This window comes from Paraglaciecola sp. 2405UD69-4 (genome assembly GCF_047525415.1).
Taxonomy (GTDB): domain Bacteria; phylum Pseudomonadota; class Gammaproteobacteria; order Enterobacterales; family Alteromonadaceae; genus Paraglaciecola.
This window is the reverse complement of record NZ_JBLIXM010000004.1, coordinates 1-57,671: the sequence shown is the minus strand read 5'-3', so window position 1 is coordinate 57,671 and position 57,671 is coordinate 1. Positions and strand designations below refer to the sequence as shown.

Annotated in this window: 36 protein-coding genes and 1 pseudogene (1 of these 37 running past the window's edge); 15 read left to right on the top strand and 22 right to left on the bottom strand. The window is 40.4% G+C overall.

Annotated features, from left to right (window positions below; genetic code table 11):
- Positions 1-937 carry the 3' portion of a metalloprotease PmbA gene (gene pmbA, locus ACMUMK_RS14210; protein ID WP_414701809.1) on the top strand. 389 nt of this gene lie to the left of the window's left edge, so only the last 937 of its 1,326 coding nucleotides appear in the window; the start codon falls outside the window, past its left edge; it ends in the stop codon at positions 935-937.
- Between the two features lie 171 nt (positions 938-1,108).
- Here pmbA and ACMUMK_RS14205 read toward each other — a convergent pair whose 3' ends face one another.
- The 9 genes from ACMUMK_RS14205 to ACMUMK_RS14165 form a co-directional block, all read right to left on the bottom strand.
- Positions 1,109-3,031 (bottom strand): EAL domain-containing protein, encoded by a 1,923-nt coding sequence (locus ACMUMK_RS14205; protein WP_414701808.1) that lies wholly within the window; start codon positions 3,029-3,031, stop codon positions 1,109-1,111.
- A gap of 4 nt (positions 3,032-3,035) precedes the next feature.
- Positions 3,036-3,746 (bottom strand): transglutaminase-like cysteine peptidase, encoded by a 711-nt coding sequence (locus tag ACMUMK_RS14200; RefSeq protein ID WP_414701807.1) that lies wholly within the window; start codon positions 3,744-3,746, stop codon positions 3,036-3,038.
- Between the two features lie 15 nt (positions 3,747-3,761).
- The gene (locus ACMUMK_RS14195; protein WP_414701806.1) at positions 3,762-4,400 is read right to left on the bottom strand and encodes an OmpA family protein; all 639 of its coding nucleotides are present in this window, start codon (positions 4,398-4,400) and stop codon (positions 3,762-3,764) included.
- Positions 4,393-5,778: a TolC family outer membrane protein gene (locus ACMUMK_RS14190; RefSeq protein ID WP_414701805.1), complete on the bottom strand. Its 1,386-nt coding sequence runs from the start codon at positions 5,776-5,778 to the stop codon at positions 4,393-4,395. Before ACMUMK_RS14190 ends, ACMUMK_RS14195 begins: the two co-directional genes overlap by 8 nt.
- A gap of 59 nt (positions 5,779-5,837) precedes the next feature.
- On the bottom strand, positions 5,838-7,211 hold the full coding sequence (locus tag ACMUMK_RS14185) for an HlyD family type I secretion periplasmic adaptor subunit (protein WP_414701804.1): 1,374 nt from the start codon (positions 7,209-7,211) through the stop codon (positions 5,838-5,840).
- On the bottom strand, positions 7,208-9,382 hold the full coding sequence (locus ACMUMK_RS14180) for a type I secretion system permease/ATPase (RefSeq protein ID WP_414701803.1): 2,175 nt from the start codon (positions 9,380-9,382) through the stop codon (positions 7,208-7,210). Before ACMUMK_RS14180 ends, ACMUMK_RS14185 begins: the two co-directional genes overlap by 4 nt.
- 94 nt (positions 9,383-9,476) lie before the next feature.
- On the bottom strand, positions 9,477-20,453 hold the full coding sequence (locus tag ACMUMK_RS14175; RefSeq protein WP_414701802.1) for a tandem-95 repeat protein: 10,977 nt from the start codon (positions 20,451-20,453) through the stop codon (positions 9,477-9,479).
- Positions 20,454-20,682: 229 nt separating this feature from the next.
- Positions 20,683-21,303 (bottom strand): hypothetical protein, encoded by a 621-nt coding sequence (locus ACMUMK_RS14170; protein WP_414701801.1) that lies wholly within the window; start codon positions 21,301-21,303, stop codon positions 20,683-20,685.
- A 241-nt stretch (positions 21,304-21,544) separates the two neighbouring features.
- A complete protein-coding gene (locus ACMUMK_RS14165; RefSeq protein WP_414701800.1) occupies positions 21,545-22,666 on the bottom strand; it encodes a hypothetical protein in 1,122 nt (373 codons plus the stop codon).
- Between the two features lie 253 nt (positions 22,667-22,919).
- On the opposite strand from ACMUMK_RS14165, the gene ACMUMK_RS14160 reads away from it, so the two are divergent.
- On the top strand, positions 22,920-23,459 hold the full coding sequence (locus ACMUMK_RS14160) for a hypothetical protein (RefSeq protein WP_414701799.1): 540 nt from the start codon (positions 22,920-22,922) through the stop codon (positions 23,457-23,459).
- 32 nt (positions 23,460-23,491) lie between these two features.
- The gene (locus ACMUMK_RS14155) at positions 23,492-25,813 is read left to right on the top strand and encodes an EAL domain-containing protein (protein WP_414701798.1); all 2,322 of its coding nucleotides are present in this window, start codon (positions 23,492-23,494) and stop codon (positions 25,811-25,813) included.
- 16 nt (positions 25,814-25,829) lie between these two features.
- On the opposite strand, the gene pepQ is transcribed toward ACMUMK_RS14155, so the two are convergent.
- Positions 25,830-27,149 carry a Xaa-Pro dipeptidase gene (gene pepQ / locus ACMUMK_RS14150; RefSeq protein WP_414701797.1) on the bottom strand — a complete coding sequence of 440 codons (1,320 nt, stop codon included), beginning with the start codon at positions 27,147-27,149 and terminating at the stop codon, positions 25,830-25,832.
- Positions 27,150-27,252: 103 nt separating this feature from the next.
- Positions 27,253-29,139, bottom strand: a complete 1,887-nt coding sequence (locus tag ACMUMK_RS14145; RefSeq protein ID WP_414701796.1) for a transglycosylase SLT domain-containing protein — start codon at positions 29,137-29,139, stop codon at positions 27,253-27,255.
- Positions 29,140-29,467: 328 nt separating this feature from the next.
- On the opposite strand from ACMUMK_RS14145, the gene fadB reads away from it, so the two are divergent.
- Both fadB and fadA read left to right on the top strand, forming a co-directional pair.
- On the top strand, positions 29,468-31,618 hold the full coding sequence (gene fadB, locus ACMUMK_RS14140; protein WP_414701795.1) for a fatty acid oxidation complex subunit alpha FadB: 2,151 nt from the start codon (positions 29,468-29,470) through the stop codon (positions 31,616-31,618).
- A gap of 18 nt (positions 31,619-31,636) precedes the next feature.
- Positions 31,637-32,800, top strand: coding sequence for an acetyl-CoA C-acyltransferase FadA (gene fadA, locus ACMUMK_RS14135; RefSeq protein WP_414701794.1), 1,164 nt, complete (start codon positions 31,637-31,639; stop codon positions 32,798-32,800).
- A 70-nt stretch (positions 32,801-32,870) separates the two neighbouring features.
- Here the strand turns inward: fadA and ACMUMK_RS14130 are convergent.
- Positions 32,871-33,695 (bottom strand): annotated as a pseudogene (locus ACMUMK_RS14130) (dienelactone hydrolase family protein); the annotation flags it as partial.
- A 266-nt stretch (positions 33,696-33,961) separates the two neighbouring features.
- Between ACMUMK_RS14130 and ACMUMK_RS14125 the strand changes: the two are divergent.
- Complete coding sequence (locus tag ACMUMK_RS14125) at positions 33,962-34,870, top strand: dienelactone hydrolase family protein (RefSeq protein ID WP_414701793.1); 909 nt, start codon at positions 33,962-33,964, stop codon at positions 34,868-34,870.
- 514 nt (positions 34,871-35,384) lie between these two features.
- On the opposite strand, the gene ACMUMK_RS14120 is transcribed toward ACMUMK_RS14125, so the two are convergent.
- Entirely contained in the window at positions 35,385-35,636 is a 252-nt protein-coding gene (locus ACMUMK_RS14120) for a helix-turn-helix domain-containing protein (RefSeq protein ID WP_414701792.1), read from the bottom strand.
- Between the two features lie 324 nt (positions 35,637-35,960).
- Between ACMUMK_RS14120 and ACMUMK_RS14115 the strand changes: the two genes are divergently transcribed.
- Positions 35,961-36,197 (top strand): hypothetical protein, encoded by a 237-nt coding sequence (locus ACMUMK_RS14115; protein ID WP_414701791.1) that lies wholly within the window; start codon positions 35,961-35,963, stop codon positions 36,195-36,197.
- Positions 36,198-36,523: 326 nt separating this feature from the next.
- Here the strand turns inward: ACMUMK_RS14115 and ACMUMK_RS14110 are convergent, their stop codons facing one another.
- Both ACMUMK_RS14110 and ACMUMK_RS14105 read right to left on the bottom strand, forming a co-directional pair.
- Entirely contained in the window at positions 36,524-37,357 is an 834-nt protein-coding gene (locus tag ACMUMK_RS14110) for an HD domain-containing protein (protein ID WP_414701790.1), read from the bottom strand.
- Entirely contained in the window at positions 37,335-37,475 is a 141-nt protein-coding gene (locus ACMUMK_RS14105; RefSeq protein WP_414701789.1) for a hypothetical protein, read from the bottom strand. Before ACMUMK_RS14105 ends, ACMUMK_RS14110 begins: the two co-directional genes overlap by 23 nt.
- 292 nt (positions 37,476-37,767) lie before the next feature.
- Here ACMUMK_RS14105 and ACMUMK_RS14100 point away from each other — a divergent pair, with 292 nt between their 5' ends.
- From ACMUMK_RS14100 to ACMUMK_RS14065, 8 genes are all read left to right on the top strand, one after another.
- Positions 37,768-38,364: a restriction endonuclease subunit S gene (locus ACMUMK_RS14100; protein WP_414701788.1), complete on the top strand. Its 597-nt coding sequence runs from the start codon at positions 37,768-37,770 to the stop codon at positions 38,362-38,364.
- Positions 38,364-39,638 carry an N-6 DNA methylase gene (locus ACMUMK_RS14095; RefSeq protein WP_414701787.1) on the top strand — a complete coding sequence of 425 codons (1,275 nt, stop codon included), beginning with the start codon at positions 38,364-38,366 and terminating at the stop codon, positions 39,636-39,638. The genes ACMUMK_RS14100 and ACMUMK_RS14095 overlap by 1 nt, the downstream gene beginning before the upstream one ends.
- A gap of 73 nt (positions 39,639-39,711) precedes the next feature.
- Positions 39,712-41,349 (top strand): type I restriction-modification system subunit M, encoded by a 1,638-nt coding sequence (locus ACMUMK_RS14090; protein WP_414701786.1) that lies wholly within the window; start codon positions 39,712-39,714, stop codon positions 41,347-41,349.
- Positions 41,349-42,542 (top strand): restriction endonuclease subunit S, encoded by a 1,194-nt coding sequence (locus ACMUMK_RS14085; RefSeq protein WP_414701785.1) that lies wholly within the window; start codon positions 41,349-41,351, stop codon positions 42,540-42,542. Before ACMUMK_RS14090 ends, ACMUMK_RS14085 begins: the two co-directional genes overlap by 1 nt.
- Before the next feature lie 10 nt (positions 42,543-42,552).
- A complete protein-coding gene (locus tag ACMUMK_RS14080; protein WP_414701784.1) occupies positions 42,553-44,403 on the top strand; it encodes a P-loop NTPase fold protein in 1,851 nt (616 codons plus the stop codon).
- Between the two features lie 36 nt (positions 44,404-44,439).
- Positions 44,440-46,539: a DUF262 domain-containing protein gene (locus tag ACMUMK_RS14075; RefSeq protein ID WP_414701783.1), complete on the top strand. Its 2,100-nt coding sequence runs from the start codon at positions 44,440-44,442 to the stop codon at positions 46,537-46,539.
- A gap of 11 nt (positions 46,540-46,550) precedes the next feature.
- Positions 46,551-49,757 carry a type I restriction endonuclease subunit R gene (locus ACMUMK_RS14070; RefSeq protein WP_414701782.1) on the top strand — a complete coding sequence of 1,069 codons (3,207 nt, stop codon included), beginning with the start codon at positions 46,551-46,553 and terminating at the stop codon, positions 49,755-49,757.
- Between the two features lie 123 nt (positions 49,758-49,880).
- Positions 49,881-50,060, top strand: a complete 180-nt coding sequence (locus ACMUMK_RS14065) for a hypothetical protein (RefSeq protein WP_414701781.1) — start codon at positions 49,881-49,883, stop codon at positions 50,058-50,060.
- 19 nt (positions 50,061-50,079) lie between these two features.
- Here the strand turns inward: ACMUMK_RS14065 and ACMUMK_RS14060 are convergent, their stop codons facing one another.
- The 7 genes from ACMUMK_RS14060 to ACMUMK_RS14030 all read right to left on the bottom strand — a co-directional run.
- Complete coding sequence (locus ACMUMK_RS14060) at positions 50,080-50,355, bottom strand: hypothetical protein (protein ID WP_414701780.1); 276 nt, start codon at positions 50,353-50,355, stop codon at positions 50,080-50,082.
- A gap of 88 nt (positions 50,356-50,443) precedes the next feature.
- Positions 50,444-50,620 carry a hypothetical protein gene (locus ACMUMK_RS14055; RefSeq protein ID WP_414701779.1) on the bottom strand — a complete coding sequence of 59 codons (177 nt, stop codon included), beginning with the start codon at positions 50,618-50,620 and terminating at the stop codon, positions 50,444-50,446.
- A 701-nt stretch (positions 50,621-51,321) separates the two neighbouring features.
- Positions 51,322-51,774: a hypothetical protein gene (locus tag ACMUMK_RS14050; RefSeq protein WP_414701778.1), complete on the bottom strand. Its 453-nt coding sequence runs from the start codon at positions 51,772-51,774 to the stop codon at positions 51,322-51,324.
- Complete coding sequence (locus tag ACMUMK_RS14045; protein ID WP_414701777.1) at positions 51,767-53,749, bottom strand: hypothetical protein; 1,983 nt, start codon at positions 53,747-53,749, stop codon at positions 51,767-51,769. The genes ACMUMK_RS14050 and ACMUMK_RS14045 overlap by 8 nt, the downstream gene beginning before the upstream one ends.
- Positions 53,746-55,617 carry a hypothetical protein gene (locus ACMUMK_RS14040; RefSeq protein WP_414701776.1) on the bottom strand — a complete coding sequence of 624 codons (1,872 nt, stop codon included), beginning with the start codon at positions 55,615-55,617 and terminating at the stop codon, positions 53,746-53,748. Before ACMUMK_RS14040 ends, ACMUMK_RS14045 begins: the two co-directional genes overlap by 4 nt.
- Positions 55,610-57,205 carry a site-specific integrase gene (locus tag ACMUMK_RS14035; RefSeq protein ID WP_414701775.1) on the bottom strand — a complete coding sequence of 532 codons (1,596 nt, stop codon included), beginning with the start codon at positions 57,203-57,205 and terminating at the stop codon, positions 55,610-55,612. Before ACMUMK_RS14035 ends, ACMUMK_RS14040 begins: the two co-directional genes overlap by 8 nt.
- A gap of 327 nt (positions 57,206-57,532) precedes the next feature.
- Positions 57,533-57,671, bottom strand: a 139-nt coding sequence (locus ACMUMK_RS14030) for an integrase core domain-containing protein (RefSeq protein WP_414702016.1), incomplete at its 5' end; no start/stop codon positions are given.

The window sequence follows — 57,671 nt, the reverse complement described above, 5'->3', positions numbered from 1 at the left end:
ACAGGTTATCGCTGCTGAAACCAGCGCTTTGAATGTCGATGAGCGTATCACCAACTCTGATGGTGCATCATATAACGCCAATCTAGGTACAAAAGTTTACGGCAATAGCCATGGCTTAAACGTGGGCTACAATAGCAGCCGTTATAGCTTAAGTTGTGTGGTTATAGGTGAGCAAGATGGCGATATGCAACGGGACTATAGCTATACAGTCGGCCGAGAAGTTGCTTCGTTAGCTAGCCCAGAACAAATTGGCCAAGAAGCAGCTAAATTTACACTAGACCGCCTAGGTGCCCGTAAAGTAAAAACTTGTAAAGTACCGGTATTGTTTGACCGTGAAATAGCCTCTGGGTTATTTGCTCACCTGATTAGCGCTATAAGTGGTGGCAGTTTATACAGGCAGTCATCTTTTATGCTAGACAAGTTGGGGCAACAGGTATTGCCTGACTGGTTTGAGATCAATGAAAAGCCGCATTTGTTAAAAGGCTTAGCTAGCTCGCCTTTTGACCATGAAGGTGTCAAAACTCAAGATATGAATATCATTAGTCAGGGAGTGCTCAACCACTACTTATTAACTAGTTATTCTGCTCGTAAACTAAAAATGCAAACCACTGGGCATGCAGGTGGGATCCACAATTGGTTTATCAAGCATACTGGCGAATCGGACCAAGCCATGTTGCAAAAATTAGGAACAGGTTTACTTGTTACTGAGCTAATGGGACAAGGGGTAAATATTGTGACTGGTGACTATTCGCGGGGAGCAGCAGGTTTTTGGGTGGAAAACGGCATAATTCAGTATCCAGTTCACGAAATTACTATTGCCGGTAACCTCAAAGACATGCTGATGAATATTGTAGCGATTGGTAAAACCCAAGAAACTCGAGGCAGTATTCAAACAGGTTCTGTGTTAATTGAAGAAATGCAGATTGCAGGCGAATAGCTTTAAACCTTAGCTAATTCAAAACATTTACGCCTTAAGGCAAAGGACCTAAAAAGCGCAATACAAAACAAGGCTTATGGTTTACAGCACCGGGGGTAGAAATCCAGGATCCAGTGACTTGGAACTTCTCCCCCATTGATGTCATTAAATTTCCATCAACATGAGCGCATATCAGAGTATGGGCGCCTCTGGAGCCGATATATAACCTTGATAGCCATCCACTCTTAAAGAGGTAAAGTGCTGTAACTGCTCTTTATCTTCTATACCCGTGATAATGACTTCAATATTCAGCCCTTTTGCTATGTTAACTAATGCTCTACACATTTCATTGCCATGATCTAACTTTTCATAAAAAGCAAAAGACTGATCCAATTTAATGTAGTGGGGCTGTATTTTCTGTAAATAATCCAGTGACCCCATTTGCCGGCCACAGTGATCTATCCCTATTTTGGCGCCATTTAAGCGAATAACCTCAGCTAATTTATGACACTGTTCAAAAGAGCCAATTAGGGCTGACTCGGGAATTTCAAACAACATCAAAGAAGCATATTGAGAACGGCTTAAAAACTCTTGCAACCAGGGGACAAAATCTGGTTCTTGAAGACTGTCATGGGTTAAGTTAATAGCAATAGGCTCGTTCGTTATGCTTACGAAATTCTGTTTCTCTATGGCTGCTAATAAACACCTATCGAGTTGCCCACCTAAGGATAGCAATTCAATGAAGGGCATAAATTCTGAAGCATTAATAACTTTATCTTCAATATTTAAGCGGCAATACAATTCTCTTTGCATAATGGCATCTGATTGCATGTTGTTGACTGCTTGCCACTGGAAGGTGAAGTCATTGTTGTTAATCGCTTCTAAGAGCTTTGAGCGCCACTGTTCCCTGTTGAATTTCTGAGGTTGCTCGGCATCTATCCAGTGACTGACTTTGCCTTCTTTACGAGCCTGTTGTAATGCGTTATCAGATTGGGATAACAGGTCAGAAGGTTGCATATCAGCAATCCTCTGGCTCACCCCTAGAGAAAATCTAGTATTGGCAATGCAACCTGCTTTGGTAATTTCTTGGTTGATAATTCTTATCAAGGTTTGCAAGTAAGTTTCAACTTGATGATGTTCGGCTTTGGTAAGTAAAAACGCGAACTCAGTGTTGGTTATTCTCGCTATCACCCCTTCAGCTATGTCTGGTAGCTCTTCTTTTAACCTTGCTGATAACACCTTGATAATTTGATCTCGGCCTTGGTAACCGTACTTGCTATGTATGTCATCTAGCCAGTCAAAGCTAGCTAAGATAAGTGCACCGTATCCTGGCTCGTTCAACCAGTTGTTGATTTGCGCTGATAAATATTGACGGTTGGGAAGCGTAGAAACTTGGTCGACTAACTTATCGTATTTTAACTCGTTGACTTCTTGATCTAATGAAGTAAATACTTGTTTTAATTGTCCAGACATTGAATTAACGGCATCGACTAAATCCTTCAATTCAGAGGTTTTGGGTGTATCTATGGCTTCGCCAAATTTACGCTGACCAATTTCTTTAGCTTGTCTGGCTATATCATGGAGAGGCTTCAAAATGAGGTTCAGCCTAAAACGAATAATAAAAACACTCAGAATGAACAACAGGGATAAAATCATCACAGTATCATTCATCACGCGCCATAATTGTTGATATCCAAGGGCAGGGTGAGCTTCTACTTCAAGGGTAGCCAATTGCATCCAACCCGATGTAATCGTACTTTGCTTTTTCTGCACGCCAAATACATCTAAGTCAATTAGCCACTGGGGAACACCTTCAATTTTGACTGGGTTTTCCCATGTTTGTTCTTTACCGTCAGCTAACCACTTTAAGGTAACTCGGCGGTAAAAGCCGCCTTCAAATATGACATTAACTAGGGTTTCTGCGGATACTAAATCACCGGTTTCAACATGAGGTTGTAACATTAACCCTAGTGACGTCATGGTGTTATTAAGGTCAGACTCCATTTGTCTGTTCATAAAGTCGCGGGCTTGAGTAAACTGGAAGTAAACTAAGCTGATCATGACTATTAGAAAAAGTCCGAAGAGTAGCGAGTTTATTTGTCGAAATAAGGTCATAGCTTTAAAACTCCAGGTTAAGCTTAGGTTGTTTGAGTTTTGCCGTATTTATGCGCTGGCGTAAATCACGCCATCTAGTTAAGCGCGAAGAATTACCACTAGAAACACTGCTTCCTCTATCCTTGTTTAGCCATAACTGACTACCGTTAAAACTAAATATTGGTATTAGGTCATTGCGTTTTGTCGCTGGTTTTATTTCACCGTCTAAGTTGTCCAATATGACAGGAATAGAGGCTGGCGTAGCATAATAGGCAAGGACCATATGATATTGATTAAGGTTTACTGCTTTAACCATAGTGATCCTCATTTTTTCGTCAGCTATCCCCATTTCCAACAACGAAAAATACTTAGCAATTGAATAATCTTCACAGTCTCCACCGTTTGCGCCAATAAACTCAACCGGAGTGGCCCAATAATTGTTCTCACCCCATAAATCGATATCATCAATAAAATGCAACATATTAAAAAAACGATTTACTTTTTCTAACGCTTCTTGGTCAGATGAGCTTGTGTCTGACGCCATTAACTTAAGCCAAGCTTCCCCACGTTTAGCGGCGCGCTTTCCATAGGTTTCATGCAAAGAGGTGACTATCTTTGGACCATCTAGTGTACTTTTTGAGTCGGCATAAAGTACAGAGCCACAGGCCACACTTAGGGATAACACAGCCACTAACTTGCTTGATAACATTGCTGTTATTAAACCGCGGGCCCTCATGTTATCCACAAATACTTATTGGACTTGATCAACAGTGTAAATTGTCCAAATCATGTCATTTACACTCACAGTTTTACTCAGCTCTGCAATAATCCTGCGGTTAGTAGCATGGGCGGCTTCTGTACCTGAAGTATCTGCAAGGCGAGTGAATGAGTACCCTATAGAAGATATGCGCTCAGGATCAATATTGAACTCATTAACGAGAGCTAACTTGATCTCTTTGGCACGATTTTCTGACAGAACTTGGTTGTACCCTGCACTCCCTACTTTACTTGTGTGCCCTTCTATAAGTACTGTCAGATCCATATTATCTTTAAGGATATTTGCTAACTCTTCTATTTGCGGTAACCCAGAAATAGGGATTTGATAAGAGTCATTAGCAAATTTAACGTCTACTTTAATCGGCTCTACAAATGTTGTCTGGGTACCACATCCGTAATTATCTATGGTGGCGCCTAATATGGTATCTGCGCATTGCTCACGAGCTTCAATCACACCATCACGATCATGATCGTTTAAGTCTTTTAACTGTTTTACACTTGGCTCTAGGGTGATAATTTGATTACTTGTACATGCACTTAATGTCCCAAGAGTCATGAGCATTATTGCTTTTTTCAGGCTGATGATTGACCTAACAGCTAGCCACTTATTCATATTCAACTCCTTCGTCATAGTCGAGCTTTCCTTGCCATTTATCTGAACGAGTTACCCTTAATGAATCAAGTAATTGCCCTGTCGCATTTAACAATCTGTACCTAGCTCCTAGCTCATCAAAGTTCGCATCAAGGTAATCTTGACGAGCCTGAAACAGCTCATTTTCTGTATCTAATAAATCTAATAGATTTCGTTGCCCCAAAGTAAACTGTTGAAGGTAAGCTGATTGGGTTTCTTTTGACGTTTCAACATGGGTTTGAATATATTGTTTTTGTAGCCCCAGCATTTCATATGCATTCCATGCTAAGCCGTAACTTTCTGTAACTTGACGATGAGCACTGTAGTTTATCTCTTGTGCTTCAATAGTCTTATAAGCCGCACTTCGCTCAAGGGCCGCGTCTTTACCTCCTGCATAGAGGTTGTATTCCATTCGTACCATGACACTTACATCATTTCGATGGCCGCCAACATCTACACCAGCCAAACTGATGCCATCTTCTCCAGCTAGGTTATTATCAGCATTCGCTTCTAAATCTAGGTAAAACTTGGGGTAATAATTTGATTTAACCGAACCACTGTATGCTCTAGCAGCTTTGATATCTTGTTGTGCAGACTTAATCACTGGATGTCGCTCTAGAGCGAATATCAAACCGCTTGCTTTATCCTTAGGTAACATATCTGCATCTGGTACAGGCATGACTAAATCATCAGGTGGAACGTTTGTGAGCCTAATGAACTCAGTTTGAGCGTCGCGATAATTGTTACGTGCTGAGATCAAATTAGATTGAGCACGTGCTAGTCGCCCAGTAACTTGGGATAAGTCTGCGATACTGCCTAAACCAGAATCTGTACGCTCTTTTATCTGGTTGTAAATATCTTGATGAGAGGCTACATTTTTTTCAGACAAAACCACTAGCTGTTCTGTTTTCAAGCAATTTAAATAGGCTTGGCTAACAAACAAGGCTAAATCTTCAGCTGTACTAATTAAGGTCCATTGCTCCGCACTAGCTTCAAATTTGGTGCGCTTAACTTCACTTCTGGTGAGCATGCCGTCAAACAACATTTGTCTTAAGCTAACACCAAACTCACCACGCTTTAGCTCTGTTGTGCCGTCGTCGACTCCAAAATTAGTCAGGCGGTTTGCTGGCGTATCTGTATATTCGTAACCATATCCTGCTGTGATATCTATAGTTGGTAAATATCCACCAGTAGCACGATCCACATCCTCTTCTTTTGATTTAAACCGAGCAAATGATTGGCGGATATCTGGGTGGGTATCTAAAGCAGTAGCAACAGTTTGCTCTAGACTCGCTGCATACGAGCCATTAATGTTCAAAATAGCTTGGCATAACAATAATGTAATTATTTTTACACGCATTCTGAATATTCCCCTATTCATGAAAGTCCCATATATTGTTGTTTTTAGTATTGAACGAATTATCGTTCACGAAGCGCCGCTTCATTAGCTCGTAGAAGAGGGTTTAAAATATACTCTAATATTGTTCGCTTACCTGTAATAACATCTACACTAGTCATCATGCCAGGTATTATCGGCATTGCCTCCTGATCCTTGTTCGTAATACTTGACGCATCCGTGCGAACCCGAATTAAATAAAAGTGATTACCGTCTTCATCTTGACTGGTATCGGCACTAATGTGCTCAACCTTACCTGTCAATCCACCATACCTTGTAAAATCATATGCGGTAACTTTTACTATGGCGGGTAGACCTGGGTAAATAAACCCTATATCACTAGGTTTAATTTTCGCCTCAACCATTAATCTGTCTTGGGTTGGTACTATTTCAGCGATTGTCTCACCAGGCTTTACAACACCACCTAAGGTATTAATATGTATGGTTTTAATAGTACCAACAACGGGTGATAAAATTAACGCTTTTGTTACCTTGTCTTGCGCGCCTACCTGAGATTCGTTAATACGCGATAACTTGTTTTGCAGCTCATTTAACTCAGCTCTTAATTCGGTTTTATAAGTTAATGCAGTCTCGCGGCGATTTAAAATCGCCTCTTGAAGTGCAGAACTTAATTTAGGAGCCAATAATCTCACACCATCTAGCTCACCTTTAAGGTCATTAACGCTACGTTCAAGTTTGTATAGTTCGATTTTTGATACTATTTGCTTTTCAGCAAGAGGGCGAGTTAAAGCGAGTTCTTTTTTAGCCAGATTGTAGCTAATACTTAAGGTATTAACGTTAGATTCTAGTTCTGCAACTTCTTGCTCTCGCTGCTGTATTTGTTGACCTTGTATCTCTAGTTGATTGATGAGGTTATCTAAACGCCCTGAGTATTCTTCTTGTTGCTGTTGCACCATGAACTCAGCATTTACATTCAAATCATCAGGGTAAACTGGCACCTTCTTTTTAACTTCAATTTGGCGTCTCCAGTTCTCATTACTGCCAACCAAGATGCTAGATAGTTCAGCTCTCAAACGAATGATATTTGCACGTAAACCATCTACTTCTTGTTTTTGTTCTGCTAAGTTTGAGCGAAACCGGGTGTCGTCTATTCTGGCTATAGGCTGATCTTTAGTTACTTGCATCCCTTCTTGAACATACCACTGTTGCAATACCCCGCCATCTAAACTTTGAATGATTTGCACCTGAGATGATGGAATGATTTTACCTTCACCTGAGGTGACCTGATCGAGTTCAGAAAAATAAGCCCAAATGATAAAGCTCATCATAAAGCCAGCCAATGACCATATAATTAAGCGATGCAAACTGGGCACTTCGGTTAACATTGCGCCGTATACATCATCAGCCATTTCTAAATCTTGTTGGCTAATTTTCATGGCTTAACCTCAGCTTGGTTTTTACCGCCCTTAAGTTGTTTAAGCACTACTTCTTTGGGGCCATCGACAACTAACTTGCCGTTTTCTAAAACAATAATTCTATCCACTAGAGATAATAATTCTGTTTTGTGGGTAATTAGCAGCAACGTACGGTCGGTGGCAGTTGCTCTGATTGATTTTATAAACTGCTGTTCGGCACGGGCATCTAAGCTGGCAGTAGGTTCATCTAACAACAATATCCGGGGGGTATTTAAAATAGCCCTAGCCAGTGCTATTGATTGACGTTGACCTCGGGATAGTGTGCTACCGTTTTCACCTACTTGTTGGTCAAGCCCTTGGCTATTATGATCAGTAAAATTACTAACACCTGATAACTGTACTGCCCTAATTAGCTGGTATTCGGTAACCTGCCGTGTTCCAAATAAAATGTTGTCACGTATGGTGCCATGGAACAGAGTAATGTCTTGGGGTAAGTAGCCAATATTTCGGCGTAAATCACTTGGGTGTATCTGATTATGATTTAAACCGTCAAACTGAATGTTACCTTCGGTTGGCTGGTACAAACCCAATAGCAATTTGGCTAATGTGGTTTTTCCGGAGCCGTTGCGACCCACAATAGCGACTTTTTCACCCTGCTTAATTTTAATAGACATAGGGTTTAACACAGTTTTTTGGGTATTAGGGTAGCTAAAACTTATATTTTCAGCATAGATATTGCCGGATAAATTGGGCCTGTTGGCTAAGTGAGCCTTATCCTCAAACTCCCCTTCTTGGGTCATAAGATTATCTAGCTGTCTTAGTGCACTGATAGTTTGATTAGAGCGAGTCATCAAACCAGCAAGTTTTGCGATAGGTGATATTGCTCGGCCAGTTAACATCACTGCAGCAATGATTCCGCCCATAGAAATTAAATTATCGGAAACACGATAAACACCTAATACCACCACGGCTACAATTGAAATTTGCACCATAAAACCAGCAAAATTGATCACCGAATTAGTAATCATTTTAGACTTGAGCAACCAATTAGAGGTGTGGCCTATCATTTGTTGCCAAGCATTTTGAACTACGCCTTCAGCACCGTTGGCTTTGATAGACTCTAAGGCCCCTAAACATTCAATCAAATGCCCATGCCGTAAACTAGAAAACTTGTTACTTTCTTCAATGGCAGCGCGAAGCTTGGGCTGTGTGAATACTGTGTATCCAATGATCAATATAGAGGCAATAATAGGAAACAAAACTAAGTCTCCGGCCACAAGCCAAATACAAAACATGAACAACAGAGCAAAAGGTAGGTCAACTAAAGCTGTAATTGTAGCCGATGAAAAGAACTCCCTAACATTATCAAACTCACTAATTTGCTTGGCCATCCCCCCAATACTAGGAGAGCGTCTTTCTAATGGAATTCCGATGACTTTAGCGAACAGTTTTGAAGAAACTTCTATGTCTACCTTTTTTCCTGCAACATCAATCAAATAACCACGTAGCTGTTTTAACACAAAATCAAAAATATAGGCGATCCCAGCTCCAATCGCTAACACCCACAATGACTCAAAAGCCAGGTTGGGTACTACTTTGTCATATATATTCATTACAAAAAGAGGCGACACTAAAGCGAATATATTCACCATAATAGAGGCAATAATAACGTCTCTATATATAGGTGTTGCTCTTTGAATGTGCTGCCATAACCAATGTTTTTTAGAATCGTTGATGTATACATCAAAGTTTCTATCGCCGCGATATTGCTGCTTTATCAGAAATAAATAGCCAACAAAACTCGACTCCAACTCTTCAATTGTGAGCTGCTCTTCTCCACCGGTTTCGGGCAAAGTTACAATGGCTTTATTTTTTTCTAAATCCAGTTCTTGTAAGACACAGGCCTGTTTATCCTTCAGCATCAAGACGCAGGGTAACAGCATGGATGGTAGCTCATTTAAACCCTTGCGGGCTAATTTAGCACTAAGTCCTGCTCTAGAGGCTGCTTGAGGAAAAAGCTCGGGTGTCAAATGCGTAGCGGTAACAGGTAGCCCTGCCGTTAAAGCTTCAGCGGAGCAGGGATCACCAAAATGTTCAGTTAAAAGCACTAAACAGTCCAATAAAGGATCTGTGTTTAAACGCTGAGAAGCATTGATAGTCCACTGCGAACTAGGTTGAGCTGAAGACTGCACTGAGTTTTATTATCCTTAGATCAAATACATTGCCCAAGACTACAACTTAGTAAACTAAACGTTAGACATGGGCCATTAAGCGAAATTTACCTTACTATATGAATTCAGATGAGTCTAATTCAGCTGCCGAACTACTATTAGGTGCCGCCGTATCACTGATTATCACCCCTCCATCCGTAGCTAATCCATTAGTAACAGTTGTATAGGATAATTCTTCTTCGCTACTACTTTCTAAACTTAATTCTTCTAAAACAATGGATTTCTCTGCAGCCCCTTTATCCGTATCATCAAGGTAGGTTTCAAGCGCACCACTACTTGTTTCAGTCAAAATACCACTTAAATCATCATCTTCACTTAAAATTGAAGAGGTTTTGCTATCGCTATCAGATTCAGCTGTGTACTCAGTATCTAGTGTTTCACTGAAACTACTAAAGCTCATACTACGAGTTGTAACAGTATCGTCTGATGGCGTATCTATATTAATAGTTAATATGGCTGAATCAATTTCGGCATTGATATCATCACCGTCTTGAATTGAGTAAGTAAACTCTAAACTCAAATCTTCATTTGGTAGTGGCATTCCAAATGGAGTACTAAATTGATATTCACCGGTATTATCAATTGTCAACGTACCATAGTCGGTAGCAATAGAATATGAAGTTGTAGAGTCAGTAAAAATATATACATCACTACCAAACATAACCTGAGTCAGTATGGATGGAGCAAAACCGTCTTCAGATGTATCTTCACCATCACCAGAGCTTCCTTTTGAAACCACGTTGCCTCTTACGGCACTAGCAAATGCAAGTCCAGAACCAAAAGCTTCAACTAATGAAATATAGTTTTCATCATCAACAGCTATTGGGCTATTAGTTTCAACATTAATGGTGACATTAGCTGTCGCCTCATCGGTGCCATCACTCAAAGTATAAGTAAATGAAGGAGCGGTTGAATCTTCAAGAAAACCTTTGTTTTCGTAGGTAAAGTCACCATTTTCATTGATCTGTAAAATCCCATTATCGGTCGTACCGTTAAATGTAGAATCATCAAGTAATAAAATCTCTGCGGCTGTAATAGCATTTAAGACACCATCTATAACAGTAAAAGTCGCAAAGCCTGTGACCGCATCAAAATTCAAATCAATTCCGTTAACTTGGGTTACATATAAGTCATCACCTTCCACAAGATCTGAATCAACCAGGCCATCTCCATCATTGTGCGTAATCACATTACCAGACACACTGGAGTTTTCAGAAAGAGTAAAGCTATCATCTTCCGCTGTTGGTAAATCATTTACTGGAGTTACTTCAATAGTCAATGTAGAAATGTCGGTATTGACCCCATCGGTTACTGTATAGCTTATAGCTGGCACAGCACCGTTGAAGTTATCGGCAGGCACAAAGCTGTAACTACCATCACTGTTTAGAGTGAATGAGCCTTCTGTCAAAACTGCCGTCTCGCCTGCAACATAAATATCACCGTTGATTTCAAAGGTGCTCACAACCGTCGTACCATCTGCACTAGAGGCGTTAGTCAAAACACTGCCATTTATCGTGGTATCTTCTGCAGTGGTGACATACTCGTCGGCATCGACTAAGTCGGATACTGGCGTGACTTCAATGCTTAAGGTGGAAGTATCGGTATTCACACCGTCTGTTACTGTATAGCTTATTGCTGGTACTGCACCATTGAAGTTATCTGCAGGCACAAAACTATAACTACCATCACTATTTAGAGTTAATGAGCCTTCAGTGATCACAGCCGTCTCACCTGCGATAAAGGTGTCGCCATTGATTTCAAAAGTGCTCACAACCGGCGTGCCATCTGCACTTGAAGCATTGGTTAATACACTGCCGTTTATCGTGGTATCTTCGGCAGTGGTTACCACTTCGTCGGCATCGACTAAATCGGATACGGGTGTCACTTCAATGCTTAACGTAGACGTGTCGGTATTTATTCCGTCGGTTACTGTATAGCTTATTGCTGGTACCGCACCATTGAAGTTATCTGCAGGAACAAAGCTGTAACTGCCATCACTGTTTAGAGTGAATGAGCCTTCAGTGATCACAGCCGTCTCACCCGCTACATAAGTGTCACCGTTAATTTCAAATGAGGCGATAACTGGCGTTCCATCGGCACTTGAAGCGTTAGTCAATACACTGCCATTTATCGTGGTATCTTCTGCAGTGGTGACAGACTCGTCGGCGTCTACTAAGTCGGATACTGGCGTGACTTCAATGCTTAAGGTGGACGTATCGGTATTTATTCCGTCGGTTACTGTATAGCTGATAGCTGGTACCGCACCGTTGAAGTTATCGGCTGGCACAAAGCTGTAACTACCATCACTGTTTAAAGTAATTGAGCCTTCAGTGATCACAGCCGTCTCACCTGCTACATAGGTATCGCCGTTGATTTCAAACGTACTTACCACTGGCGTACCATCAGCGCTGGAAGCATTGGTCAATACACTGCCGTTTATTGTGGTATCTTCTGCTGTAGTTACCACTTCATCTGCATCAACTAAATCAGATACGGGTGTCACTTCAATGTTTAAGGTGGACGTATCGGTATTCACTCCGTCGGTTACTGTATAGCTTATTGCAGGCACTGCACCGTTGAAGTTATCTGCCGGCACAAAGCTATAGCTGCCATCGCTGTTTAAGGTCAGGCTACCTTCGGTGATCACAGCTGTCTCGCCCGCTACATAAGTATCACCGTTAATTTCAAACGAAGCGACTACTGGCGTGCCATCTGCGCTTGAAGCGTTAGTTAATACACTGCCGTTTATCGTGGTGTCTTCTGCTGTAGTTACCACTTCGTCTGCATCGATTAAATCGGATACGGGTGTGACTTCAATACTTAACGTTGATGTATCGGTATTCACTCCGTCGGTTACTGTATAGCTTATTGCAGGTACCGCACCGTTGAAGTTATCTGCCGGCACAAAGCTATAGCTGCCATCGCTGTTTAAGGTCAGGCTACCCTCAGTGATCACAGCCGTCTCGCCCGCGACATAGGTATCACCGTTAATTTCAAACGAAGCGACTACTGGCGTGCCATCAGCACTGGATGCATTGGTTAATACACTGCCGTTTATCGTGGTGTCTTCGGCAGTGGTTACCACTTCGTCGGCATCGACTAAATCGGATACGGGTGTCACTTCAATGCTTAAGATGGACGTGTCGGTATTTACTCCATCGGTTACTGTATAGCTGATAGCTGGCACCGCACCATTAAAATTATCTGCCGGCACAAAGCTATAGCTGCCATCGCTATTTAATGTAATTGAGCCTTCGGTTAATACTGCAGTTTCACCAGCGATAAAGGTATCACCGTTGATTTCAAACGTACTTACCACTGGCGTGCCATCTGCGCTTGATGCATTGGTTAATACACTGCCATTTATTGTGGTATCTTCTGCAGTGGTTACCACTTCATCAGCATCGACCAAATCAGATACTGGCGTGACTTCAATGCTTAAGGTTGATGTGTCGGTATTGACCCCATCGGTTACGGTATAGCTTATTGCAGGCACCGCACCGTTGAAGTTATCTGCAGGTACAAAACTATAGCTACCATCGCTATTTAAAGTCAGGCTACCTTCAGTGATCACAGCCGTCTCGCCCGCGACATAGGTATCACCGTTAATTTCAAACGAAGCGACTACTGGCGTGCCATCAGCACTGGATGCATTGGTTAATACACTGCCGTTTATCGTGGTGTCTTCGGCAGTGGTTACCACTTCGTCGGCATCGACTAAGTCGGATACGGGTGTCACTTCAATGCTTAAGGTTGATGTGTCGGTATTCACTCCGTCTGAGACGGTATAGCTGATTGCTGGCACCGCACCGTTGAAGTTAGCAGCCGGCACAAAGCTATAGCTGCCATCGCTATTTAATGTAATTGAGCCTTCGGTGATCACAGCTGTCTCGCCTGCAACATAAGTATCGCCGTTGATTTCAAAGGTGCTTACTACTGGCGTGCCATCAGCACTGGATGCATTGGTTAATACACTGCCGTTTATCGTGGTGTCTTCTGCAGTGGTTACCACTTCGTCGGCATCGACTAAATCGGATACTGGCGTGACTTCAATGCTTAAGGTTGATGTATCGATATTCACTCCGTCCGAGACGGTATAGCTTATTGCAGGCACTGCACCGTTAAAGTTATCTGCAGGAACAAAGCTATAGCTGCCATCGTTGTTTAAAGTTAGGCTACCCTCTGTCAGAACTGCCGTCTCGCCCGCGACAAAAGTATCACCGTTAATTTCAAACGAAGCGATAACTGGTGAGCCATCAGCACTAGAGGCGTTAGTCAATACACTGCCGTTTATCGTGGTGTCTTCTGCTGTAGTTACCACTTCGTCGGCATCGACTAAATCGGATACGGGTGTCACTTCAATGCTTAAGGTGGACGTGTTGGTGTTGATACCGTCGGTTACTGTATAGCTGATAGCTGGCACCGCACCGTTGAAGTTAGCAGCCGGCACAAAACTATAGCTGCCATCACTGTTTAGAGTTAATGAGCCTTCTGTCAGAACTGCCGTCTCGCCCGCGACATAGGTATCACCGTTGATTTCAAACGAGGCGATAGCTGGCCTGCCATCTGCGCTAGAGGCGTTAGTTAATACACTGCCATTTATTGTGGTATCTTCTGCAGTGGTTACCACTTCATCTGCATCTATTAAGTCAGATACTGGCGTGACTTCAATACTTAAAGTAGACGTGTCGGTGTTGATACCGTCGGTTACTGTATAGCTGATAGCTGGCACAGCACCGTTGAAGTTATCTGCCGGCACAAAGCTGTAACTACCATCGCTATTTAAAGTTAATGAGCCTTCGGTTAAGACCGCTGTCTCGCCTGCAACATAAGTATCGCCGTTGATTTCAAAGGTGCTCACAACTGGCGTGCCATCAGCACTAGAGGCGTTAGTTAATACACTGCCATTTATTGTGGTATCTTCGGCAGTGGTTACCACTTCGTCTGCATCGACCAAGTCGGATACGGGTGTCACTTCAATGCTTAACGTAGACGTGTCGGTATTTATTCCGTCCGAGACGGTATAGCTTATTGCTGGCACCGCACCATTAAAATTATCTGCCGGCACAAAGCTATAGCTGCCATCGCTATTTAAGGTAATTGAGCCTTCGGTTAATACTGCAGTTTCACCCGCGATAAAGGTATCACCGTTGATTTCAAACGTACTTACCACTGGCGTGCCATCTGCGCTGGATGCGTTGGTTAATACACTGCCGTTTATCGTGGTATCTTCTGCAGTGGTGACAGACTCATCTGCATCTACTAAATCTGATACTGGCGTGACTTCAATGCTTAAGGTTGATGTGTCGGTATTGACCCCATCGGTTACTGTATAGCTTATAGCTGGCACCGCACCATTAAAATTATCTGCCGGCACAAAGCTATAGCTGCCATCACTGTTTAAAGTAATTGAGCCTTCAGTGATCACAGCCGTCTCGCCCGCGACAAAAGTATCACCGTTAATTTCAAATGAGGCGATAACTGGCGTACCATCAGCACTCGATGCGTTAGTCAACACACTGCCATTTATTGTGGTGTCTTCTGCTGTGGTGACAGACTCATCTGCATCGACTAAATCGGATACTGGCGTCACTTCAATGCTTAAGGTGGACGTGTTGGTGTTGATACCGTCGGTTACTGTATAGCTTATTGCTGGTACCGTACCATTGAAGTTATCGGCCGGCACAAAGCTATAGCTGCCATCACTGTTTAAGGTCAGGCTACCTTCGGTGATCACAGCCGTCTCGCCCGCGACAAAAGTATCACCGTTAATTTCAAACGAAGCGACTACTGGCGTGCCATCTGCGCTGGATGCGTTGGTTAATACACTGCCGTTTATCGTGGTATCTTCTGCAGTGGTGACAGACTCATCTGCATCTACTAAATCTGATACTGGCGTGACTTCAATGCTTAAGGTGGACGTGTCGGTGTTTATTCCATCGGATATGGTATAGCTTATTGCCGGCACAGCACCATTGAAGTTATCGGCAGGCACAAAGCTGTAGCTGCCATCACTGTTTAAAGTAATTGAGCCTTCAGTGATCACAGCCGTCTCGCCCGCGACAAAAGTATCACCGTTAATTTCAAATGAGGCGATAACTGGCGTGCCATCGGCACTAGAGGCGTTAGTTAATACACTGCCATTTATCGTGGTGTCTTCGGCAGTGCTTACCACTTCATCTGCATCTATTAAGTCGGATACTGGCGTGACTTCAATGCTTAAGGTGGAAGTGTTGGTATTCACTCCATCGGTTACGGTATAGCTTATTGCTGGTACTGCACCGTTGAAGTTATCTGCAGGTACAAAGCTGTAACTGCCATCACTGTTTAAAGTAATTGAGCCTTCGGTGATCACAGCTGTCTCGCCTGCAACATAAGTATCGCCGTTGATTTCAAAGGTGCTTACTACTGGCGTGCCATCAGCACTGGATGCATTGGTTAATACACTGCCATTTATTGTGGTATCTTCTGCAGTGGTTACCACTTCATCAGCATCGACCAAATCAGATACTGGCGTGACTTCAATGCTTAAGGTTGATGTGTCGGTATTGACCCCATCGGTTACTGTATAGCTTATTGCTGGCACTGCACCGTTGAAGTTATCTGCCGGCACAAAACTATAGCTGCCATCACTGTTTAGAGTTAATGAGCCTTCTGTGATCACAGCTGTCTCGCCCGCTACGTAAGTATCACCGTTAATTTCAAACGAGGCGACCACTGGCGTACCATCAGCACTGGATGCATTGGTTAATACACTGCCGTTTATCGTGGTGTCTTCGGCAGTGGTTACCACTTCGTCGGCATCGACTAAATCGGATACTGGCGTGACTTCAATGCTTAAGGTTGATGTATCGATATTCACTCCGTCCGAGACGGTATAGCTTATTGCAGGCACTGCACCGTTAAAGTTATCTGCAGGAACAAAGCTATAGCTGCCATCGTTGTTTAAAGTTAGGCTACCCTCTGTCAGAACTGCCGTCTCGCCCGCGACAAAAGTATCACCGTTAATTTCAAACGAAGCGATAACTGGTGAGCCATCAGCACTAGAGGCGTTAGTCAATACACTGCCATTTATCGTGGTGTCTTCTGCAGTGGTGACAGACTCATCTGCGTCTACCAAGTCTGATACTGGCGTGACTTCAATGCTTAAGGTGGAAGTATCGGTATTCACTCCATCGGTTACGGTATAGCTGATAGCTGGCACCGCACCATTAAAATTATCTGCCGGTACAAAGCTGTAACTGCCATCGCTGTTTAAGGTCAGACTACCTTCGGTGATCACAGCTGTCTCACCAGCTACGTAAGTATCACCGTTAATTTCAAACGAAGCGACTACTGGCGTGCCATCTGCGCTTGAAGCATTGGTTAATACACTGCCATTTATTGTGGTATCTTCTGCAGTGGTTACCACTTCATCTGCATCTATTAAGTCAGATACTGGCGTGACTTCAATACTTAAAGTAGACGTGTCGGTATTCACTCCGTCCGAGACGGTATAGCTTATTGCTGGTACTGCACCATTGAAGTTATCTGCAGGTACAAAGCTATAGCTGCCATCACTGTTAAGAGTTAATGAGCCTTCGGTGATCACAGCTGTCTCGCCAGCTACGTAAATATCACCATTGATTTCAAAGGTGCTCACCACTGGCGTACCATCAGCGCTTGATGCATTGGTTAATACACTGCCGTTTATTGTGGTGTCTTCTGCAGTGGTTACCACTTCATCTGCATCTACTAAATCAGATACTGGCGTGACTTCAATGCTTAAGGTAGAAGTGTCGGTATTCACTCCGTCGGTTACTGTATAGCTTATTGCAGGCACCGCACCGTTGAAGTTATCTGCAGGCACAAAGCTGTAGCTGCCATCGCTGTTTAGAGTTAATGAGCCTTCGGTTAATACAGCCGTCTCGCCCGCGACATAGGTATCACCGTTGATTTCAAAGGTGCTCACAACCGGCGTGCCATCTGCGCTTGATGCATTGGTTAATACACTGCCATTTATCGTGGTATCTTCGGCAGTGGTTACCACTTCGTCGGCATCGACTAAGTCTGATACTGGCGTGACTTCAATGCTTAAAGTAGAAGTGTCGGTATTCACACCGTCTGAAACGGTATAGCTGATAGCTGGTACTGCACCATTAAAATTATCTGCCGGCACAAAACTATAGCTGCCATCGCTGTTAAAAGTAATTGAGCCTTCAGTGATCACAGCCGTCTCACCCGCGACATAGGTATCACCGTTGATTTCAAACGTACTTACCACTGGCGTGCCATCTGCGCTGGATGCATTGGTTAATACACTGCCATTTATTGTGGTATCTTCGGCAGTGGTGACAGACTCGTCGGCATCGACTAAGTCTGATACTGGCGTCACTTCAATGCTTAAGGTAGAAGTGTCGGTATTCACTCCGTCTGAGACGGTATAGCTGATTGCTGGCACCGCACCGTTGAAGTTAGCAGCCGGCACAAAGCTATAGCTACCATCGCTATTTAAAGTCAGGCTACCTTCAGTGATCACAGCCGTCTCGCCCGCGACATAGGTATCACCGTTAATTTCAAACGAAGCGACTACTGGCGTACCATCAGCGCTGGATGCATTGGTTAATACACTGCCGTTTATTGTGGTATCTTCTGCAGTGATTACCACTTCGTCGGCATCGACCAAATCAGATACTGGCGTCACTTCAATGCTTAAGGTGGAAGTATCGGTATTCACTCCATCGGTTACTGTATAGCTGATAGCTGGCACCGCACCATTAAAATTATCTGCCGGCACAAAGCTATAGCTGCCATCGTTGTTTAAAGTTAGGCTACCCTCTGTCAGAACTGCCGTCTCGCCCGCGACAAAAGTATCACCGTTAATTTCAAACGAAGCGACTACTGGCGTACCATCAGCACTGGATGCATTGGTTAATACACTGCCGTTTATCGTGGTGTCTTCTGCAGTGGTTACCACTTCGTCGGCATCAACCAAGTCTGATACTGGCGTGACTTCAATGCTTAACGTAGACGTGTCGGTATTTATTCCATCGGTTACGGTATAGCTTATTGCAGGCACTGCACCGTTGAAGTTATCGGCTGGCACAAAGCTGTAACTACCATCGCTGTTTAAAGTCAGGCTACCCTCTGTCAGAACTGCAGTTTCGCCCGCTAAATAGGTATCACCATTAATTTCAAACGAGGCGATAACTGGTGAGCCATCAGCACTAGAGGCGTTAGTCAATACACTGCCATTTATTGTGGTATCTTCTGCTGTAGTTACCACTTCGTCGGCATCGACTAAGTCGGATACTGGCGTCACTTCAATGCTTAAGGTGGAAGTATCGGTATTCACTCCATCGGTTACTGTATAGCTGATAGCTGGCACCGCACCATTAAAATTATCTGCCGGCACAAAGCTATAGCTACCATCACTGTTTAGAGTTAATGAGCCTTCGGTGATCACAGCCGTCTCGCCTGCAACATAGGTATCACCGTTAATTTCAAACGAGGCGACCACTGGCGTACCATCAGCACTTGAAGCATTGGTTAATACACTGCCGTTTATCGTGGTATCTTCTGCAGTGGTTACCACTTCGTCGGCATCGACTAAATCGGATACGGATGTCACTTCAATGCTTAACGTCGACGTGTCGGTATTTATTCCATCGGTTACTGTATAGCTTATTGCGGGTACTACACCATTGAAGTTATCAGCCGGCACAAAGCTATAGCTACCATCACTGTTTAGAGTTAATGAGCCTTCGGTGATCACAGCCGTCTCGCCTGCAACATAGGTATCACCGTTAATTTCAAACGAGGCGACCACTGGCGTGCCATCGGCACTAGAGGCGTTAGTCAATACACTGCCATTTATCGTGGTGTCTTCTGCAGTGGTTACCACTTCGTCTGCATCTATTAAGTCAGATACTGGCGTGACTTCAATACTTAAGGTGGATGTGTCGGTATTCACTCCGTCGGTTACTGTATAGCTTATTGCTGGTACTGCACCGTTGAAGTTATCTGCCGGTACAAAGCTGTAACTGCCATCGCTGTTTAGAGTTAATGAGCCTTCTGTGATCACAGCTGTCTCGCCTGCAATATAAGTATCGCCGTTGATTTCAAACGAAGCGACTACTGGCGTACCATCTGCGCTTGAAGCGTTAGTCAATACACTGCCATTTATCGTGGTATCTTCGGCAGTGGTTACAGACTCGTCGGCGTCAATCAATTCAGAAATTGGGGTAACAGTTATAGATAAGGTTTCCGAAGCACCTGTATTAGTAGTGTATGTAATATCAGGAAGTTCACCGGTCCAATCGTCTGCAGGCGTAAAAGTGTAACTACCATCAGAATTTATAACTAAGGTACCATCTTCAACAATCGCTGTTTCACCTGGTAAATAGTTAGTAGTGTCCCCATCAATAACAAAAAACTGAATGCTTAATGTATCATCAGGATCACTATCGTTTTCAAGGACATTGCCAATTGCAAGGCTGCCTTCCTCTATAGAGTTCACATCACTTTGGGTTATAGTAGGCTGATTAACAAACCCTAGAGGATTAAAGTTGTCAGGTATAAAAGATGTGGGGGCAATCTCACCAGTATCATAGCCAGCACCAGCTAAAAGTTCATTTCCCGTCCTATCAATAGAAACAAACCCTGTCCCTTCATTAGCAACAGGAGCACCTGCAGCCGTATCAGGAACGTCAATTTCCTCACCAGACTCAATTAAAGCCTGGATGGCATCTATATCTTCAAGGTCATCAGAAGTTGCTGTTCCTAAACCCGAATCTTGTATACTGGAAGAGTCAGAACCCTCATCATCTAATTGTTGGAATGTAATTGAATCATCAGAAGAATTACCCTCTAAAAGCAATTCAGTACCATTTTCGTAAACGAGGGTAATCAGGCTATCATCATTGAGAGTTAACAAAGTATTAGGAGCAATACTATCACCACTTTTTAATATTGAGTCTTTAGACAGTCCCGACAAGACTAGCCCGCTAACATCAACAACCTTTGCACTTTGCTCGGTGGTGTAGTTTTTCATGGATGATATCCCCAATAATTTTCGCTAACTATCAATTCAACTAGTTTAAGTCACTGAATATTAAGTTAGAAATTTTGTCATTTATAAAGATAACAATAACAAAATTACAGGGAAGGAATCATTAAAAATAGGAAGTTTCACCTTGAAAAAGGTATATTTTTTTATACTAAGGGATTAAAAGTGAACGAGTAAAAAGCAGCCCAATCTGTTTGAACTGCTCTTGTATGAATTAATTTTTAAAACGTCGTGCGAGCAAACCAAAAATCGCTATTGAAAAGATAGCTAAAGTAGATGGCGCAGATACTTCAGTTGCTTGTTTAAAAACATAATTAATATAAGTATCTTCTGTGGCACGATCGTTAACATATGCCGACGCATCTTGGCTTGCATCGTAAATTCCATCACCGTTTGCATCTAGCAAGTAATCTTGATCTTTTATTTCTATCGAACCCGAAAAAATGTCGTACCAAGAGGTGAAGTTAACTTCAAAAAAAGAAACTCCAAACATAGCTGCAAAGGCTTCTTGAGTTTCATATTCTGTTTCGGTAAGAACACCTTGTGTAGTTGTATCAAAATTAAAAGCTGAAATTGCATAATCATCTGATGCACCACTAAGTCCCAAAGCCTCTACCGCCGCTGTTTGGCCTGTATAAATTGTAGGAAGAGATGAAAAGCTTGGTCCGTCGGCTAAATCAAAAAAGCCAACGTATTCCCATAAATTCCCTGATTCATCAGTATAAGATTCGCCTTCAACAAAATAGGAAGTTGGTATTACTATCGCGCTAGCTTGACCTATTAACCCCACGGCTAATAAAGCAGCTAACATTACTTTTGAAAATTTGTTTGTCATAAAGCTCTCCAACTAAAACCCATTTATGGCTCATAATATAATATTAAACCAGTTAAAAAGTATTCAATTTTATATTGATATATAAAAACAAATGGCTTACCCAACATAAAGCAAAAATCAAACCAAAATTAAATTTACTTTAAAAATCAAAATCTTACCATCTAAAATCACAACCTCTAACTTAGGGTGTCAATAAATCTGACAATAAAGCATTGGTAACAATTGGATAACTCTATACTTATCATGCTAGATCACCAATCAAATCATGGATTTCATTTAAAGACGGTAATTGATGGGCTTCTTGGTAAAAGAGTCGATTAAGCCGCCCTAATAAGTTAACCGTTCGCGATGGGTCATGGGCTTTGCGTCTGTGGTCACTGGCAGTTTGTAAAAACTCCCAAGGCTTTAGGTTTAACTCTTTAATCTGTTCCGCAGTAACCTCTTGCTCGCGAATTGTACTCAGAATACGTTCAGTTTTACTCTCATTAATAGGTAAAATTACATCTGAATATGTATCATTGACAGGACCACTAATGGCTTCGATTGCAAAGTTAATTGCAGACCAAACTTGATCATGGTCCACTCGCTCGCCTGCTGGCGCATAGTAGCCCATAACTTCCCATTCTAATTCAGCATTGCCAACAGCAATAGAGCTTTCGGTTAGGGGTGAGTAGGAAAGGTCAGGCATTGACCCAATATTGTAAGCATCAACGGATAGCCCAATGCTAATTGCAATATCACCCATATTTTTTTTATCTTGATATATGGCTTCAAATGCAGCTCGCTTTACCCCCATCCATCCATGAACTACAGGTGGCTCGGCTGCAAACAAGCGAATATCATCTGGTAAGTCTTCACCATATTTGTCAATAAATAAAGGTGAGGGGTCTTGTTGTAAATTATCATCAGCAACCCAGACTTCATACTCCTGACGATTGTCTGCCTTACCTCGACTCTTAATACCATAGGATAAATTTAAGGGCCGGCAAATACTTCGGTCTTCATCTACTTTATGAAAAAACTCTGAGCGAAAGCGCTTGATAAATGGCGCATCTGCACCAGCAATAGCAGCTGTAGGATAACGAAACCCTATGTCACTATTATTAATAATATAAAAACCTGAAATTTCACGTTCAAGAATATTCTTTACACCACGTAAATCTCGATAATTATTTACTACAATACTACGCTCAGGCTCTATAGTGAGCCTGCGGCCATCCTCTGTGATAAATTTAGGGGTTTTATGGTAATCGTAATTCGTTAACCCTAAGCTTTGAGCGTAAGTGTTTCTGACAATTGCCAATTCTGCAAATAAAGTGTCATGGTTTCTAATATGTTTAAATAAGGGTCTGTGTTTGGCCATCTAAAAACCTAAAGTTGTACTTATAATGAGGAGCTATGACGTTTATATGAGGTTTGCCTCTTAAATACAAGCACTTGATTCTAAAGTAATACCTGTGGCTCCAGAAGTAAATAGGGGACTGAGCACAGTCAACGCAAAGGTATCAAAATTGATACCAGGTAAATTCTAATTTTAGAGATTTATTCTAGACAGTGGTATGGTGCTAAAATTAGGTTACAAGCACATTTACACTGTTTTTAACAAAGAGCAAAACATGTACAAATACATTAGGCAGAATTTTAACTTACCTTCGGCCCTGCTGCTGTTCATAACAAGCCTTATACCCTGTATAGCTTCGGCTTCTGATGTATTTCAATTTGTCACCGAAAAAGAAATTAATAAAAACTTGAAGGCCCAATTTCCCGTGGTGCGCTCTTTTAAAAATGTTAGTGCCACCTTTTCAGATCCTGAGATAGTGATCAATGGGCTCGATAAAAACATTAAGTTGTTAATGACAGTGACATCTGGAGATAGCAGTCAATTAGTCGCTAAAATTCGCTTCAAAGGTAACCTTAAGTTTGATGAATTCAGTGAATCATACCTTTTTGAAGACCTTTTCGAAGACAAGTTTACCATTGTCAGTAATACTTTCGAGAAACCGGAGCCGACTATAAAAGCTATTAAGCAAAGCTTAGTAAACAGTTTTGAAGATATTGTTTTATTTAACCTTGATGACATTAATGGTTTTGCACCAAAACGCGAAGCTGATGCCATAGAAATATTTACTAAGCGATTAAAGTTCGTTTGGTATTAATTACGTCCCTAAGTACCTAGAAGGAAAATTAATTGGCTAAAAAGTCACTTAATCGAAGCATATTTAGACTTGTTGTAGGGTTAATTGCATTAACCTCAATTACATTATTTTTAAATGTCTGGGTTGCAACGATAGACCAAACAAAAACTCGCCTAGACAATGGGCTACAAATCGGGCAAAACGTTCTAGAACGAGTATTAAAAAGTAAAGAAGAACTGCTTTTTAACTCTGCCCATGTACTTACTGCTGACTTTGGTTTTAAAAAAGCTGTCGCCTCAAAAGACAAAGGCACAATAGATAGCGCATTAACTAACCATGGTTCCAGAATCAATGCTGACCTTATGGCCCTTGTTTCATTAGAAGGTAAAACCATTACCAGCGCTCCAGAAGTGCTTACACCTGCTCAAGGTTTTCCATACAACTCAATTTTTAAGCGAGTGTTAAACGAGGGCGGAGTATCTGTATTAATGATGCTAAATGGTCAGCTTTATCAAGTCATTATGCTGACCGTTGACGCACCAAGGCCCATTGCCATTGCACTTATTGGTTTCAAACTAGATATGAAATTGATACAAGAGCTGACTGAAATCACCAAATTAAACACAACATTACAGGTTTTTGAAGGCGAGCATCAAGCGTATAATATAAGTACTCTTACAGCGCCCCTTATGGAAAAAGCCTTATCTCAGGTGGAAGCACACCCATCTTGGCTATCTATTACTGTAACCAAAGATATACCTTATATTTCCCGGCAATTTGTACTAGCTGATGAGCTTGGACATAAAACAGTTTTAACCTTATCTGAAGATGTACAAAAGCTTTTTGCTGACTTTGTAGATTTGCAAACCAGCCTTTTAGTAACCGGCACGTTAGCCGTATTACTGGCGAGCTTCTTAGGGGCGTTATTTTCTAATCGCATCGCTAAACCTCTCTCTTCATTAGTGACAAAAGCAAAAGAAATTGCTGTGGGTAATTATTCCAATGCCTTAGATATGCCTTGCTCCACAGAAGAAGTAAGCCAGTTATCAGATGCCTTCACCTCGATGCAGAACAACATCCAATCTAGGGAAGAAAAAATAATATTCCAAGCTAGACACGATACCTTAACCTCTTTATACAACCGCCAATATGTTGAAACCTTTTTAGATGAAAAATTTAAAAACAAGACCCCTTTTGTAGCTATTGGTATTAATATTTTTGGATTCAGAGGGATCAATGATATTTTTGGATACCACAATGGAGATACATGTTTAAAGGAACTTGCTAACAGACTCACGCAATTTGACGGCATAGCAGCAAGAGTAACAGGTGGCGAATTGCTGTGGCTACCTGACGATATTCCAGATCAAAGTTTCATAGAGAAAATGAAGTCTGAACTAGAGCAAAAGGTGGATGCCGGTCATTTCAACATAGATCTAAAAGTTGCTATAGGCATGATTACTTGTCCTAAAGACGCAAGCAGCTCAGAAGACGTATTCAAGAGTATGAATATTGTCTTAGATGAAGCACAAATAACCAGACAATTCATTTTACCTTTCCATCCAGAGTTAGAAGCCCGCTACTCTAGACGTTTAAGTATTATCACAGAATTGAAAAACACCCTAAAACATGCCCCCGAGGAGCTCTCTCTTAACTATCAACCTAAGCTAAATTTAGTAGCAGGGAAAGTCACCCATGTAGAGGCACTTATCCGCTGGACTAACAAGCAACTAGGGTTTGTGTCTCCTGAAGATTTCATTGCTATTGCAGAACAAGCTGGGTTTATTCATCAGGTAACGGAATGGGTCATCAATCAAGCAATTAGTGATGCAGCTAAATTTCATCATGCTGGATTTCCACAGTCAGTAGCTATTAATCTTTCAGCCAAAGATATAATGAATGCCTCCCTTCTTCCCCACATTCTCAAGTTGTTGGAGCATCATAAACTGCCAATACATAGTGTGTCTTTTGAGCTAACAGAAGGTGACTTAGTTAAAGACCATGCTACGGCTATTAGCCACATGCAAGCCTATCAAGACGCTGGATTTGAACTTGCCATTGATGACTTTGGCACAGGCTATTCATCTATGGCATATTTACAAAACTTACCGGTTAACACGTTAAAAGTAGATAAAAGCTTTGTGCTCAAATTGAATGAACAAGAGGGTGATAGAAAAATAGTTCAAACTGTTATTAGCCTTGCTCACAGCTTTGATATGAATGTGGTCGCAGAAGGGGTAGAAAATCTAGAGTCCCTACAATTGTTAGCTAAGTGGGGCTGTGAACTAGCCCAAGGATACTATATTTGTAAACCAGCAAAAGCAGATGATTTGCTGGTGTGGTTAGCCGAAAATCAAGATAAAGAGTGGCTGTAGTATACAGCCGCACCTTTTAAACTAAGCCAAATTGGCGGGTCATATTCTCGTTTTTATCTCGGTGTACAATGATATTATCTTCAATTCTGATACCGCCATAAGGGCGTAATTCATCAATTATATTCCAATTAATAAACTGTGATTGCTGTGTACTTTTCAAGTCACTCAATAAGCTGTCAATAAAGTATAAACCGGGCTCAATGGTAAATACTTGCCTAGGCTCAATCGTACGAGTTGTCCTTAAAAAAGGGTGTGCTGCTGGAGCTGGGTTTGGTGTGCCTCGATCATCTGACACATGGCCTGCAACATCATGTACTTGCAGCCCTAAAAAGTGGCCTATTCCATGGGGGAAAAACGTATTAACTATGCCCTGTTCTAAAATGTCTTGGGCATTTAAGTTTACTATTTTAAAGTCTGTTAGCAGTTGAGCAATTTTACTATGTGCACTTTCATGAATTCGAGTGTAAGGCATACCTGGCTTTAACTCGCCAGCCAAAGTTGTGGTGATAGTGTCCATAGCCTTTATTAATTCTGAAAACAGATTATCTTGCTGGCAATAGGTCCTCGTAATATCAGCCGCATAGCCTTGGAAGTTAGCTCCAGCATCAATCAAAAAAGATCTAGACTCTTCGGGAGCACAAACCTCTAGCTCTGTATAATGCAGAATTGAAGCATTCTCATTTAAAGCCACAATATTATTGTAAGGTACACGGTTCTCGCCTTGCCTTACTGCGCACAGGTAAGCCAAATTTATATCAAACTCACTTAGCCCTTGCTCAAATGCAAGTTTTGCAGCGCGGTGTCCATCTATTGCGATACGATTCGCTTCACGCATACATTGCAATTCATAATCTGTTTTATAGGCCCTTTGATAATGCAAATAGTGCATCACCCTATCGGGGTTAACCAACTCAAACCCAAGAGCTTTGGCTACTTCTATGTATTCACCAATATATGCGTATTTTTGCCTATCAAAAGGTAAATGCTTTTCAACCGCATTTGCTTGGGCGAGCAGTACAATATCAAAGTGTTCCGCCCAAAAATCATTAGGTTCATCTGGTACTTTATGCCAAAAATCTTTGGGGCGATAAAAGACTAATTTAGGCTTATCAACTCCATTAACTATTAACCAACAATTAGGGTTATCAATAATAGGTAGCCAAGCTTTAAATTGCGGATTTACTTTAAAAGGATAGTTATTGTCATCTAAAAACAATCGTTTACTTTGTCCAGAGTGGATCACTAAGCCATCGATACTTTCACGTTGTAAGGCTTCCTGCGTTCGCTTTTGCAATTCAGCAATATGATCAGGATAAGTATGTTCAAATATAGACATAGGTCACTCTCTAGAATAAATAATAGGGTAGGTTAACACACTGAACTTTATCTCCAAACTAGCTAAAAGATAAGTAAATAACTTGTGTATGATAAAGTAAAAATCAGCTTTTGGGGGTTATCTGCATTTGCAATAAGTCTTGAAATACATTGCTTTGATTACCCAAGTGCTGTCGATAAATTTGCTGATAGGCCAATACAGCCTTCACATAATTTCGAGTTTCTTTATAAGGGATCGTTTCTATCCAAATATCTAAAGGCATAGTGCCTGTCTCAGGCTGCCATTGTTTGACTTTTCGCCACCCAGCATTGTACGAAGCTGTAGCTAAAACAGGATTGTTATCCATTTTATCCAATAAGTAACGCATGTATTGGGTTCCCAACTCAACATTCTGTTGTGGGTCAAACAAAACCTGCCTTTTGACTTTTTTCTTTGCCAAAAAGCGGGCGGTACCCGGCATTAATTGCATCAATCCCAAAGCCCCTACACCAGATGCAGCATCTGCCATAAAAGAACTCTCTCGCCTCGCTATTGCATAAGCCCAGGCAACATCAATGTCATTTTTTTCTGCATTAAATTGCACTTCATTATCAAATGGCATGGGAAAACGTTTACCTAAGTCATCTAAGTATCCAAGCCTAGCAAAACCAAATATAGCCTGAGCATGCCAACCTTGTTGATCTGCCAAGACAGCCGCTGCTATTTTTTGCTGCTCACTTAAGTTACTTTGTAAAAAATTCCATTCTCTTCTGGCACTGGTATAGTGCTCTAATGCCCTAAATTCAAAGGCTCGCTGCGCCGGTGGTAGTAACATTAATGAGTCGATATCTGCCTGGGGGGCGTGGATCGGCTTGTCATTCAAAGAAGGGGCAACTGATAACTCTGCACTTGCCAAAAAACCATAGTAATGACGTTGCTTAGCTAAATGCTGAAAGCCTTGCTGTGATAATTCATCTGCACCTAACTCTTTGTAAGCTTTGGCTTGCCAATACTCAAAGACATTGTCTATTCCCCCTTGACCAATGGCGTAGTCAACAACATCCAAAGCATGTTGCCAGTCTTGTTTTCTAATCACATGGGCTAAGTGCCACCGAGCTAGCTCAGAATCAACCCCAAAATCGATTGACTTCTCAAGCCAAAGATCAGCTTGGTCATGATTACTCAATGCTAAAGCAACGGCGAATTTATGAAATATCTGCTGCTGTTGATTATCTGAAAAAGCAAAACGTTTACTTAGCTCATCCCAACTACGTAGCGCTAAGTTTCTATCTTGCCAAATCAAGCGAGTTAAGCCGTAGGTTAAAATTTCAGTTTCTAAGGCTGGAGTTTTGTGGGGAAAACGAGAGCTTCTACTAACATAGCTGGGTGCTCGGCGCACTTTTAACCATAAGTCAGCCAAATACCTTTGTTCTTGTGGCAACAAAGATTTTAAATAAGGAACTAATGTTGTGTCGCCACCTTTTGCGGTTAACCTTAATCGCTTCCACACTAGCTCTGGCGTACGTTTTCCTAAGTTTTGCCACTCCTTAAATAAAGGATCACATGCCTTAGGTTGTGATTTACCCACCACCCATAACTCTTCGGCCATCCGTAAAGCTTGTGCTTTGCTGGTTTCATCTTTTAGAAGTAACTCACCGTACTTACAAGTTAGCTTAACATTACCTAGATCACGGTATGTTGCCATAAACAATTCATTCTGATTGTGGTCTATTAAGTACTCAAGCCACTTTTTACGCAAAGGCCTATCGAGAGGTGAGGATTCATATTTTGTTAAAAAAGCTTCAATTTGCTGTCTTTTAGAAATAGTTAAAGATTGGGAGAGCGCTTTTAACTCCAAATAAGGCTGTAGCGGATAATCAACTAGTTGCTGCATATAGTCTTTATAGACTTGGCTGTCTGTGTCGCTTGTATAAGCATCAGCTTCAATAAATAAGGCCCTTTGCTGCTCTAAGCTAAGCGCAGACTCAGCCGTACTAACTTGAAGGGTCAAGAAAATACCAATAATAAACCTAGAAAAATAACGAGTAATCACGAATTCCACAATAAAAAGTAAAGCTAAACACAGCCGAATAGAGATAGTAACAAATTTACCTAACTCTTTTAGAGCCTAATTCAACAATGCAGGAAATTTATCAAAAATCTTTAAGTTTAACTGGAATGACCAGTTGAAATCCGTATAGTTACCCACATGTAACTATTCTTAGTGCTAAATGTTAATAATAAGTTTCAATTTATTCGAATGTATTAGGTACCTATATTTTAAAGGGTGGCGTTGCCAGTTGTAACCCACACTCAGGCGAACATCACAGGAGACAAGAATGATATATGAAGGTAAAAGCCTCTCGGTTAATTTGCTGCAAGATGGTATTGCAGAATTAGTATTTGACGCACAAGGCTCAGTGAATAAGTTTGATCAACAAACTGTTGCTGAATTAGATGCTGCAACACAAGCCTTAACTCACACCTCTGATGTAAAAGGTGTGCTAGTGCGCTCTGCTAAACCTGCATTTATTGTAGGTGCTGATATCACAGAGTTTACTGGCCTGTTCGACATGCCAGATGAAGAAGTATTGGCTTGGGTAGCAAAAACCTCTCAAGTATTTGATAGGTTTGAAGATTTACCCTTTCCTACTATCGCAGCAATTAATGGTTTTGCACTAGGTGGTGGCTGTGAAATGACCCTAGCTTGTGATCTCCGAGTGGCTGATACCAGCGCAAGTATTGGCTTACCTGAAGTTAAACTGGGCATTATGCCTGGTTTTGGCGGTACCGTGCGTTTACCTAGATTAATTGGTTCAGACAACGCACTAGAGTGGATGACTACTGGCCGTGATCGCAAAGCAGAAAAAGCATTAGCAGAAGGTGCTGTAGATGCAGTAGTTGCACCAGAAAAACTAGTAGACGCAGCAATTACCATGCTTAAAGATGCCATTGCCGGTGAGTTTGATTGGCAAGCACGCCGTGCAGAGAAAAAAGCCCCCCTTAAGCTAAATAAAAATGAAGCTATGATGAGCTTTTCAACCGCAAAAGCTATAGTGGCCGCGCAAGCAGGTAAACACTACCCTGCACCACATATGATGGTTGATACTGTTGCTAAAGCAGCAAGCCTAGACAGAGATGGCGCCCTGAAACTTGAAAACCAAGGGTTTGCAACTCTTGCGAAAACCAATGAAGCTAGAGCCCAAGTTGGTATCTTCTTAGCGGATCAGCTCGTTAAAAGTAAAGGTAAAAAACAAGCTAAAGCCGCCACTAAAGCAGTGAAGCAAACCGCTGTGTTAGGCGCAGGTATTATGGGTGGCGGTATCGCATATCAATCTGCGGTTAAAGGTACACCTGTTATCATGAAAGATATCAATCAGGCTGCATTAGATTTAGGGTTAAAAGAAGCCGCCACCATACTAGGTAAAGGTATGAAGCGCGGAAAAGTGGATGCCACTAAAATGGCTACCACACTAAACAACATTACCCCCACTCTTGAATATTCAGCCATAAAAGACGTCGATCTTGTGATTGAAGCCGTTGTAGAAAACCCTAAAGTTAAAGGCATAGTGTTGGCAGAAACCGAAACTCATGTGGCAGACGATGCCATTATCTGCTCTAACACTTCTACTATTTCGATTAACCAGCTTGCTAAAAGTTTGCAAAAGCCTGAACGCTTCTGCGGTATGCACTTTTTCAACCCTGTGCACAAAATGCCATTAGTTGAAATTATACGCGGTGAAGAAACCAGTGAAGACACTATATCCGCTGTGGTTGCCGCCACCCTAAAAATGGGCAAGACGCCCATAGTAGTTAATGACTGCCCAGGCTTTCTAGTGAATCGTGTATTGTTCCCTTATTTTGCTGGCTTTAGTAAGTTAGTGATGGACGGAGCAGACTTTGTTGCCGTTGATAAAGTGATGGAAAAAGTGTTCGGTTGGCCAATGGGCCCTGCGTTTCTATTAGATGTAGTCGGTATGGACACAGCAGACCATGCATCTGGTGTAATGGCTGAAGGCATTCCTGAGCGTATGCAAAAAATTGCTAACGACCCTGTCACCTTACTTTATAAAGCAGAGCGCTTTGGCCAGAAAAACGGCAAAGGCTTTTATAACTTCAGTCTAGATAAACGAGGGCGCCCAGTGAAAACAGCTGCCCCAGAAGCCTATGAATTGTTCGCTCCACATTGTGCAGCCACACAAGAGTTCGATAAAGACGAAATTATTGCACGAGTGATGATACCTATGGCTAACGAAGCCATTCGCTGTCTTGAAGAAGGCATAGTAGCCAGTGCGGCAGAAGCTGATATGGCGTTACTTTACGGTTTAGGCTTCCCTCCATTTAAAGGTGGTATCTTCCGTTATATTGAAACTATGGGCTTAGCCAACTTTGTAGCACTGGCAGATAAATACGCGGACTTAGGTCCTATTTATCAAATATCAGATGGTGTGCGCGAAATGGCCGCCTCTAATAAATCATACTTTGCATAATAGCCTAAGGAGAAGATCATGAAAGAAGTCGTAGTAGTCGATTGTATTCGTACACCAATGGGTCGCTCTAAAGGCGGTATATATAGAAATGTTCGTGCAGAAACGTTATCTGCACATTTAATGACTAAATTAGTAGAGCGCAACCCAAACCTAGATCCAACTGAAATAGAAGACATTATTTGGGGTTGTGTGCAACAAACCAAAGAACAAGGCTTCAATATTGCTCGAAACGCTCAGTTGTTAACTGATATTCCACGTTCAACGGCAGCGGTTACCGTAAACCGTTTATGTGGCTCTTCAATGCAAGCACTGCACGATGCAGCCAGTGGTATTATGTCTGGACGTGGTGATGTGTACATGATTGGTGGGGTAGAACACATGGGCCACGTGCCTATGGATTTCAACCTAGACTTTCACCCTGGCATAGCTAAACATACTGCTAAAGCCTCTGGTAGCATGGGTATGACAGCTGAGTTGCTTGGCCGTCAAAATGGCATTACCCGTGAGATGCAAGATGCCTTTGGTGCGCGCTCTCACCAGCTAGCACACAAAGCAACAATAGAAGGGCGCTGGGCAAACGAAATCGTAGCCACCCAAGGCCACGATGCTGATGGCATATTAAAATCCATAACAGTAGATGAAGTGATTCGTCCAGATTCCACTGTTGAAACTATGTCTACCCTAAGACCAGTGTTTGACCCAGTTAACGGCACAGTAACAGCGGGTACATCATCAGCATTGTCTGATGGGGCATCTGCTATGTTAATTATGTCAGCAGACAAAGCCAAAGCCCTTGGATTAACACCAAGAGCTAAAATTCGCGCTATGGCAGTGGCTGGCTGTGATGCTGCAATTATGGGATTTGGTCCAGTACCTGCCACGCAAAAAGCACTTAAACGTGCAGGTATGACTATGGCTGATATCGAGTTGGCTGAATTCAACGAAGCCTTCGCTGCCCAAGCCTTATCTTGTATCAAACAACTTGGATGGCTAGATAATTATGACGACAGAGTTAACTTAAATGGTGGCGCTATTGCACTAGGCCACCCTCTAGGATGTTCTGGTTCGCGTATATCAACCACCCTAATCAATTTGATGGAAGCTAACGACAAATCAATTGGCCTTGCCACTATGTGTGTTGGTTTAGGACAAGGTATAGCGACAGTGTTTGAACGCATCTAAAGACCCCAATAGCCAGTAAAAACTAAAAAGCTCCTTACGGAGCTTTTTTTATGTGTGAACAATTAAATGGCTAAGCTAAATATTGTTTAAAAAAGGCTAAGGTCCGTGACCAAGCGAGCTCTGCTGCTTCAGGGTTGTAGCGGCTGGTTGAGTCATTATGAAAACCATGTTGAGTACTAGGGTAAACATGGGCTTGATACTTCACACTATTTGCTTTCAGTACTGTTTCGTATGCCGGCCAACTCGCGTTAACTCGCTTATCGTTTTCTGCAAATTGCAACAAAATGGGAGCTTTTACATTTTTAACCAATTCGTCTTTTGCCGGTGTACCATAAAAAGGCACTGCAGCATTAATTAAATTAGGTGCAGCGGCTGCCAAGAAGTTACTAATATAGCCACCAAAGCAAAAGCCCACCACTCCCAACTTATCAGTTGTAGCCTCATGACTTTTCAAAAAATCTGCCGCTGCGATAAAATCTTCTTCAATTTTACTACGGTCCATTCCCCGTTGCATGGCACGGCCTTCATCATCATTGCCAGGATATCCACCAAGAGGGAATAGCGCATCGGGAGCAAAGGCAATAAAGCCTTGTTTTGCTAAACGTCTAGCGACATCTTTAATATATGGGTTAAGACCTCTATTCTCGTGGACCACCAGCACAGCAGGTGCTTTAGTTTTTAGTCCTGTAGGAACAACAAGATACCCTTGACCTGTGCCGTGTCCTTTCGCAGAAGGAAAAGTTGCATAGGTTGCCTTAATAGCAGAGTCATTAAAAGATACTTGCTCAGCCAGGGCATAATTAGGAGTAAGTGCTCCGGCTACCGCTCCAAATGTGAGACCTGCAATTGGCAATGTAGCTAAGCGGCTCATAAATGTGCGGCGGTCGATATCACCGGCGTTTACCGTAACACTAATATTATTGTGAAACCTCTGAAAACCCTTTAGAAATAAGCCATTGATGGTACTTTTAACCTTTTGCTCAATTTAGTCTAAAAAGTTGAGAATTTTACGATTAAATTCTCAACTTATTTTTAGTCATTGAATTCGGATATAAAAACGTTCTATGCTCGTATAGGGATTATAGCCTAAGCTAAATTAAGAATACGCACTAGAAGCTTTTGTCGCTCGCAAATCATTTTAATAATCAGGTAGAGGTGTTAATGAATACTCCAACCCAACAAGATAATCAATTACAAGCAAATATTCCGCAAGAAGCTTTCGATTGGTACGATCAGTATGCGCATGGCATTATCGACAGGCGCACATTTTTATCTCGACTAGGCTCCCTTGCAGCTCTGGGTTTTAGCATGTCAGTTCTATCATCAGCGCTGTTACCAAATTATGCCTTAGCTGAACAAGTTTCATTTAATGACCCTGATATCAAAGCAAGTTATCATAATTTTCCTTCTTCCAAAGGACATGGAGAAGGCAGAGGATACCTTGTCACTCCTAAGTCTGTGCCTAATAAAGCGCCGTTAATCTTAGTTGTGCATGAAAATCGTGGCCTTAATCCTTACATTAAAGATGTTGCAAGACGCGCAGCAAAAGCTGGTTTTATCGCGTTTGCTCCCGATGCTTTGTACCCACTTGGGGGCTACCCCGGCAATGATGACAAAGGTAGAGAAATGCAACGCTCCTTGGACAGAGCTAAAATTGAGCAAGACTTCATTGCCGCAGCCAAATTTTTACAAGCGCACCAGTCTGGTAATGGCAAACTCGGTGCAGTTGGCTTTTGTTTCGGCGGTTACATTGTCAATATGCTGGCCGCATCTATACCTGGCGTGCTTAGTGCCGGCGTACCTTTTTATGGCACTCCAGCAGCAAAAGAACTGCGTGAAAACATAAAAGCCCCACTTCTAATTCAGCTTGCGGAATTGGATGAAAGAGTCAATGCAAGTTGGCCTGAGTATGAGCAGGATTTAAAAAAGAATAAAGTCGACTACACAATGCACATGTACCAAAAAGTAAATCATGGATTTCATAACGACTCTACTGGGCGTTATGACCCAGAAGCGGCTGAATTAGCTTGGCAAAGAACATTGACTTTTTTCAATAAACATTTGAGCTAAACGAGCTGCGCTGTAAGAGCGAGTTACCGCTTTAAACTCGCACATATATATTAATTTCATGTTTGGGCGGTATATTTCCGCTCTTCGAATGTTACAAAAAAAATTGAATATCAGCATAGAGCAAGCTCAACAATAAAAGCAGACGAAGATGCACAGTTGTTTCATGCCCAAAGCGGACAGGACTCAATAACTTATCTTATCAAACGGCATAAAATGCTGAGCTTACCAACAGTTCAACCTTCAAAAGGGTGCGTTTAGATTAAGTTCTAGAAATCTAAATGCTCATACTGACACAGAACTCTGAACCAACTTTTAAAAGGACAAAAATCAGGTGGCTGATGTTTTACGAAAGCATTAACCTTACCATCTCCTAACTATTTAAACTTTTTTATGAAAATCGCTTCAGCCAACTAGCCAGTCTATTAGGCTCGTCTGTGCTTCAAAAATCAACTCGTCGAACTACCATAGGGATTAAGCTTCGGTCATATTCATTGACTATTATTCTATTAAACGATCACCAATCAGATTCCGAGCCGTTTTCAAGTTGTTTCAATCCATGCATTGGATCCAAGCCTAATGCTTCACAGTACTGCACATATTCATATACAAAAAGTTTTCGCTGTCCCTTCTCTATTTTACTAACTATTTGGTATGGCTCATCTAATAACAAGCCTAATTCACGCACTGTCATGCCCTTCCTAACACGCTCATTTTTGAGCCAAGAAAGCAATCGGGTGTAACTTTGGTCATTGGTGGACTTTTTCATCTTGTCCCTATTATGACGACATGTTACGATGTCCCGAAATTAGGGACAAATAGATTCAAAATTTGAAATATTGTGTCAGATTTTTTCTGGCCTATTTCAAAATGATAATTAGAGTAGAATTCCTACGTCTATTGAATAGTAAAAATTAACTGCCCTATTTTGAAATCCTTGTCCATCAGCAAAATATGATAATGAATACCTAGAATTTACTTTACCTTTAAAAGAGATTAGGGAACTTGAGAGTCTATTGACCGCGAGGGGCACTTTTACTATCGAGAAAAGGCATTAAATTAGAATCTAAACTATAAACACGAGGTATTTTTCATGAGCAATGAAGATAGAAATAACAATAGCCAATATACAATGTTCAAAACATTAGACGATACCGGTCTGCACTCAGCGCATATTACTATCTCAAACCCAACAGATTTAGCCATAAGAGTTGACACATCTAAATCAGGTAAAAAAACCTCTCAATTGACAATTGAAATCGCAGGTGAGGACTTTGATAAATTAACGAAAAATTGGGTTGAGATGAGGTCGAAGGAAAAGCAGGGTTAAAGCATATACCGATAGCGATTTACGTTGTAGATGTTGTGGTATTAAGGATAACTCTGCTGCAAGCCCGTCTAGGAGATTACTTTCCAATCCAAGAAGAAGAGAGGAGAATAAATATCTCGGCCTCAAGAACCTGAGTTTTGAGAGCGATTTAGCTTAAGCAACACCCCCAAGTGAAATAGTATTAATATATTTCAAAACATCATCTATATTACCTCGCACTACAGCAACTTTGGCTGTGCAGCTAAGCTCCAATATATGTTCGGGTTGTGCTATTTGTCGGCGGGTTTGTGACTGCCAGCCCATGTTTTAATTTTTAAAATGATTTGTTATTCGTCGTTTAGCTTGGTTTCTACTAATTGTACTTTTAAATTAAATTGATCAAACAGCCGTTTAGATGAAGGTGAGCATATCTTTGCTACTTTTTTGCACCAGTCTATATAAGCTAACTTCCGCTCAAGCGGCCACTGGCTAGGAAGAGAAGATACGTTAGATATTACGTCTGCTAATTTGATTGATTGCGCAGCATTACTACCTGTGGAAATCTGATTCAATAGTGCTATTTTTTTATCATCAGAATTGGTTGCTGAATCACACGTCAGTTCTAATACTATCTTTGAAACTTCATCCCCAAATAGGCAGCGAAGACCAACACTGGTAACCTCAGTATCTTCCAAGATGTCATGTAAAGCTGCCGCTATTAGTGTATTTTCATTGCTACTTGATTCATAAACCTGAAGAAGTTGCACCACTTCAATTAAGTGGTTTAGGTATGGTTCGCCAGTGCTCTTACGTTTTTGGCTCGCGTGATGTAGTGAGGCAAATTTAATCGCAGATTGTAGAGAGCGGGTGTGCTGATGTCCGTATAGTGAAGCGCTGAATACACAACGAATTGATGTCTCATAGGGGGGCATCTCATCTATGGTGGTATGCTTAATAGGCAATGTAGATAAGACAACAGCATACAGCTCGCTACCTTTAAGACTATTATTTGAAATTAAGCATTGATATTCGCTTGGCAACTCATATACGTTAAAATTCCCTAAGCCAGCGTAGAATCCGTATAAATATTTCTTACGCTCTGGACTGTAATAAAGAGTTTTAGCTGCTATCCAGTTACTGATATTTTTTAACGCTATTTCAAGACTTATATCGTATCTCATGATTTCTCCCGTCTAGCTTTCTATCCATACGCTGAATCGCACTTAAGTAGCCAGAACTGATGTACACATTGGAGAGTTGGTAATATAAGTCTATGTCATCATTATCACTGTTACTCATTTGAATCTTAATTCATGAAAGCTGAGCGGTCAACAAAATAAAAATCGTAACTCACTGTATTTAAAGGATTTTTAAAATAAATGATTGACAAAACATCAAAGAATTAATCTTTATCAGATCATTTGGTTGCTGATAACCATCAACAAATATAAATCAATTACTTGCCATATAATCAATTCGTTTCGTTAGTACGAATAAAAACAATTCAAAAAACTACTTGAATTAAATACAGTTATTAACTAATATGATTCCAACAGCTTAATTCGTAGGCTGAAAACGAAAGGAGATTTAAATGAAAACTATCGAGGTGTTATGTAATGAATTAACCACTGGTGCGACAAACGCACTATTCGAAAAAAATGAAAATAACGTTGAAGGTGCATTGCACTTACTAACAGGTAGCTCTGTAAACCTAAACGGCGAAATTATTGAACAGCATCTTAGTCGAGTAACGATAAAAGGCGGTAAGGATATTCAGCGCTTTTTATTACAAGAAGGTGATGTAGTGCTTCTCGCCAAAGGGAATTCAATTAGAGCGGGTTATATAACCACAAATATTGCCAAACTTAATGTAATTGCTTCTGCCAATTTTATTTTACTTAGACCAAACAACAATCAATTACTTGGTGAGGTACTCGTTGCCTACTTTAATTCACCTGCTGGTCAGAGCATGTTAGATGCCATTAGTACAGGTGCAGCAATTAAGAATATAAATTTATCAAACATTAAAAAGGTAGAGATAGAGCTACCAGAGTTAAGTAAACAGCATGAAATCGCAAAGCTCTTTAATGCAAGTAACCACGCTTATCAAGCAACAATTAAGCTTGCTGAACAACAGAAGAAACTTGCAACAGCTTGTATCAGTCAATTGATGAAAGGAGCCGCATAATGGAAAACTTAACCAAACAGTTATGGAATTTAATGGATAGTAGTCGCGGCTCAATGGAAGTATCACATACATTAGAATTGATTTCTTATGTGGCTTTTATTGCAAAAGAAAATCCTGACTCATTCCAAATTATTGTAAATAGTGGTCATGCTAAACAATTAGATATGCTAATAGAAGCAGGAAAGGTGCTAGAAGAGATCCACCCAACCGAAGTATGCACAGCACCAGAGCATTATAGAATTGACGGAAAGATAATTAACCATGTTGTTAATGTTGTTGCGACTATTACAAACTTTGATGTGCTTGCTAGCGCCCTAAGAGAGTTAAGTGCTCAAACACTTGGCAGGTACTCTGTAAATTCAGCCAATCTGAATATGGAAAGAGTGTTCACAGCACTCGTTGGTGCCTGTAGTAAGAAAACTTTGTATGACGGTGCATGTGGCTTAGCGAGAGTTGCATCTAGTTTAAATGCTGGATCGCTTTACCTAGAAGAAAAAATTCATAGCACTTATGTAACTGCATATCGCTTATTAATTTTAGAAGGTAAAGATTTTAGGTTGGTTGCAGGTGACTCGCTTTTAGAGTCGGCCTTTGGATATGAGAAACAGTTTGATCTTGTAGTGATGGAACCGCCATTTTCTTTAAAATTTGGTGCTGATGAACGCCGTAGACTTGCGGAATCTCCTTTTATCCAAGTACCTACAGGTAACTCTGTATCAGCAACGGCAGGTGACAGCTTATGGATACAACAAGCCTTAAGTAAATTAAATAACACAGGTAAAGGTTATATTCTACTACCTCAAGGCTGTTTGTTTCGAGGTGGTTATGATGCAAAAGTGAGAGAATATTTACTAGAAAACGAATTACTAGAGGCTGTTATTGGTTTACCCGCTAATGTGCTAGATGGCACAGGCATCCCCCCTGCCATTCTGGTACTTAACAAAAACAAGCCTGCTGGCTTGCCTGTAGTGTTCGTTGATGCCAGTGAAATAGGTACAAATAGCAAAAACCGTATAGCTATTTCAGAACAAGATGCCGCTTTAATCGCTGATTTAGCGGCTGGGAAGCGAGCTGACGACGAGCGTTACAAAGCCGTATTTATGCCTGAAATTAGACAGCAAAATAATGAATTAAGTATTTCACGATACATCATAAAGCACATTGCAGTCGAAGAGTTAGATATAGCCCAAGAGCTAAAAATACTAAATAACTATCAAGTTGAGTTTGAACAATCTCAAAAGGCGTTGAAAACATTACTGGCGAAATATCAATAAGCTAGTCACATACTCACACTCATATTTGATACATTACCCTTTAAATAAAGGGAATTATAGAAGGATTATAAAAATGGCAGATTTTAAAAAGATAGAAGAATTAGAAAAACGATTATGGTCAGCAGCAGATTCATTACGTGCCAACACCGGCTTAACTGCGCAAGAGTATTCCCGCCCAATACTAGGGTTAATTTTCCTCAAGTATGCTGAATACCGTTTTAGCCTAGCAAAAAATAAAATTGAAGAACAAGCAGGCTCTCGTCGTCGTGGAAGTGGAGACATCAAGTCGAAGATCCAAGCCGAAGGCGCAATGTACGTGCCGGATGATGCTCTTTACTCGAATTTATTGACACTACCAGAAGGCTCAAACATTGGTGTTAATGTTAACAACGCCATGAAGGCACTAGAAGCTGACAACGAAGCAATTAAAGATGCCCTGCCTAAAACTTATACTCGCTTTGAAAACGATATACTCAAAAGCTTGCTTAAAAACTTCAACGACATCGACTTCAGCCTTGGTTCAGATATTTTTGGCCGTATTTACGAATACTTCCTTAATGAATTTGCCAAAACAGAAGGTCAAGGCGGTGGTGAGTTCTTCACGCCCTCAGCATTAGTAAAGTTAATTACTGAAGTGATTGAACCTTATCACGGTAAAGTATTCGATCCTGCTTGTGGTAGTGGTGGTATGTTTATCAGCTCTGCCGACTTTGTGGCAAAACATAATAAAGATGCCTCTGATGAGTTGTCTGTATTCGGGCAAGAAAAAACAGGCGATACGGTTCGTTTATCTAAGCTAAACCTTGCAGTACATGGTTTACAAGGTGATATCCGTGAAGGTAACTCTTATTACGAAGACCCGTTCGAGCTAGCCAAAGGTGATATCATTGACGGTAAACAATACGGTCAGTTTGATTATGTAATGGCTAACCCTCCGTTTAACGTGAATGAAATCCAAAAAGACCGTTTAGAAGGTGATAAACACCGTTTTCCTTATGGTATGCCACGTAATGACAATGGCAACTACCTTTGGATTCAAATGTTTTACTCAGCACTTAACCAAAAAGGTCGTGCAGGTTTTGTTATGGCAAACTCGGCTAGTGATGCGCGAGGGTCAGAGCAAGAAATCCGTCAAAAGCTAATCGAAGAAGATGGTGTTGATGTCATGGTGGCCATTTCAAGTAACTTTTTTTACACCGTAACCTTACCTTGTGCCTTATGGTTTTTAGATAAAAACAAACCTGCACATAACAAAGACAAAGTATTGTTTATCGATGCTCGCCATATTTTCCGTCAAGTGACCCGTGCTGTGCGTGATTACACCAGCGAACAACTAAATTTTATTGCCAATATAGTGCGTTTATATCGTGGTCAAGATATTGATAATACTTATCTTGAAACTCATCCTGATGCAGGTAACGACAGTAAGTTTGAATTAGAAAGCTTTTTTGCTAATGACAATGGCGAACTAACTTATCAAGATGTTGCAGGCTTATGTAAAGTTGCTACCAAAGAAGAAATAATTGAACAAGGTTATAGCTTAAATCCTGGCCGATATGTCGGTGTTGCCGAAGGTGAACAAGAAAGTGATGAAGATTTTGCTATTAAATTAACAGCATTACAGGAAGAGTTAGAAGTGTTGAATGCTGAGGCACATGAATTAGAAGCATCAATTTCATTAAGTGTTAGTAAAATCATTGGAGCGGCTTAATGGGTACCCCTTCTGAATATAACGTAGTTAAACTCTCAGATATAGCTTCCTTTAAAACTGGACGCTTAAACTCAAACGCGGCGGTCGAGGGGGGGGAATTTCCTTTTTTCACATGCTCAAGAGAAACATTTAGAACTAATACTTGGTCATTCGATTGTGAATGTGTGCTTTTGGCTGGTAATAATGCAAACGCGGAATATCCTGTAAAATACTTTAATGGTAAGTTTGATGCTTATCAAAGGACTTACGTTATTAAAGCTTTAGACTCAGAGTATTTGAATATTAGATATCTATATTACTGTATTGAGCTTAAATTAAATTTATTAAAGAGTTTCTCAACAGGCTCTGCAACACGTTTTTTAACTAAAACTACACTAGATAACCTTGAATTTAACTTACCTAACAAAGATGCACAGGATCAGATTGTTGAGAATTTATCGAACTACGACAACTTAATCGAAAACAACAACCGCCGTATCGCTATTTTAGAAGACATGGCGCAATCACTTTATCGCGAATGGTTTGTTAACTTCCGTTACCCAAACCACGAAGATAACCTTCATGCAGACGGCAATCCAAAACTCATAGACTCGCCTCTAGGTCAAATTCCTGAGGGGTGGGAAGTTAAAAGTGCCGCTGAAGCAATCACTATTAACCCTAAAACTAAGCTAGAGAAAGAAGGCGAAAAACCATTTGTTGGTATGAGTGGCTTATCTCAAGGTTCAATGGTTATTGGTGATATTATCGAAAAAACAGGTAACAGTGGCGCTAAGTTTATTAATGGTGACACATTATTTGCTAGGATCACCCCTTGCCTACAAAATGGTAAAACCGGTTATGTACAGTTTTTAACATCAAAACAACCTGTCGGGTTTGGTTCTACAGAGTTCATTGTCTTACGTGAAAGTGAATACTTAAGCTCAGAGTATATTTACTTGCTATCGAGGAGTAATAACTTCCGTGAACACGCTATTCAAAGCATGACTGGCGCAACTGGCCGTCAACGTGTTCACAACGATTGCTTTGCCTCATATTATCTGGCGGTACCACCAAAAGAGTTAATGAATGAATTTACCCAAATGGTTAAACCGATGTTTAAAAGTATTTTCAACCTCTCAAGAAGAAATCAAAATCTTAAACAACAAAGAGATATGTTGTTACCCAAACTTATCTCAGGACAAATTGAGCTTTAATGGATTAACTATGTCTGAAATTAATAAGCACGTTTATCAAGCCCTAGATACCTACTGTAAATTAACAGTAGAACCTGAATATGCCGTTTTGTTAAAAGGTAGTTGGGGGTGTGGTAAGTCACATTTTGTTGAAGAATTTATACAGAAACACAAAGACTATAAATTTCTATTTGTCAGTTTATACGGTGTCGCGTCAGTTGATGCCATTGAAGACAAATTCTTCCAGCAACTGAACCCAATTTTATCTAGTAAATCAATGATTTTAGCCGGGAAAATAGGTAAAGGTCTGTTAAAAGGAACTATCAAACTCGATTTAGATAATGACGGAAAGGATGATACGTCAGCCAATATTGGGATTCCAGATATCAAGTTGGCAGATTACTTAACGGATACTAAAAAATGCATTTTAGTGTTTGATGACCTAGAGCGCTGTTCTATGGAGCTAAATCAAATTCTTGGTTACATCAATTATTTTGTTGAAAAGAATGGCTATAAAGTAATTATTATTGCTGATGAAGAAAAGTTAATCGAAAAGGAAAATGCAGATAAGCAGCCTTATACAAGTATTAAAGAAAAGCTGATCGGCAAAACACTGCACTTAGAAAGTGATGTTGATAGCGTATTTGATCTTTTTTCTAAAATAATCATCACAGATACTGACTTAAATAAGTTGATACTCGAAAACAAACAATTGTTTATCAATATATATCGGCAATCATCCTACGAAAATTTGCGTTCACTTCGAAAAATATTTCTTGAATTCAGAAGCTTATATGCTCTCCTAGATTCAAAAATAAAGAATAACCCAGAGTTGATGAGCCATTTTCTACAGATTTATGCTGTAATTTCGATGGAGATATATTCAGGTAGTTTCAAAGTGGATGACTTAAGAAGTATTATTGGGTTTGAATGTTTTTTAGAGCTTCCTGATGAAGATGTGGACAAAGCAGAAGCTAATCTTAAGAAGGTCTCGGCTAAGTATACTGTTAATTTACGCGAAACCTTGATTGACGTTAGCGATTGGCAAGACTGGTTTAAAAAAGGAATTTTTGACAAAGAAAAAGTTAATAGTGCGTTGATGAAATCGTTGTATTTTCAGAATAATAATTCGCCTGAATGGAAAAAACTGCTGAGGTTGTTTGATTTAGAACAAAGTGAATTTGATGCTCTTAAAGTTTCAACTTGGAATTCGTTTTCTAATGATGAAATATTAGAAGTGGGAGCAGTTAAACAGGTTGTTAGTACCTATCTATATTTGGCAAAAATGAAGTTAATTTCCAAATCTACAAGCGATGTTTTAGATGAAGCTAAAAAGATTGTCATTGAGGCCGTCAGGAATAACAAATTCGACATTCCTGATTCACTTAATCCTGAACATGATCTTGATTCATTTGGAGGATTTACCTTTATTAGTGATGGGGTCAAAGAGTTTCAAGAATTTAGTACTTTTTTAAATGAACAAGTATATGCCTATCAAGCTCAGCAGAGAGAAAATAAAATACCTAATCTTTTGGAGTTGATGAGCAATAATGTAGAAAAATTTACAGAATTAATGTGCAACCAGTCAGAAGAAAGAGAATCTTTTGCTTATAAACCTGTCCTAGATCGTGTTCCAATACAACAATTCATTGAGATTCTTGAGTCACTGTCGAATGTTAATAAAAACTTGGTGAATAGAGCTTTACACAAAAGATATAAAAACCAAAATGTATCCGCGATGAAATCTGAGTTTGAATGGATTAAAAATGTTTTAGGTAAAATTGAATTAAAGTATAAAAACAACAACTCAATCGATGGCTTAGTTATGATGAGATTTGTTTCGGGGATAAGCCCTTATATAAAAAGTAAAAATAATGCGTAGATAATTGTAACGTATTTTAATTAGATAAGGATTTTGATGAAAGCAACGGAAACAAGATTATTTAAATTTTTGCAGAAATCAGCGCAATTTATAATCCCTATATATCAGCGTCAATATAGTTGGACACATAATCAGTGTGAGCAGTTGTTCAAAGATATTGAACGAGCGGGATCTACTGACTTAGAAGCTCATTTTATTGGCTCGGTAGTATATGTAGAGCGTGGGTTGTACAGCCATAGTGACGTACCGCAATTATTAGTTATTGATGGACAACAGCGTTTAACATCCGCTACATTGTTAATTGCGGCATTAACACGGGAAATACTGAAAAGAGCTGATAATGGTATCGCAAACGTTGTTGATGGTACTAACGCTAAAAAGTTAAAAATGTATTATTTGTGCAACGATGCGGAAGACGGTGATTTGTTCTATAAGCTTATTCTAACAAAGGCTGATGATGAAGCACTGCGCAATATCGTCGATGGTAAGATAGTACAAGATGAAGACTCTGCGTTAAGACTGATCCAAAATTACCTGTTGTTTGAACGGAAATTACAAAGTGCCAGTGAAAAGCAATTAAACCAAATATATCTTGGCTTACAAAAGTTGATCATTGTTGACATTGCACTCGATAGAGAAAAAGACAACCCGCAGCTTATTTTTGAAAGCCTAAACTCTACTGGCTTAGATTTAAGCCAAGCCGACCTGATTCGAAATTATGTACTAATGGGCTTAGAGCCTAAGCAGCAAAACCAACTTTACAATGACCATTGGTACCCGATGGAAAGTGCATTTGGGCACGGTGAATATAGTTGGTTGTTTAACCAATTTATGCGTGATTACTTAACCGTAAAAACGGGGCAGCCGCCAAGAGTTGGAGATGTATATGAAGGTTTTAAAAAATATTCGTCTTCATTAGAAGTCAGTATTAGTGAAATCGTAGCTGACGTTCACCAACATTCTAAATTTTATATTGCCGTAGTTAGGGAATTGGAAAAAGAGCCAAAATTGCTGGAAGTGTTTAAAGATATCAATGCGTACAAGGTTGATGTTGCTTATCCTTTAATTCTAGAGCTTTATCACGATTATCATTTCAAAATTTTGACCCTCGATGAATTTGAACAGTGTTGTCGCTATATCGAAAGCTATGTATTTCGCCGTTATATCTGTGATATTCCAACTAATTCGCTTAACAAAACTTTTGCAAGCTTTGGAAAAACACTGAAAAAAGATAAGTATTTAGAGAGTTTTAAAGCTGAATTATTGAAACTAACAAGTTACCGACGATATCCATCAGATGAAGAATTAAAGCGTTGCCTGGCCACTAAGGACATGTACAACATACGTAGTAAGTCTTATTGGTTAAGACGCCTAGAAAACTTTGGTAGAAAAGAGCGCGTATTAGTGGAAGATTACACCATTGAGCACGTTATGCCGCAAAACAAAGAGTTATCTGTTGAATGGCAAGAGGAGTTAGGAGACGAGTGGCAACTAATTCAAGAGCGCTATTTACACACTATTGGTAATTTAACATTAACTGGTTATAACTCGGAATTAAGCGATAAACCGTTTAAAATTAAACGAGATATGGAAGGTGGCTTCGCTCAAAGTCCATTAAAACTCAATCAAAGTCTTAGTCAACTAGATAACTGGAATGAAGAGCAGATACAAAATCGCTCCTCGCTCTTAAGTAAAAAGATGACTGAAGTTTGGGCGCACCCATATTTGGATGAGTCGGTTTTAAACAGTTATAAAACTACTATAGAGCATAAATCATCATATACATTGCAAGATCACCCCTATATTTCTGTAGGCGCTACAAAAGAGCTATATCAAAAGTTTAGAACTCAGGTTTTGGCCTTAGATGAAAACGTGAAAGAAGAGTTTTTAAAGCTTTACGTTGCTTTTAAGCTAGATACAAATTTTGTAGATGTTGTTCCTCAAGCATCAGGTTTACGACTGTCGTTAAATTGCAAATTTGCAAGTTTACATGATCCCAAAGGCTTATGTAGAGACATTACCAATGTAGGCAGGTGGGGAAATGGTGATGTGGAGTTAAAAATAACTCAGGTTGCTGATTTACCTTATGCTATTGAATTGATACAACAAGTTATTGATATGCAGGTGGAAGGATAGAGGCTACTTACATGACGTACACGGAAGATGCTTTAGTAGAACAACCTGCAATACAGTTATTCTCAGAATTAAACTGGGAAATAATTACTTGCTGGGATGAAGTGTTTGGCTCCGCTTTTGACTTAGAGAATGATGAGTCTTTGGTCGATAACCCAATGTTTTTTGGCAGAGAAACTCGTAATGATGTGGTTTTATTTGCTCGGTTAAAAGCTGCGCTATTAAAGTTAAATCCTCAGGTTAACCCCCTAGTCATTCAAGAAGCCATTGACGAAATAGCACGTGATAGAAGCGCTATGACGGCCATATCAGCTAATGAAGAAGTTTATGGGTTATTAACTAACGGCTATGTTTACACAACGAATGCTGAAGATGAAGAAGATTGCGTTGTTCAATACATAGATTGGTCAAACTCCGGTAACAATGACTTCTTACTTTGTAGCCAAATGAGTATCACCGGAGAAATTGAAACACGTCGACCTGATTTGCTTGGTTTTGTTAATGGTCTTCCTCTGGTATTTGTAGAGCTAAAAGCAAGCCACAAAAACTTATTAACCGCATACAAAGACAACCTAACCGATTACCGTAAAACTATTTCCCAGTTATTCATTTTTAATCAGTTAATTCTTTTATCGAATGGAGTGCAATCAAAGGTTGGCTCTATATCAAGCCAATGGGAACATTTTGCCGAATGGAAGAAAATAGAAAGTGAAAAAGAGGAACGTAAAGTTAGTTTAGAAGTTGCTATTCGCGGTGTCTGTGAGCAAAACCGCCTGCTCGATATTATTGAAAACTACGTACTGTTTGTAAAAACTAAACAAACGGTGAAAATTATTGCCAAGTATCATCAATATCTTGGTGTTAACCAAGCGCTATCCGGCTTAACTAATGTGAAACAACGCGCTAGTTCATCTAGCGCAGGCCAGCTAGGTGTGTTCTGGCATACACAAGGTAGCGGTAAAAGTTTTTCAATGGTTTTCTTCTGTAAAAAAGCCTTCCGTAAATATACCGGTAACTGGACGTTTGTTCTAGTGACCGATAGAACAGACCTTGATGACCAAATTTATAAAACATTTAATTCAGCTGGTATTGTTACCGAAAACTGCCAAGCAGATTCTGGCGTTCAATTAAAAGCGTTACTTGGAGAAGATCACCGCTTTGTATTCACCTTAATTCAAAAGTTTAAAGGTGATGAAAAAGGCAATTATCCGGTTTTATCGGAACGTGATGATATTATTGTTATTACTGACGAAGCCCACAGAAGCCAATACGACTCTTTAGCGATGAATATGCGTAATGCTATGCCTAACGCGTCGTTTATGGCATTTACGGGCACTCCGTTGCTTGCAGGAGAGGCTAAAACACAAGAAGTGTTTGGTGATTACATTAGTATTTATAATTTTTCAGATGCAGTTGACGATGGTGCAACCCTACCTTTGTATTATGAAAACCGAGTACCAGAAGTATCATTATCAAATGAGGATATTGGTGATGAGATTGCTGAGATATTAGATGAGGCTGATTTAACCGAAGAACAACAAATTCGTTTAGAAACTGAGTTTTCTAAAGCGTATCACATCATTACCCGCGACGAACGCTTGGAAACAGTCGCGAAAGACTTAGTTGAACATTACATTAATCGCGCCCCTTTTTCTGATGGTATGTTAGGTAAAGCCATGGTTGTTTCTATTGATAAAGCTACCACGATAAAAATGTATGACAAGGTTCAAGCTGCCTGGAAAACCACATTAACTAGCTTAAAAGCACAAGCACGGGTAGCTTCTGGAAGCCGTCTAAATAAGCTGAATTTTCAAATAGATCATATGTCATCAATTGATATGGCTGTTGTTGTATCTGGTGGTCAAAATGATGATGAACGACTGGCTAAAAAAGGACTTAATTACAAGCCACACCGTGAACGCTTTCTAAAAGAAAAAATCGATGAGAAGTTTAAAGACCCTCAAGATAACTTAAGGATCGTGTTTGTTTGCGCCATGTGGTTAACCGGTTTTGATGCCCCATCGGTGTCTACACTTTACTTAGATAAACCTCTAAAAAGTCATACGTTAATGCAAACCATTGCTCGCGCTAACCGTGTTTATGCCGGCAAGTCTGCTGGGCAAATTGTTGATTATATCAATATCTTTAGCTCGCTTCAGCAAGCATTAGGCATGTACGGTGGCGGTGTTGCTGAAGGTGGTGCTGGTTTTGATAGCCCTGCTAAAGATAAATCTGAACTAGTAACAGCCCTTGGCATTGCCATTGGTGAGTTACAAGTATTTCTAAATTCAAAAGATATAGACTTAGGTGCAATTATTTCATCACCAGCAGATGGTTTCGCTAAATTAACTCTGCTAGACGATGCCAGTGAAATTCTACTTGAGCCTAAAAACAAGGATGAATTCACTGCGTTCCTTCGTCAAATAAACCGCATATTCAAAGCGATAATGCCTGATGATAGTGCAACCCCGTATGTGCCTTATCGAATCGCGATTAATATTATTTACTCTCAAATGCGTTTGAAATCAGGCTTATCAATTGATGATGAAGATGTACTTGATGTAGTACGTAACCAAGTAAATGAGCTACTTGATGAGTCTATTTCAACCATTGAAATCAAAAGTAATTTACCCGAGCCGATTAATATTGCCGATATAGATTTTGATGCGCTAGCTACTATGGTGGCAAAAGTTCAGAAGCCTAAGCAATCAGACGCCGAACGACTGAAAAATATCATTGAACGTAAACTACAGCCCATGGTGTTAAAAAATAAAGCCCGCCAAGATTTACAGCAAAAGTTCTTAGACTTGGTAGAGCAATATAATCTAGGTGCTTATACCGCTGAAGAGTTCTTTAATCGTTTACAAGAGTTTATTAATGAACTTGAGCACGAAGACAAACGTACCGTCCGTGAAGGCTTAACTGAAGAAGAGTTAGCTGTGTACGACTTGATGATTCAAGATGCACCACTAACTGACAAAGAGCGTACCCAAGTGAAAGAAATAGCTAAGGAATTAACTGAAAAAATGCAGGAAATGTTGGTTATTGATTGGCGTAAAAAACAACGTACCAAAGCCAGAGTTAAAAATATGATCGAGGAAGTATTAGATAACTTACCTGACTCATACGATGATGACTTATGGCCTAAAACCTGTAGCGAAGTCTATATGCATATTTTTGAAAAATACCCTGGTCAAGGGCAAAGTGTTTACACTGTGTGACCCGAGACAACCTAATCAATATACAAGGAGGTAAAAAGCTAAGAACTGGATGAGTAATTGACATAATGACAGCTCTATTAAAATTGGGAGCATCCACACAGTAGTCAATTTGGAAAAGTGCCCATGAAAAGATACTTTTCTATTTCTACTCAAAAGTCTTATGAAGATGAGGTACCTGTAGTAGCTCATATCCAAGCTGACACATTTGACCGAAAGTTTCGACTCGACCAGACAGGCATCAAAAAACAACTAGCAAACACTCGTTCTCTTCAAATTGGAGATACTAATCTGAGCTTGTTCTAATACAATACAATCACATGAACTAACCTAATGCATAAGTTTTACCACCAATGCAGTGGTTTTCACGCTCTGGTATACATGGGCCCTCGGGCGACCAACAGAAACTGTCGTATGGTTCTTGTGTGCGGCAGTGCAACTCCCAAAAATCCCCTCTGGCCTGCAATGTACCATTAGAGAAACCACCGAATGCATAGTCTACAGTCACTGTTATGGGTTGATTTCTTTGATTGACAAAAGTAGTTACTTCAGTAGATTTTGCGTCTGAGCGTTTGATTATTAATCTTTCAATATTTGACATGTACGGCTGCTCCTTCTGAGCTGGAAAAAATTAGCGATTATAAACGTCAATAATAGATTGTATACGAGCTATGATTGGTGAAGTAACACTAGCCCAGCGTTACCTCCCATATAATTCCCAAACCACAGTCTCTAACGCACTGAGCACGGCCGTTTCGGACGCGCGTGCCGTCGATTCTATATTCTCTATATGGACCACGACAAGCAGTCACGGGTGAATCACTGCAGTATGCAATGTATAGATCATTCGAGGCTTGGTATTGCATGAATCTTGACCTCGCGTAAAAAGGATTCGGTAGCAGGGATAGTTTTCCTACCTCTTCTACTTGTCGCTCATTCTCGTCGTCTTTTTCAATATTCGTAAACTCTCGAGTCTGATTGGTAACGAGCTGCTTGAGAGTGTATCCGATGAAGGGAGTCTCGGTCTCATAAGTTTTCAATGCAGTCATTCGAGATTCGCCCGGCGCCACTATGTGCTCCAACGTGAAACTTCGGCCACCGAATCGGACTGCATCTACTAAAAAGCGAATATTCTCTATCGTGGAGTTAATATAGACGACTTGATTTGTGTTCCAGTCGTAATCTATTTTCAAACCATTTAATTCTTGAGGCATTTTGACTCTCCCTAATTAATATTTCGCTAACAGACTAGCTAATTCTTGAGAAGTAGTCGTCTCTTAGCCACATTCAGTAAACGTCAACTTCCAATTTATGCATTTATTAAAGTAGAAAAGGTCCGGAGAGTAGTCAAATAATTTGATAGATTTTTTGGCCCTTTCGAGACTCTGAGACTACTCGATTCGCAACCGCCTGCAGCACGTACACTTGAGACTGTCAGATTTGGTTCAGCTCTAATTCTAAAAGTGTCAGGTTACGTGATGACTAACCCAGGTACCAGCTAGTTACAAAAAGTCCAACAAGCGTTTTCAGGATGGCAACTACAATTGGTCAATGCTGAGTTCGTTGTTTATTGTCCATTTTCTGTCTTAATGGGAGTAACAATATACTCACGCAAATCTTGTTGTAACTCATGGATTCTGAACATTAATGAGTTGCAAAGCGCTTCCAAGTCAGCCTTTGCTTTTTTGTAATCATCTCGTTCTTGGCGATACTTTTCTTTCAAATTTGTTTCTCGCTTGAGATCTGCTTTCAGTGATTCTTCTAGCGTTAAGTTCAAGGTAGGCAATATGATGCCTACCTCTAAAAGCGCATTTCTATTTTTGTTGAACTCATCTATTTGAGGTTTCACACTATCAATAAAGTCAGGGAATTTATGAATATAGCTGTTGCCTAATCCGGCTTCTTTGTTAATTTTATTTAACGTCAGTCTACCGCTAGCCTTTGTTCGCTTGGGGGATCCTTTAAGCAACCTTTGTAAGGCTTCTTGTAGTCGGCTTTCGGTCAGATCTCGCTTAGACATTGATCAACCCTTCCACTCTATCGGTAAATGGTTCAAATGGTACTTCGTGCTCTCGAAGCACCACTTCTAGCTCCTTAATGTTTTGTTTTATTCGCGCTAGAATACTATTCCACTTCGTGTCACCTGTATTCAACCCTCTAAATTTATCGATATCGCGTTTACGTTGCTGCGCCATCACTTTGGCTGATTTGTCTGTATTAACAGTATGCTCACACTTTCTCTTAGCTCCAGCGAATAACCCCATACCACAAAGTCTTTCGCACTCGGAGTTAGTGCAATAAGCCCCTGTAGGCAATTGGACAACAGCCAGACTTCCATTGCGTATCAAAGGTTCAATCTCTGACGTGTGCATGTAAACCTTGTGTCCAGCTTGCAATTTTTTAAATTTGTCCTGGGCAATACGCTCACCTCCTCCACCACTCAAATGTTCAGAGTTATTAAAAATATCATCATAAATTTCAACCCCAAGTTTGATTCCTTCTTCTTGCATTATTTTTAGTAAATCTGTATCTAACAGCACATCGTGCATTCTAATTAAGTCGGCGTTATTTGCGTAATAATCTGACATATTCAAATTTGTGTGCTTGTACTGAAATTTAATACCGGCAGTCGTGCCAAATCCATACCGTTTAAAAAATACTGCAAAAGTTCTACGGAAGTCGTGGGGGGTCAACTTAGGTAGATGGCCTCCTACTTTTAAGGTCCCTTCGCGCGTAGGATTTAGGGTATTAAATTCGTCTACGTCTTCTTTAAGCGCCTGTATATCAAAGGACTTCATTAACTCGTTGAATGCATGCGACATATTTTGCGATACAAAAGTGATTTTTTGTTTCCCTCTGGCTGTGGGAATAAATGCCGATTCGACCTCACTAATCGCATGCTGATAATGATCAATGGTAAACTGACCGCTTTCAAGCATAGTTTCAATTTTTCTTTTATAGTAGTCACGAGATGAGTCCATCATATCGTAAGCTAGCTCCAAAGCATCTTTCGCTATTGGGTGGGTTTGCCATGTAGCAGTCTTAGGAATACCGTTGTTACCCTTAGTTGTCTTGCCAACAAGCACGGAAATTTCCTTGCCAACTTCTGTTTCTTTTAATTCGTAGCTTTTCGCATTGAAACTAGTCAATTCACCTACACGAACTCCCGAAAAAGCCATAATCGTCATTGCACACGAGTTTTGTAAAATTCCCAATTGTTTCCCACTCAGATCGATAGCAAAATTAGGGATGTTATGTTTGATTAATAGTTTGTATGCTCTATATACTCTTTGTTCTTGGCTTGTTTCACTATGAGAAATAATAGGTCGACCTAAGCCAGTATTCAGTACATCTTCCTTGTTGCGTATTTTTCCTTTGATGTCATAAGCCTCTTTCATCACCCGCGAAATTTCATGGCGATGTGTATAGTAGGTTTCAACATTTGAAATCACACAAGACAATAGTCGTTTATACATGCCAATTGGCACCGCAATATGCTGCTTAGCCGGTTTAGGACTTTTAAATGCAAGTAGCTCTCGACCGTCGATGATTCTCTTAACAATGCCAATTTCAAAAAATTTATTTAATACTTTAACAACATTATCCAAGCTATTTTGTGATAGTTTGAGTTGCTTTAGATTCGCTTTAAAGTTTCTGAATCCAATCCTCTTGTCTATTTCAGTCCATTGGGTCGTTTTTAAAGCAACTGCTAAATGGCTCATTCCCAACTTCCATGACTGCAACTGCTCAGAGGTAGGCGCTTGTAGATTTTTGTTTTTCAAGAAAAAATATAGGTCAGCCAAAGTTTCTTGGATCTTCCGTCTGTATATAGGATCTATTGCTCTAAAGGAGACAATAGGCTTTTTGCCACTCGCTCTGTTTTCTATTCCTGAAAAGTCCCATCTGTCATGGTAACGTCTGGATAGAACTTTTCCATTGGAAGTAAATGTGATGGGATCTCCATTTTGAAGACTATTTTCAGTATTTATTTTCATGAGAAGAGGTCCAGAAGGTCGTTAAGGCTATGTGGTGTTGAGTAGAGAGGATGGCTAGCCGTTTTTTTTTGTTCAAGTGCTTGCTGAAAGTTTTTTTCAGATACTTCTTTGAAACGCATAAGAATTGAGTCAATGGTTAAGCATAAGTTTTCATACCGCGATTTAGGGAGAGAATTGACTGACGGATATTGCTTCATTTCTACTAAAGTGTCTTTGAAAGACAACATAAGCCAAATATCATTTACCGCTGCAACGAGTGCATGATAGTCACATTCAAAACATGCTAAGAAGTCTGTACATACTGATTCTTCACTTAGAATATTTATGCCACTTCGCTTCAACGCTTCGTCGATAAGTTTGGCTGCGCCTTGTTTATTATCTAAACATCGGGCACCCGTTGGCGTGAGGGATTCCTTGTTGGCTTGCTCCATACTGCGGAGTCTTTTGTAATCAAAATCACTTATTACATCATGATAGTTGTGCTTTGCCTCGCATATGGCATTCTCTATAGGCCTACCTTTAACTATTTCGTATTTAGCAGCCATTGCGGCCGCAAGGTTGAGTTGATGGTCTTGATCTAAACCTGCGCTATAGCTCTTAGCTATGGTCTTGATGCTGTTATTTGCGGCAATTGATACAAGATAAATATCCTCTGTCACTTTTTGCAAAGTATCGAGTTTGGTTTTGCGTAAAATAGAAGATGTAATTGTTGTTAGCCCCAAATACCGAAGCAATTTGTTGATAGAAGTTTGGGGCGAATCGCTTATTAGATGAAAACTCACAATCCTGCCACTAGGCTTTATAAACGGAAATAAGGGGGCATCATCATCAAAACCAGAGATCTTTGCTGACAAAGTCAGCCAACGTTCTATAAATTCTTTAGAGTACTTACTAAAGCCTATTGCGTTGTCAATTTCTAGATATTGAGCTCGGTCTTTTCCGGCTTCAAAGATGTACTTGCCGCCTTGTATCTGCTTAAACTTTACATCTTTTCGTTTCATTTTAAGCATTGGAGTCGTATTCATGCCTGTCAACATAAAGCAGAGCATTATCGCGATGCGCGTTAATTGATTTCGCCAGTTTCCTTTGCTGCTAACGACACTACCTTTGAACGCATTAACTTTCCGTCCTCTTTGAACAGAACTCCATCCATGTATTTCTGCTTGCAAATTTAGAAGTTTTTCATCCCATATTGGATTAATAGATGGAACAGAATCTTCTTCTATGTGCAGAGCTAAGGCCTTAAAACCTCTAAACAATGCTTTGGCCGTTGGCTTTAATTCGCTTTCAACATGAAGACCTTTGTGCGGGTTTGCCCCTTTCTGCAATCCTTTGATTGATGGTAATCGTTTGGCATCATCATATCGGCCTTGCGCCTTGTAAATTGCTGAAAACAAAGCTTTCGAAACCATCCAAGTGGCTATAGAAAATTTATTCTGTTTAACCCAGGTATCCCATTGCTGCATGTACAGCTTTACTAAATCGTTGTGAAAATAATCACCATCAATTGAGCGCTGTTTAGTAGTATCCAACCACGCTATATACCTGCAAAGGTTATCAAAATGCGTTTTCCAAGTAGCATTGAAATTAGGTTTAAATAATCGGTACATTTGACGAACAAAATCATCTCTATTCATATCGAGCAGTTTATGGGGATGACCCCCATTTAGCCTAGAGGGACAACCATTATACTTAAGGCGTTTAAAATGAGAGCGCCCCTTTGTCTCACTAACTAAAACCATATCCTCAATTTTCAGTGGTTCGAGATTAGCTGAGGGAGCAACCATGTCACTGCTTACACGTGCGGGCTTTCGACGCTTATTTGGTGGGGATGAATTGGACTCTTCTGAGTCGATGAAATCAGCCATTATTCTTTACTTCATAATGTGTAACACTATCCACTTCATCACCAAAATCGTCAAAGACGCCTAAATAATCTAGTACATCTTCATATATCTCATCGCCGGTAGGCTCATCTTGTGCGATTTTCAGATACTTTAGTGTCGTGTCAAAATCATCGTGTCCTAGAACGTCGGCGACTGCTGCTAAGGATTTATCAGCAGTCATTTTCGTTAACAAAATTCTAAATAAAGCAACTGCGAAAGTGGGGCGCAGGTTATGACAAGATCCTTGCATTTCTTGACCTAAGGCCAACTTCACAGTGTTTCGTATTTCGCTCCAGCGATTATTCAACTCGTTTAGCTTTAAGAAAAACGGCATTCCTGAGTTACTGATGAATACATAATTCTTATTTTCGTCAACACCATCAACACTATCAAAGAAAGCTGCTTCGCCTGCATTTCGCTTCGCTTTGCATAAGTCCCTAAATTTTGCTAATCGTTTCAGATAGCGTGTTGAACGAATATATTGGTAGAGCAATCGCATAGTTGCACTTGGAATAATTGTCCTTCTAGATTTATTGGTTCCATCTTTTGATTTGGTTAATGATCCATATTCATCACCGACTCCAATCCTAAGCATAGGTTTGTTTGAAGGTGGCTTTACTATCTGACCACTATGTAAACTCGCCACTTCTTCCTTCCTCAAACCAGTAAAGCGAGAGACCAGAAAAAAGATGCAGTATTCTTCAGCCAAATTTACAAACTGCAAACGACCTTTGACGTTTTTCACCACTCGCTTGGTACGGAGCAGGATCATCTCGACCTCTGACCATTGTTGATTAGTCAGTGGGCGCAAATCTCTTCTGCCTGGTTCTCCAGCTTCACCATTATTACGCTTGCTCCTGGGGAAATTGAGTCGAAGGTCTGATGTATGTACATCTTTGGTCATATAAGCTTTCATACTAGTAGCCCCCGCTTCAAAATGAAGTTTTATAATCTCATGCTCGAAAGGTGGATTATTAAATTGGAGACCATCACGAAGATGAAAAGAATAGAATTTCACGACCGCGTTCATGTATGCAGTGGCCGTTGTTCTCGCTAGTGATATTCTGGGGTCAGGCTCTTTTAATACAGAGTACTTTAGTGCAGCTCGATACTGATATGTAAGGCGCTGATCTTTGCGTGTTGCCATGAAATTCCATTCTGGTCGTGGCAAGTCAACAAGCTCATCAAACAAAAATTCATCGAATTCTTCATCCCACTTTTTTTGCAGACGAATTAAAAATGAAAAGTAATGGGTTAGCCCTTTTGCGTATTGATCAGACTCCTCTCTTCCGTCATTGATATGATGCGCCATGAGAAAGCGGTTTACTTGTTCTAACGGGTGGTAAGAAACAACATTGCCCTTCCCATCCCTGCCAACAAGGTTTAAAAATGTGATTTGTTTAATGTGAACATGGTTGTTTCTACTAAAAGAAACCTGCGGCTCACCATTGTCGTCTATCACTACAATGGGGTTTTTATAAGTGAAAGGTTTTAGTTTAGTTGTAACTATTTCGTAATCGATTGATGGTGTGGGTAGATCAACTAAATTTGTCACCGCATTGCTTACCATAATGTAAATTCTCACTATTTAAAGTGTATACATAATAATCACCGAAAACAGGAAATGGAAGCATTCCCTTGCATAAGTCATTGATTTAAAAGAAAAGATTGACAAAGTCGTTCATATTGATAATTTTTGTAAATCATTTATTTTGAAGTGATAGACCACAAAGTTTGTAAGATGTATTTGGGTCGCTGGATTGATAGAGTTAACGGTATGGTATAAATTTATTTACCTGCGAAATATTTGGGAATTAGACATAAAATTAAAGGTTGTTTGGCGTTCAAAATAATCGGCTTCACTGCATATGTCCCGTCCTAAAATACGTTGACGGTTTTAATTGAAGGCCAGTAGCTTTTGCTCCTGGTCTTTTTTATGCACTTGGTTTGGTGTTTTCATTCCTAAACTCAAGTGCGGCCTCAATTCATTGTATATCAATATTGATTCATCGATAAGCTGCCTTAGCTCTTCTAGG

Bases quoted from the DNA above. Each gene is read 5' to 3' on its own strand.
- ACMUMK_RS14205 (WP_414701808.1), bottom strand. From the start codon at position 3,031: ATGACCTTATTTCGACAAATAAACTCGCTACTCTTCGGACTTTTTCTA.
- ACMUMK_RS14200 (WP_414701807.1), bottom strand. From the start codon at position 3,746: ATGAGGGCCCGCGGTTTAATAACAGCAATGTTATCAAGCAAGTTAGTG.
- ACMUMK_RS14195 (WP_414701806.1), bottom strand. From the start codon at position 4,400: ATGAATAAGTGGCTAGCTGTTAGGTCAATCATCAGCCTGAAAAAAGCA.
- ACMUMK_RS14190 (WP_414701805.1), bottom strand. From the start codon at position 5,778: ATGCGTGTAAAAATAATTACATTATTGTTATGCCAAGCTATTTTGAAC.
- ACMUMK_RS14185 (WP_414701804.1), bottom strand. From the start codon at position 7,211: ATGAAAATTAGCCAACAAGATTTAGAAATGGCTGATGATGTATACGGC.
- ACMUMK_RS14175 (WP_414701802.1), bottom strand. From the start codon at position 20,453: ATGAAAAACTACACCACCGAGCAAAGTGCAAAGGTTGTTGATGTTAGC.
- ACMUMK_RS14170 (WP_414701801.1), bottom strand. From the start codon at position 21,303: ATGACAAACAAATTTTCAAAAGTAATGTTAGCTGCTTTATTAGCCGTG.
- ACMUMK_RS14165 (WP_414701800.1), bottom strand. From the start codon at position 22,666: ATGGCCAAACACAGACCCTTATTTAAACATATTAGAAACCATGACACT.
- ACMUMK_RS14160 (WP_414701799.1), top strand. From the start codon at position 22,920: ATGTACAAATACATTAGGCAGAATTTTAACTTACCTTCGGCCCTGCTG.
- pepQ (WP_414701797.1), bottom strand. From the start codon at position 27,149: ATGTCTATATTTGAACATACTTATCCTGATCATATTGCTGAATTGCAA.
- fadB (WP_414701795.1), top strand. From the start codon at position 29,468: ATGATATATGAAGGTAAAAGCCTCTCGGTTAATTTGCTGCAAGATGGT.
- fadA (WP_414701794.1), top strand. From the start codon at position 31,637: ATGAAAGAAGTCGTAGTAGTCGATTGTATTCGTACACCAATGGGTCGC.
- ACMUMK_RS14125 (WP_414701793.1), top strand. From the start codon at position 33,962: ATGAATACTCCAACCCAACAAGATAATCAATTACAAGCAAATATTCCG.
- ACMUMK_RS14120 (WP_414701792.1), bottom strand. From the start codon at position 35,636: ATGAAAAAGTCCACCAATGACCAAAGTTACACCCGATTGCTTTCTTGG.
- ACMUMK_RS14115 (WP_414701791.1), top strand. From the start codon at position 35,961: ATGAGCAATGAAGATAGAAATAACAATAGCCAATATACAATGTTCAAA.
- ACMUMK_RS14110 (WP_414701790.1), bottom strand. From the start codon at position 37,357: ATGAGATACGATATAAGTCTTGAAATAGCGTTAAAAAATATCAGTAAC.
- ACMUMK_RS14105 (WP_414701789.1), bottom strand. From the start codon at position 37,475: ATGAGTAACAGTGATAATGATGACATAGACTTATATTACCAACTCTCC.
- ACMUMK_RS14100 (WP_414701788.1), top strand. From the start codon at position 37,768: ATGAAAACTATCGAGGTGTTATGTAATGAATTAACCACTGGTGCGACA.
- ACMUMK_RS14095 (WP_414701787.1), top strand. From the start codon at position 38,364: ATGGAAAACTTAACCAAACAGTTATGGAATTTAATGGATAGTAGTCGC.
- ACMUMK_RS14090 (WP_414701786.1), top strand. From the start codon at position 39,712: ATGGCAGATTTTAAAAAGATAGAAGAATTAGAAAAACGATTATGGTCA.
- ACMUMK_RS14085 (WP_414701785.1), top strand. From the start codon at position 41,349: ATGGGTACCCCTTCTGAATATAACGTAGTTAAACTCTCAGATATAGCT.
- ACMUMK_RS14080 (WP_414701784.1), top strand. From the start codon at position 42,553: ATGTCTGAAATTAATAAGCACGTTTATCAAGCCCTAGATACCTACTGT.
- ACMUMK_RS14075 (WP_414701783.1), top strand. From the start codon at position 44,440: ATGAAAGCAACGGAAACAAGATTATTTAAATTTTTGCAGAAATCAGCG.
- ACMUMK_RS14070 (WP_414701782.1), top strand. From the start codon at position 46,551: ATGACGTACACGGAAGATGCTTTAGTAGAACAACCTGCAATACAGTTA.
- ACMUMK_RS14065 (WP_414701781.1), top strand. From the start codon at position 49,881: ATGAAAAGATACTTTTCTATTTCTACTCAAAAGTCTTATGAAGATGAG.
- ACMUMK_RS14060 (WP_414701780.1), bottom strand. From the start codon at position 50,355: ATGTCAAATATTGAAAGATTAATAATCAAACGCTCAGACGCAAAATCT.
- ACMUMK_RS14055 (WP_414701779.1), bottom strand. From the start codon at position 50,620: ATGCAATACCAAGCCTCGAATGATCTATACATTGCATACTGCAGTGAT.
- ACMUMK_RS14050 (WP_414701778.1), bottom strand. From the start codon at position 51,774: ATGTCTAAGCGAGATCTGACCGAAAGCCGACTACAAGAAGCCTTACAA.
- ACMUMK_RS14045 (WP_414701777.1), bottom strand. From the start codon at position 53,749: ATGAAAATAAATACTGAAAATAGTCTTCAAAATGGAGATCCCATCACA.
- ACMUMK_RS14040 (WP_414701776.1), bottom strand. From the start codon at position 55,617: ATGGCTGATTTCATCGACTCAGAAGAGTCCAATTCATCCCCACCAAAT.
- ACMUMK_RS14035 (WP_414701775.1), bottom strand. From the start codon at position 57,205: ATGGTAAGCAATGCGGTGACAAATTTAGTTGATCTACCCACACCATCA.